At 65.2% G+C, this 56,759-nt stretch carries 55 protein-coding genes (1 of these 55 running past the window's edge); 28 read left to right on the top strand and 27 right to left on the bottom strand.

Annotation, left to right across the window (positions count from 1 at the left end; genetic code table 11):
• Window positions 1-679, bottom strand: the 5' portion of a protein-coding gene (gene alr / locus ACFUTU_RS12570; RefSeq protein WP_377964682.1) for an alanine racemase. It extends 605 nt beyond the left edge of the window; 679 of the gene's 1,284 nt are visible here — the first part of the coding sequence; its start codon is at window positions 677-679; its stop codon lies beyond the left edge, outside the window.
• A gap of 80 nt (window positions 680-759) precedes the next feature.
• Window positions 760-1,851, bottom strand: a complete 1,092-nt coding sequence (locus ACFUTU_RS12565) for a PfkB family carbohydrate kinase (RefSeq protein WP_377964680.1) — start codon at window positions 1,849-1,851, stop codon at window positions 760-762.
• Between the two features lie 116 nt (window positions 1,852-1,967).
• On the opposite strand from ACFUTU_RS12565, the gene ACFUTU_RS12560 reads away from it, so the two are divergent.
• The 3 genes from ACFUTU_RS12560 (at window position 1,968) to ACFUTU_RS12550 (ending at window position 6,594) form a co-directional block, all read left to right on the top strand.
• Window positions 1,968-3,404: a 6-phospho-beta-glucosidase gene (locus ACFUTU_RS12560; protein WP_377964678.1), complete on the top strand. Its 1,437-nt coding sequence runs from the start codon at window positions 1,968-1,970 to the stop codon at window positions 3,402-3,404.
• A 185-nt stretch (window positions 3,405-3,589) separates the two neighbouring features.
• Complete coding sequence (mshA, locus tag ACFUTU_RS12555) at window positions 3,590-4,867, top strand: D-inositol-3-phosphate glycosyltransferase (RefSeq protein WP_377964676.1); 1,278 nt, start codon at window positions 3,590-3,592, stop codon at window positions 4,865-4,867.
• A gap of 20 nt (window positions 4,868-4,887) precedes the next feature.
• Window positions 4,888-6,594, top strand: coding sequence for a formate--tetrahydrofolate ligase (locus ACFUTU_RS12550; RefSeq protein ID WP_377964674.1), 1,707 nt, complete (start codon window positions 4,888-4,890; stop codon window positions 6,592-6,594).
• 264 nt (window positions 6,595-6,858) lie between these two features.
• On the opposite strand, the gene ACFUTU_RS12545 is transcribed toward ACFUTU_RS12550, so the two are convergent.
• Together ACFUTU_RS12545 and ACFUTU_RS12540 are read right to left on the bottom strand one after the other, a co-directional pair.
• The gene (locus ACFUTU_RS12545; protein WP_377964672.1) at window positions 6,859-7,818 is read right to left on the bottom strand and encodes an endonuclease domain-containing protein; all 960 of its coding nucleotides are present in this window, start codon (window positions 7,816-7,818) and stop codon (window positions 6,859-6,861) included.
• 213 nt (window positions 7,819-8,031) lie between these two features.
• Complete coding sequence (locus ACFUTU_RS12540) at window positions 8,032-8,568, bottom strand: DUF2306 domain-containing protein (protein ID WP_377964670.1); 537 nt, start codon at window positions 8,566-8,568, stop codon at window positions 8,032-8,034.
• A gap of 50 nt (window positions 8,569-8,618) precedes the next feature.
• Here ACFUTU_RS12540 and ACFUTU_RS12535 point away from each other — a divergent pair, with 50 nt between their 5' ends.
• Complete coding sequence (locus tag ACFUTU_RS12535; RefSeq protein ID WP_377964668.1) at window positions 8,619-9,290, top strand: MerR family transcriptional regulator; 672 nt, start codon at window positions 8,619-8,621, stop codon at window positions 9,288-9,290.
• Window positions 9,291-9,425: 135 nt separating this feature from the next.
• Here the strand turns inward: ACFUTU_RS12535 and ACFUTU_RS12530 are convergent, their stop codons facing one another.
• From ACFUTU_RS12530 to ACFUTU_RS12490, 9 genes are all read right to left on the bottom strand, one after another.
• Window positions 9,426-10,511, bottom strand: coding sequence for an inositol-3-phosphate synthase (locus ACFUTU_RS12530; RefSeq protein WP_377964666.1), 1,086 nt, complete (start codon window positions 10,509-10,511; stop codon window positions 9,426-9,428).
• Window positions 10,512-10,684: 173 nt separating this feature from the next.
• Window positions 10,685-11,725 carry an L-glyceraldehyde 3-phosphate reductase gene (gene mgrA / locus ACFUTU_RS12525; protein ID WP_377964664.1) on the bottom strand — a complete coding sequence of 347 codons (1,041 nt, stop codon included), beginning with the start codon at window positions 11,723-11,725 and terminating at the stop codon, window positions 10,685-10,687.
• 89 nt (window positions 11,726-11,814) lie between these two features.
• Window positions 11,815-13,623 carry a malto-oligosyltrehalose trehalohydrolase gene (treZ, locus tag ACFUTU_RS12520; RefSeq protein ID WP_377964662.1) on the bottom strand — a complete coding sequence of 603 codons (1,809 nt, stop codon included), beginning with the start codon at window positions 13,621-13,623 and terminating at the stop codon, window positions 11,815-11,817.
• Window positions 13,620-15,962, bottom strand: a complete 2,343-nt coding sequence (gene treY / locus ACFUTU_RS12515; RefSeq protein WP_377964660.1) for a malto-oligosyltrehalose synthase — start codon at window positions 15,960-15,962, stop codon at window positions 13,620-13,622. The genes treZ and treY overlap by 4 nt, the downstream gene beginning before the upstream one ends.
• Window positions 15,959-18,379 (bottom strand): glycogen debranching protein GlgX, encoded by a 2,421-nt coding sequence (gene glgX, locus ACFUTU_RS12510; RefSeq protein WP_377964658.1) that lies wholly within the window; start codon window positions 18,377-18,379, stop codon window positions 15,959-15,961. Before glgX ends, treY begins: the two co-directional genes overlap by 4 nt.
• A gap of 111 nt (window positions 18,380-18,490) precedes the next feature.
• Window positions 18,491-20,020 carry an NAD(P)H-hydrate epimerase gene (locus ACFUTU_RS12505; protein ID WP_377964656.1) on the bottom strand — a complete coding sequence of 510 codons (1,530 nt, stop codon included), beginning with the start codon at window positions 20,018-20,020 and terminating at the stop codon, window positions 18,491-18,493.
• Window positions 20,021-20,039: 19 nt separating this feature from the next.
• Window positions 20,040-20,387, bottom strand: coding sequence for a holo-ACP synthase (locus tag ACFUTU_RS12500; protein WP_018776647.1), 348 nt, complete (start codon window positions 20,385-20,387; stop codon window positions 20,040-20,042).
• A 4-nt stretch (window positions 20,388-20,391) separates the two neighbouring features.
• The gene (gene glmS, locus ACFUTU_RS12495) at window positions 20,392-22,284 is read right to left on the bottom strand and encodes a glutamine--fructose-6-phosphate transaminase (isomerizing) (RefSeq protein ID WP_377964653.1); all 1,893 of its coding nucleotides are present in this window, start codon (window positions 22,282-22,284) and stop codon (window positions 20,392-20,394) included.
• A gap of 79 nt (window positions 22,285-22,363) precedes the next feature.
• On the bottom strand, window positions 22,364-22,987 hold the full coding sequence (locus tag ACFUTU_RS12490; RefSeq protein ID WP_377964651.1) for a signal peptidase I: 624 nt from the start codon (window positions 22,985-22,987) through the stop codon (window positions 22,364-22,366).
• A 148-nt stretch (window positions 22,988-23,135) separates the two neighbouring features.
• Here ACFUTU_RS12490 and coaA point away from each other — a divergent pair, with 148 nt between their 5' ends.
• The 3 genes from coaA (at window position 23,136) to mscL (ending at window position 25,496) form a co-directional block, all read left to right on the top strand.
• Window positions 23,136-24,101, top strand: coding sequence for a type I pantothenate kinase (gene coaA / locus ACFUTU_RS12485; protein ID WP_377964649.1), 966 nt, complete (start codon window positions 23,136-23,138; stop codon window positions 24,099-24,101).
• Window positions 24,102-24,106: 5 nt separating this feature from the next.
• Window positions 24,107-25,024, top strand: a complete 918-nt coding sequence (locus ACFUTU_RS12480; RefSeq protein WP_377964647.1) for a D-alanyl-D-alanine carboxypeptidase family protein — start codon at window positions 24,107-24,109, stop codon at window positions 25,022-25,024.
• A 70-nt stretch (window positions 25,025-25,094) separates the two neighbouring features.
• Window positions 25,095-25,496, top strand: a complete 402-nt coding sequence (gene mscL / locus ACFUTU_RS12475) for a large conductance mechanosensitive channel protein MscL (protein WP_377964645.1) — start codon at window positions 25,095-25,097, stop codon at window positions 25,494-25,496.
• A 131-nt stretch (window positions 25,497-25,627) separates the two neighbouring features.
• Here the strand turns inward: mscL and glmM are convergent, their stop codons facing one another.
• From glmM to rplM, 3 genes are all read right to left on the bottom strand, one after another.
• Window positions 25,628-26,986 carry a phosphoglucosamine mutase gene (gene glmM, locus ACFUTU_RS12470; RefSeq protein WP_377964643.1) on the bottom strand — a complete coding sequence of 453 codons (1,359 nt, stop codon included), beginning with the start codon at window positions 26,984-26,986 and terminating at the stop codon, window positions 25,628-25,630.
• A 273-nt stretch (window positions 26,987-27,259) separates the two neighbouring features.
• The gene (rpsI, locus tag ACFUTU_RS12465; protein ID WP_377964641.1) at window positions 27,260-27,766 is read right to left on the bottom strand and encodes a 30S ribosomal protein S9; all 507 of its coding nucleotides are present in this window, start codon (window positions 27,764-27,766) and stop codon (window positions 27,260-27,262) included.
• A gap of 36 nt (window positions 27,767-27,802) precedes the next feature.
• A complete protein-coding gene (gene rplM / locus ACFUTU_RS12460) occupies window positions 27,803-28,246 on the bottom strand; it encodes a 50S ribosomal protein L13 (protein ID WP_377964706.1) in 444 nt (147 codons plus the stop codon).
• Between the two features lie 323 nt (window positions 28,247-28,569).
• Here rplM and ACFUTU_RS12455 point away from each other — a divergent pair, with 323 nt between their 5' ends.
• The 19 genes from ACFUTU_RS12455 to ACFUTU_RS12365 all read left to right on the top strand — a co-directional run bounded on the left by ACFUTU_RS12455 (window position 28,570) and on the right by ACFUTU_RS12365 (window position 45,005).
• Entirely contained in the window at window positions 28,570-29,250 is a 681-nt protein-coding gene (locus tag ACFUTU_RS12455; RefSeq protein WP_377964704.1) for a prepilin peptidase, read from the top strand.
• Window positions 29,251-29,520: 270 nt separating this feature from the next.
• Entirely contained in the window at window positions 29,521-29,733 is a 213-nt protein-coding gene (locus ACFUTU_RS12450; protein WP_377964639.1) for a Flp family type IVb pilin, read from the top strand.
• 109 nt (window positions 29,734-29,842) lie between these two features.
• Complete coding sequence (locus tag ACFUTU_RS12445; RefSeq protein ID WP_377964637.1) at window positions 29,843-30,232, top strand: TadE family protein; 390 nt, start codon at window positions 29,843-29,845, stop codon at window positions 30,230-30,232.
• Complete coding sequence (locus ACFUTU_RS12440) at window positions 30,220-31,233, top strand: TadE/TadG family type IV pilus assembly protein (protein WP_377964635.1); 1,014 nt, start codon at window positions 30,220-30,222, stop codon at window positions 31,231-31,233. The genes ACFUTU_RS12445 and ACFUTU_RS12440 overlap by 13 nt, the downstream gene beginning before the upstream one ends.
• 120 nt (window positions 31,234-31,353) lie before the next feature.
• A complete protein-coding gene (locus tag ACFUTU_RS12435) occupies window positions 31,354-32,022 on the top strand; it encodes a Flp pilus assembly protein CpaB (RefSeq protein WP_377964633.1) in 669 nt (222 codons plus the stop codon).
• Window positions 32,019-33,224 carry a CpaE family protein gene (locus tag ACFUTU_RS12430; protein WP_377964631.1) on the top strand — a complete coding sequence of 402 codons (1,206 nt, stop codon included), beginning with the start codon at window positions 32,019-32,021 and terminating at the stop codon, window positions 33,222-33,224. Before ACFUTU_RS12435 ends, ACFUTU_RS12430 begins: the two co-directional genes overlap by 4 nt.
• Window positions 33,221-34,711, top strand: coding sequence for a CpaF family protein (locus ACFUTU_RS12425; protein ID WP_377964629.1), 1,491 nt, complete (start codon window positions 33,221-33,223; stop codon window positions 34,709-34,711). The genes ACFUTU_RS12430 and ACFUTU_RS12425 overlap by 4 nt, the downstream gene beginning before the upstream one ends.
• 1 nt (window position 34,712) lies before the next feature.
• Entirely contained in the window at window positions 34,713-35,657 is a 945-nt protein-coding gene (locus tag ACFUTU_RS12420; protein ID WP_377964626.1) for a type II secretion system F family protein, read from the top strand.
• A 16-nt stretch (window positions 35,658-35,673) separates the two neighbouring features.
• On the top strand, window positions 35,674-36,552 hold the full coding sequence (locus tag ACFUTU_RS12415; RefSeq protein WP_377964624.1) for a type II secretion system F family protein: 879 nt from the start codon (window positions 35,674-35,676) through the stop codon (window positions 36,550-36,552).
• Window positions 36,553-36,794: 242 nt separating this feature from the next.
• Window positions 36,795-37,031: a Flp family type IVb pilin gene (locus tag ACFUTU_RS12410; protein ID WP_377964622.1), complete on the top strand. Its 237-nt coding sequence runs from the start codon at window positions 36,795-36,797 to the stop codon at window positions 37,029-37,031.
• Between the two features lie 56 nt (window positions 37,032-37,087).
• A complete protein-coding gene (locus ACFUTU_RS12405; protein ID WP_377964620.1) occupies window positions 37,088-37,330 on the top strand; it encodes a Flp family type IVb pilin in 243 nt (80 codons plus the stop codon).
• 99 nt (window positions 37,331-37,429) lie between these two features.
• A complete protein-coding gene (locus tag ACFUTU_RS12400) occupies window positions 37,430-37,804 on the top strand; it encodes a TadE/TadG family type IV pilus assembly protein (protein ID WP_377964618.1) in 375 nt (124 codons plus the stop codon).
• A complete protein-coding gene (locus ACFUTU_RS12395) occupies window positions 37,792-38,811 on the top strand; it encodes a pilus assembly protein TadG-related protein (RefSeq protein WP_377964616.1) in 1,020 nt (339 codons plus the stop codon). The genes ACFUTU_RS12400 and ACFUTU_RS12395 overlap by 13 nt, the downstream gene beginning before the upstream one ends.
• 50 nt (window positions 38,812-38,861) lie before the next feature.
• Complete coding sequence (gene cpaB / locus ACFUTU_RS12390) at window positions 38,862-39,638, top strand: Flp pilus assembly protein CpaB (RefSeq protein ID WP_377964614.1); 777 nt, start codon at window positions 38,862-38,864, stop codon at window positions 39,636-39,638.
• On the top strand, window positions 39,635-40,828 hold the full coding sequence (locus ACFUTU_RS12385) for a CpaE family protein (protein ID WP_377964612.1): 1,194 nt from the start codon (window positions 39,635-39,637) through the stop codon (window positions 40,826-40,828). Before cpaB ends, ACFUTU_RS12385 begins: the two co-directional genes overlap by 4 nt.
• Before the next feature lie 510 nt (window positions 40,829-41,338).
• Entirely contained in the window at window positions 41,339-42,610 is a 1,272-nt protein-coding gene (locus ACFUTU_RS12380; protein ID WP_377964702.1) for a CpaF family protein, read from the top strand.
• Between the two features lie 2 nt (window positions 42,611-42,612).
• Entirely contained in the window at window positions 42,613-43,545 is a 933-nt protein-coding gene (locus ACFUTU_RS12375) for a type II secretion system F family protein (protein ID WP_377964610.1), read from the top strand.
• Window positions 43,546-43,552: 7 nt separating this feature from the next.
• The gene (locus ACFUTU_RS12370) at window positions 43,553-44,437 is read left to right on the top strand and encodes a type II secretion system F family protein (protein WP_377964608.1); all 885 of its coding nucleotides are present in this window, start codon (window positions 43,553-43,555) and stop codon (window positions 44,435-44,437) included.
• A 106-nt stretch (window positions 44,438-44,543) separates the two neighbouring features.
• A complete protein-coding gene (locus tag ACFUTU_RS12365) occupies window positions 44,544-45,005 on the top strand; it encodes an Hpt domain-containing protein (protein WP_377964606.1) in 462 nt (153 codons plus the stop codon).
• Between the two features lie 68 nt (window positions 45,006-45,073).
• Here the strand turns inward: ACFUTU_RS12365 and ACFUTU_RS12360 are convergent, their stop codons facing one another.
• Window positions 45,074-45,889: a response regulator transcription factor gene (locus ACFUTU_RS12360; protein ID WP_377964604.1), complete on the bottom strand. Its 816-nt coding sequence runs from the start codon at window positions 45,887-45,889 to the stop codon at window positions 45,074-45,076.
• A gap of 225 nt (window positions 45,890-46,114) precedes the next feature.
• On the opposite strand from ACFUTU_RS12360, the gene ACFUTU_RS12355 reads away from it, so the two are divergent.
• Together ACFUTU_RS12355 and ACFUTU_RS12350 are read left to right on the top strand one after the other, a co-directional pair.
• Window positions 46,115-47,782 carry a sensor histidine kinase gene (locus ACFUTU_RS12355; protein WP_377964602.1) on the top strand — a complete coding sequence of 556 codons (1,668 nt, stop codon included), beginning with the start codon at window positions 46,115-46,117 and terminating at the stop codon, window positions 47,780-47,782.
• Between the two features lie 533 nt (window positions 47,783-48,315).
• Entirely contained in the window at window positions 48,316-49,782 is a 1,467-nt protein-coding gene (locus tag ACFUTU_RS12350) for a DUF222 domain-containing protein (RefSeq protein WP_377964600.1), read from the top strand.
• Window positions 49,783-49,858: 76 nt separating this feature from the next.
• Here the strand turns inward: ACFUTU_RS12350 and ACFUTU_RS12345 are convergent, their stop codons facing one another.
• From ACFUTU_RS12345 to ACFUTU_RS12300, 10 genes are all read right to left on the bottom strand, one after another.
• A complete protein-coding gene (locus ACFUTU_RS12345) occupies window positions 49,859-50,344 on the bottom strand; it encodes a sensor histidine kinase (protein WP_377964598.1) in 486 nt (161 codons plus the stop codon).
• A gap of 97 nt (window positions 50,345-50,441) precedes the next feature.
• Window positions 50,442-51,230 carry a response regulator transcription factor gene (locus ACFUTU_RS12340; protein ID WP_377964596.1) on the bottom strand — a complete coding sequence of 263 codons (789 nt, stop codon included), beginning with the start codon at window positions 51,228-51,230 and terminating at the stop codon, window positions 50,442-50,444.
• A 121-nt stretch (window positions 51,231-51,351) separates the two neighbouring features.
• Window positions 51,352-52,242 carry a tRNA pseudouridine(38-40) synthase TruA gene (truA, locus tag ACFUTU_RS12335; protein WP_377964594.1) on the bottom strand — a complete coding sequence of 297 codons (891 nt, stop codon included), beginning with the start codon at window positions 52,240-52,242 and terminating at the stop codon, window positions 51,352-51,354.
• A gap of 31 nt (window positions 52,243-52,273) precedes the next feature.
• On the bottom strand, window positions 52,274-52,858 hold the full coding sequence (rplQ, locus tag ACFUTU_RS12330; protein WP_377964592.1) for a 50S ribosomal protein L17: 585 nt from the start codon (window positions 52,856-52,858) through the stop codon (window positions 52,274-52,276).
• 78 nt (window positions 52,859-52,936) lie between these two features.
• On the bottom strand, window positions 52,937-53,947 hold the full coding sequence (locus ACFUTU_RS12325; RefSeq protein ID WP_003803733.1) for a DNA-directed RNA polymerase subunit alpha: 1,011 nt from the start codon (window positions 53,945-53,947) through the stop codon (window positions 52,937-52,939).
• A gap of 132 nt (window positions 53,948-54,079) precedes the next feature.
• Window positions 54,080-54,481, bottom strand: a complete 402-nt coding sequence (rpsK, locus tag ACFUTU_RS12320; protein WP_003803734.1) for a 30S ribosomal protein S11 — start codon at window positions 54,479-54,481, stop codon at window positions 54,080-54,082.
• A 71-nt stretch (window positions 54,482-54,552) separates the two neighbouring features.
• Window positions 54,553-54,927, bottom strand: coding sequence for a 30S ribosomal protein S13 (gene rpsM / locus ACFUTU_RS12315; protein WP_003803743.1), 375 nt, complete (start codon window positions 54,925-54,927; stop codon window positions 54,553-54,555).
• A 172-nt stretch (window positions 54,928-55,099) separates the two neighbouring features.
• Window positions 55,100-55,213, bottom strand: a complete 114-nt coding sequence (gene rpmJ, locus ACFUTU_RS12310; protein WP_009358722.1) for a 50S ribosomal protein L36 — start codon at window positions 55,211-55,213, stop codon at window positions 55,100-55,102.
• 70 nt (window positions 55,214-55,283) lie between these two features.
• Window positions 55,284-55,505, bottom strand: a complete 222-nt coding sequence (gene infA / locus ACFUTU_RS12305; RefSeq protein ID WP_011775571.1) for a translation initiation factor IF-1 — start codon at window positions 55,503-55,505, stop codon at window positions 55,284-55,286.
• 170 nt (window positions 55,506-55,675) lie between these two features.
• Window positions 55,676-56,695: a P1 family peptidase gene (locus ACFUTU_RS12300; protein WP_377964590.1), complete on the bottom strand. Its 1,020-nt coding sequence runs from the start codon at window positions 56,693-56,695 to the stop codon at window positions 55,676-55,678.
• Between the last annotated feature and the right edge of the window lie 64 nt (window positions 56,696-56,759).

Genomic DNA, 56,759 nt, shown 5'->3' with positions numbered 1-56,759 from the left:
GGTGGCGGACCTCCGGGTCCACGCCGGCGTCCTCGGCGATGGCCAGCACCTCGCGGAACGCTGCCAGCTGGTCGTCGGTTTCGGGGCGTTCAGGCTCGTCGGCGACGGCAAGGTGGGAGAAGATGCCCACCACGCGCAGGAGCCCCTGGTCCTGGTATTCCACGGCTTCGCCCACCAGCCGGTCCCACACCTCGACGGTGGCGCCGTTCCGCCCCAGTCCCGTATCCACCTTCAAGTGGACGCGTGCGGGGCGTTCCTGTTCGCGGGCGGCGGCGACGATCTGGTCCAGCTCCCAGCCGGAGCAGCCGATGTCGATGCCGGCGGCCACGGCCGCGCCGAAGTTGCTTTCGGGGGTGTGCAGCCAGGCAAGCAACGGCGCGTCGATGCCTGCCGCACGCAGTGCCAGCGCCTCGGAGATATGTGCGACGCCCAGCCAGCTGGCCCCCGCCTCAAGGGCTGCGCGGGCAACCTGCACGGCACCGTGCCCGTAGGCGTCCGCCTTGACCACCGCCATCACTTTGGCAGGCTCGGCGGCCGCGGCGAGGCGGCGGACGTTGTGCCGGATGGCCTCGAGGTCGATCACGGCGGAGCGTTCATGGGCCGGACGGGCGGAGCCATCTGCCGTCCCCCTCGGGCCCGTTACTGCCGGGCGGTCTCCTGTTGCTGCTGGATAAATCACTCTACTGATTCTAGTGCTGGCGCTTCGGGCCGAATAATTGCCGGGAAAACGGCGTGCCGGTCCTGCGGACGGCCGGTCCCTCAGGCGTCCGAGAGGTGCGCGATGGTGGCGGCCGCGCGCCGCTGGGCCTCCTGCGGAACGTCCCGGACAATCTCGGCGAGGAAGGCGTAGCGTCGCAACCACTGGCTGCCGCGGCGCTCCGGCCGGGCGTTGGCTCGCTTCCACCAGTCGGCGATGTCACCCCAGCCCGGCGCGGCCAGGGACCCGCCGACTTCCTGCACGGCCAGCGCCGCGCAGAGGTTGGCGAACCGCAACCGGTCGCTGAGGGGCCACCCCGCCAGGCTTCCGACGACGAACGCGGCCCCGAAGCAGTCCCCGGCCCCGGTCGGGTCGAAGGCCGCCACCGGCAGTGAGGGCACCCACTCCTCCTCGCCGGTTTCCGAGTCCACGGCCACGGCGCCCTGCGCCCCGAGGGTCACCACCGCCACGGGCACCCGGTCCGCCAGGGCGTAGAGCGCCGCCCAGGGGTCGGTCTTGCCGGTGAACGCCATGGCCTCGCGCTGGTTGGGCATGAACGCGTGGAAGTACTGCAGGTTCTCCAGCCTCGCGTGGGCCCACTCGCCCGTGGGGTCCCAGCCGACGTCGCCGAACAGTTTCACGCCGGCCTCGTGCGCCGCGAGCGCCCACGGCTCGAGTTCATGGCCCAGGTCCGCCACGGCGGCCAGCGCACGGGGCGGATTCCCGATCAGCTCGGAGGAGGTTACCGGCGCCGGGTGCCCGTGCGTGACCATGGAGCGGTCGTGGTCCACGCTGAGCGAGACCGTCACGGGCGAGTGCCAGCCCGGGACGCGGCGGGACAGGGACAGGTCCACGTGCTCCTGGCCGGCCAGGATCTTCCAGTTGAAGTCCCCGTAGCCGTCATCGCCGAAGGCCGCCGCCAGCCCTGTCCGCAGGCCCAGCCGGGCCGCGGCGATCGCCTGATTCGCCACACCGCCGGGGCAGCTGCCCATGCCTTCGCTCCAGATTTCGGTACCCGCTTCGGGCGCGTGCGGCAGTCCGGTGAAGATGATGTCCTGGAAGACGGTCCCGGCCAGCAGCAGGTCGAACTCTCCGGCCGCCGGGGTGCGGACGGCCGAGAGGGGATCGAAACGGCGTGCGGGATTCGCCTCCATGCACGGCACATTACGCCACCTACCTTGGCGTTGGCACCCCGCGATCTGGGGGTCGGCGGTGCCTTCCGGGCAGCCACTCCGGCCGCGTTGCCGGCTGCTGCGCATAGACTCCTGCCATGCGGCTCATGATCGCCGGCGGCGGCGGGTTCCGGGTTCCCCTCGTTTACCGTGCCCTCTCTTCCGGGCCCTACGCCGGCCTGGTGAACGAGGTCGTGCTGTTCGATGTCGACGCCGGCCGGCTCGCCGCCATCGAGGCCGTTCTAAAGTCCATGTCTACGAAAGTGGCCGCGCCTCCGGACGGAAGTCCCGCCGTCGGCCGTTCCCGCTGGAGTCCGCCGGCGGTGACCTCCACAACGTCCCTCCCCCGCGCCCTGAGCGGGACGGACATCGTGTTCGCCGCCATCCGCCCGGGCGGAACGGCAGGCCGAGTTGCCGACGAGCGGGTGCCCCGGGATCTCGGGCTGTTGGGGCAGGAGACCACCGGCGCCGGCGGCATCTCCTACGCGCTGCGGTCCATTCCGGCAATGCTGGAGCTGGCCACGGGCATGCGGACACACTGCCCCGACGCCTGGCTGATCAACTTCACCAATCCCGCCGGAATGGTCACCGAGGCGCTGGTTCCGGTGCTGGGCCGGAAAGTGATCGGCATCTGTGACTCGGCGAGCGCCCTGGTGCACCGGGCCGCCCGCGCTGCTGGTGTGCCGCTGCCCCCGGGAAAGCTCGACGGCGTGGGCTACTTTGGGCTGAACCATCTCGGCTGGCTCTACCGGCTGGAGCGCGACGGCCGGGATCTCCTACCCGGCCTGCTGGCGGATCCGGATGCCCTGGCCGGCTTCGAGGAGGGCAGGCTGTTTCCGCAGCCATTCCTGCGCGATCTGGGGCTGCTGCCGAATGAGTACCTGTTCTACTACTACGGGGCGGCGCGCGCGGCGGCGGGGATGCGGGCCATGGCGCAGACCCGCGGGGAATCGATCCACGGCCAGCAGGCGGAGCTGTATCCGCGGCTTGCCGCCGCGGGGCAGAACGCGTACAGCCTGTGGGAGGCGGCGCGGCTGTCGCGCGAAGAGGGGTACCTGGCCGAAGCCAGGACCGGCGGCGAGGCACGGCACGCCGAGGACCTCGCCGGCGGCGGCTACGAGCAGGTGGCACTCGCGGTGATGCGGGCGGTGGCCGGCTTTGCTGAAGGGACGGGCGTCGAACTGATCCTCAATACGCCCAACTCCGCCGGGCGCTCTTCGCCCGACCCTGGCGGCACCCGGGCCGCGATTCCCGGACTGCCGGCGGACGCCGTCGTCGAAGTTCCCTGCACGGTCACGCCGGAGGGGGCGGCACCAAAGCCGCAGGACAGGCCGGCTGCAGCGCAGCTGGATCTGTTGCGGCGGGTCAAGAATGTGGAACTGCTCACGGTCCGCGCAGCAACTGCAGGTGACCGTGATGCGGCGCTGCAGGCCTTCGCAGGGCATCCCCTGGTGGACTCGGATGAGCTGGCGGGCGCGCTGCTCACGGGCTACGAAGCCGCATTTCCCGGATTGGCAGGGCTGTGGCGCCGCTGAGCGGGTTTCGCGGCTGCCCTGGCGCACCGGGGATTTAACCTGCACGTGCTACATCCGCTGCCGCCCTTCTGGTTGGCTCCCGGTCCGCCATGCGATCAGCAGCCCTCTTGCCGCGGCCGCGCAGACGGTTCAGGAGTAGTGTTTTAGTCGATGCAGTCCCGGCAGCACGGAGAGGAGGGAGGGCCATGTCTGTGATCAAGCGAGTGGCTTTCCTGTCCCTGCACACCTCCCCCATGGAGCAGCCCGGTTCCGGGGATGCCGGCGGCATGAACGTCTACATCCGCGGCCTCGCCTCCGCCCTGGCCGAGACCGGCATCGAGGTGGAAATCTTCACCCGCTCCACCTCCGCCGGACAGCCCGCGGTGGAACACCCGGACCCAGGCGTTTGCGTCCACAACGTCATGGCCGGCCCGCCCCGCAAACTCCCCAAAGAGGAACTGCCGGAACTGCTGCACAGCATGGTGGCCGAGATCGAACGCATCCGGGCCCAGCAGCCCCACGGCCGCTACGACGTCATCCACTCCCACTACTGGGTCTCCGGCGTCGCCGGCCTCGAGCTCTCCGGCCTCTGGAACGTTCCGCTCGTGCACACCATGCACACCATGGCCAAGGTCAAAAACCTCCTCCTGCACTCCGGTGAACCGCCCGAACCCCGGCGCCGCGAGGACGGTGAACACCGCATCGTCGACGGCGCCACCCGCCTGATCGCCAACACCACCGCAGAAGCCGCCGAACTGGTTTCCCACTACGGCGCCGATTACGACCACATCGACGTCGCTCCGCCCGGCGTCGACCTCTCGGTCTTCACGCCGGCGTTCCGCGCCGCCTCCCGCGCCGCCCACGGCATCAGCCCGAACGCCTTCCATCTCCTGTTCGCCGGCCGGATCCAGCGGCTCAAGGGGCCGCAGATCCTGGTCAATGCCGCCGCCCTGCTCCGCCGGCGCCGCCCGGACATCAACCTGAAACTGACCATCCTCGGCGCCCTCAGCGGCGCCAAGGACTTCAACCTTTCGTCCCTTGTCAGCGCGGCGGGGCTGGACGACGTCGTGACCCACCGCCCGCCCGTCAGCGCACCCGAGCTGGCCGGCTGGTTCCGCGCTGCCGACGTCGTCGCCATGCCCTCCTTCAGCGAATCGTTCGGCCTCGTCGCCCTCGAAGCCCAGGCCTGCGGCACCCCCGTGATTGCCACCCGCGTGGGCGGCCTCACCCGTGCCGTCAGCCACGGGCGCACCGGCCTGCTCGTCAACGGACACCATGCCTCCGACTGGGCCGACGCCATCGAAGCGCTCCACGACGACCCCGACACCCGCCGCAACATGGGCACCGCCGCAGCCATCCACGCCGCAAACTCCGGCTGGCAACGGACCGCCGGCATCACCCTCGACAGCTACCATGCCGCCGTCGACGAACACGCCTCCAGCCACCCCATGGCCGCCGTCTACGGGTCACGGCTCACCGGATAAGCACCACTGAAAGGACAACGATGTCTGACAGCACTCCCCCGAGCGGTACCGGCACCACGCCCCTGAGCGACCTGGACATTGCCCGCCGGGCAGTGCTGCAGCCCATCGAGGACATCGCCGCGGCCGCGGGCATCGACCCCGAGGCAGTGGAGCACTACGGCCGGCACAAGGCCAAGATCGATCCCGCCAAGCTGTCCGCCCCGGCGCCCGCGGGAAAGGTGGTCCTGGTTTCGGCGATGTCGCCCACGCCCGCCGGGGAAGGGAAATCGACCACCACCGTGGGTCTGGCGGACTCCCTCGCCCGGGCGGGCCACAAGGTCATGGTGGCGCTGCGGGAGCCTTCGCTCGGACCCATCCTCGGCATGAAGGGCGGGGCCACCGGCGGCGGACTGTCCCAGGTGCTGCCCATGGACGAGATCAACCTGCACTTCACCGGCGACTTCCATGCCATCACGTCGGCCAACAATGCCCTCATGGCCCTCGTGGACAACCACATCTACCAGGGCAACGAACTGAACATCGATCCGCGCCGGATGACCTTCAAGCGCGTTCTGGACATGAATGACCGCGCGCTTCGCGAGGTGGTCATCGGGCTGGGCGGCCCCAGCCAGGGGGTGCCGCGGCAGGACGGCTTCGACATCACCGTCGCCTCTGAGATCATGGCCGTCTTTTGCCTGGCCACGGACGTCGCCGACCTGCGTGACCGGCTGGGCCGGATCACCTTCGGCTACACGTACGACCGGACGCCTGTCACCGTGGCGGACCTGGGCGTACAGGGCGCGCTGACGCTGCTGCTCAAGGACGCGATCAAGCCGAACCTCGTCCAGACGATCGCCGGCACCCCCGCGCTGGTCCATGGCGGACCGTTCGCGAACATCGCCCACGGCTGCAACTCCCTGATCGCCACGCAGACCGCCCGCCGGCTGGCAGACATCGTGGTCACGGAGGCGGGGTTCGGGGCGGACCTCGGCGCCGAAAAGTTCATGGACATCAAGGCGCGGATCGCGGATGTGGCGCCTGCCGCCGTCGTGGTGGTGGCCACCGTGCGCGCGCTCAAAATGCACGGCGGGGTGGCCAAGAACCGGTTGAACGAACCCAACGTGGAGGCCATCGCGGCCGGGGTGGCCAACCTGCGCCGCCATGTCCGGAACGTGGAGCGGTTCGGGGTGACGCCGGTGGTGGCGATCAACAAGTTCCCCTCCGACACCCGCGAGGAGCTCGGCTGGCTGCTCGGCTGGTGTGCCGGCGAGGGTATCCAGGCCGCGGTGGCCGACATCTGGGGCCGGGGCGGGGGCGGCGACGGCGGCGATGAGCTGGCCGCCAAAGTCGCCGGCGCGGTGAACGGGCCGTCCTCGTTCCGGCATCTCTACCCGCTGGACATGCCCGTGGAGGACAAGATCCGCACCATCGTCCAGGAAATCTACGGCGCCGACGGCGTGGACTTTTCAGTGCCCGCACTGCGTCGGCTGGCGGACATCGAGCGGAACGGCTGGTCCGGGCTGCCGGTCTGCATGGCGAAAACCCAGTACTCGTTCACCGACGACGCCTCGAAGCTGGGGGCACCCAAGGGATTCACCATCCACGTCCGCGACCTCATTCCCAAGACCGGCGCCGGCTTCATTGTGGCCCTGACCGGAGCTGTGATGACCATGCCCGGCCTCCCAGCCGTTCCCGCAGCCATGCGGATGGACGTGGACGAAGCCGGCAACCCCGTCGGCCTCTTCTAACCCCTTCCTCACCTCTCGTCGCCTCCCTTCACACCCTTCCTCACCTTTGGTCGGGTACGGACCAACCCTTCCTCACCTTTGGTCGCCTCCGGACCAACCCTTCCTCACCTCCCGCTGCCTCCCTTCGCACCCTTCCTCACCTTTGGTCGGGTACCGGCCAACCCTTCCTCACCTTTGGTCGGGTACCGGCCAACCCTTCCTCACCTTTGGTCGGGTACCGGCCAACCCTTCCTCACCTTTGGTCGGGTACCGGCCAACCCTTCCTCAGAGCGCATCGGCGAATCCGGACGCCTGAGGATGGTCCAGCCGGCTCGTTCGCAGGGCTCGCTTGATCTGGCGAATGGCCCCATCGAAGCAATCGGCGAAATCCTTCTTGCCGAACACCAAAACGGTCCACCCTGCAGCCTCAAACGCTTTATTGCGCCGCTTGTCGCTGAAGATCTGGGCCTCATGAAGGTGATGTTCGCCGTCGTACTGGATTGCCAAGCGCCGATGCCGATAGCCAAGATCGGCGGTGGGCCCGGCGGCGTCGTTCTTCCTCAGGGCCACTTGCAGTTCAGGCTCCGGGAGGCCGGCGTCCTCCATCGCCAAGCGAAGCAGCGACTCAGGGGCGGAATCCGCTCCAACGCGCATTCGATCGATCGCGGCGCGCGCCCGGACCACACCCTGGAGATTCGGGTGTCGGGCGACGAGCAAGCACAATCCCTCCACTGTGTCGAACGGCCGGGTACGGCCTTCGAATTCCACTCTGGGGACGCGGATGAGCTCGTCGCCCATGCAGACCAGTTCGCTCTCTGACAGCCGCCTCGCCATATCCAACCACGTGCGCGACCTGCTGCTGATTCGGATGCCGTCGACAATTTCAATCTCGTCCTCGAATACCAACACCGAGTGCCCGATCACCCCTCTTCGCCTCACTTCCGGCAGGCCATCGGGTTTGCTCAGATGCAACTCGTTCGAATCTGCCAGCCACGCCTGCAGAATTTGGCTTCGAATCCGTGCCGCGGTGACGTGCGAAATCCAAGCGCCGGGGGAAGCTTCCGAAAGGGCGCGCGCTGCCGCCTCAAGCTCGAAGCTCCAGCCAGCCGGGCGGTACAGTTCGCGGCTTACATGCCCGACGTCGGCCCGTCGCAGTCTGTTTGGTGGAATTCCGGAGGCCTTGGCAGTGCCCAATGTGAAAGGAGCCGAGACCAGGCTGGGAGGGAGATCGGTACGTGGTTGCATATGGCATTGTTGCTCGAAACAAGCCTGCCCCGCAGAAGTTATCCACAGGCACGGAGATACGCCGACGGAAGGTGAGGAAGGGTTCCGCTTTGAAGCAACCAAAGGTGAGGACGCGTCCGGACTGAAGCGACGAAAGGTGAGGAAGCGTCCCGACCGAAGCGACCAAACGTGAGGACGCGTCCGGGCTGAAGCGACGAAAGGTGAGGAAGCGTCTTACTTGGGGCTCGCGCTGGTGTGTGCCGGGGATGCCGCCGTGACGGACGGGCCGGACTTTCGCCGCGTTTCTCGGATGCCCCTTCCCTCACCACGTCGCAGCGAAACGAAAACGACGGCGACGCTGGCCGCCACCAACACGGCAACGAACAGGGCCGTCGGGAGGTCCTCGGCCAGGAGCCGCGGAATCGCGCGGCCCGGCACCGAGACGGCGAAGCCGAAGGCCACGGCGATGCCAACGTAGCTGCCGATCATGTTTCCCCGGTGCGCCGGGATGTTCCGCCGCACCGCGCTGACCAGCCCGAGTGTGACGGTGACGATCGTGAATGCAGACAGACCGTGTAGCCAACTGAAATGCCCGTCACTGACGATCCAGAAGCTGCTGAAGCAGACGTAGTACATCGCTGAAACCCACAGATGTCCCATGGTGCGGTGGATGCGGTCACGGCGCCGCCGAAAGATTTGGACGGGGCCAATGGCGAGGACGAAGAGCGCGGCAATGACGTGGCTGGCGAGTAGTACGTTCCAAGGCTCCATAGGCCTAGGATAGGAGCACTATCCAATGTTGTAAATCAAGATAGCGACCGGTGCAACAGCTATCCAACGGGCTTGTTGCCGCAGGGAACGGGGCAGGCATGCAGCTGAAGGAACTGAGCGAGCGGGCGGGGGTCTCCCCTGCCAGCATCAAGTTCTACCTCCGGGAAGGACTGCTGCCGGCGGGCCGATCCGTTCACGCGACCCGCGCAGAGTATTCAGAACATCATGTGAGCCGGCTGGAACTTATCCAAGCGCTGCGGCACGTCGTCGGGCTTCCCCTCGCCAAGATCAGTTCGCTGCTCAAAATGGCCGACGGCGGCGCACCGCGCCTTGAGCTTCTGGCCGCCGTCCAGCGCACTGTACTGAGCCTTGATGAGGTGAGCTCAGAGCACGATGACCTGCGGACGCCGGGCGGTGACGCCGTCGTCCGCTTTCGGAACTGGCCGGACGTGCCGAGTGACGCCCGGAATGCCCTCAACGCGCATCTGACCCTCATGGAAAGTCTCGGCGTACCTGCCGACAACGAGCTGCTCGACGCCTACAGCCGGGCGGTGGATTCCATCGCAGCCGTGAACATTTCCGCCACAACGGCGCCGGACGATATCAACCAGCTGATCATGACGGCGGCGGTCGGCATGCACCTGCACGGCCAGCTGGTCCTGAAGCTGCTGGCACTTGCGCATGCAAGCCACGCGATCCGGCGCTACGAAAACGAGGCTTAACGCACGATGCTCCCCCACCCGAAGGTGAGGAAGCATCGCGTCAAACCCGACAGGATCTGAGGAAGGGTCCTATCGAACCCGGCAGGATCTGAGGACGCGTCCGGTTAGAACCTGCGGGAGGTGAGGAAGGGTGTTTTAGCGGTCGAGGTCGCCGCGGATGAAGGCTTCGACCTTTTCGCGGGCGAGGTCGTCGTTGAACTGCTCCGGCGGGGACTTCATGAAGTAGCTCGACGCCGAGAGCAGCGGACCGCCGATGCCCCGGTCCAGGCCGATCTTCGCCGCACGGATCGCATCGATGATCACACCGGCCGAGTTCGGCGAGTCCCACACCTCCAGCTTGTACTCCAGCGACACCGGCGCGTCACCGAAGTTCCGGCCCTCCAGGCGCACGAAGGCCCACTTGCGGTCATCCAGCCACTGCACGTAGTCGGACGGGCCGATGTGCACGTCCTTCGCGGACAGCTCCGCCTCCACGTTGGAGGTCACGGCCTGGGTCTTGGAGATCTTCTTGGATTCGAGGCGGTCGCGCTCGAGCATGTTCTTGAAGTCCATGTTGCCGCCGACGTTCAGCTGGTACGTCCGGTCCAGGGTCACGCCGCGGTCTTCGAACAGCTTCGCCATGACGCGGTGCGTGATCGTGGCACCGATCTGGCTCTTAATGTCATCGCCCACGATCGGCACGCCGGCGGCGGTGAACTTGTCCGCCCATTCCTTGGTGCCGGCAATGAACACCGGGAGCGCGTTCACGAACGCCACGCCGGCGTCGATCGCGGCCTGGGCGTAGAACTCGGCCGCTTCCTGGGAACCGACCGGCAGGTAGCAGACCATCACGTCAACCTGCGCGTCCTTCAGGGCCTGGACCACGTCAACCGGCTCCTCGGTGGACTGCTCGATGGTCTCCAGGTAGTACCGGCCCAACCCGTCCAGGGTGTGTCCGCGCTGCACCGTCACGCCGGTCGGCGGGACCTCGGCCAGCTTGATCGTGTTGTTCTCGCTGGCCAGGATCGCGTCGGCCAGGTCGTGACCGACCTTCTTGCCGTCCACATCGAACGCGGCAACGAACTGCACATCATTGACGTGGTACTTGCCGAACTCCACGTGCATCAGACCCGGAATCGTGGCCTGGGGGTCGGCATCCCGGTAGTAATGGACACCCTGAACCAGCGAAGCGGCACAGTTGCCCACGCCGACGATAGCTACACGAATCGGATTTGCAGACACGGAACTCCTTTGAGAACAAACTTCATGTGCCCTGCGCGTAAGTCTGTACGACGGCGTCTGACGGGCACCGCGCCACGTGGCGCGCTTATCAGTGTAACCAAACGCAGCCGGGGCCGGCTTTGTTCCCGCCGTCCCCGGCCGCTTGATTACGTGCCGCTGCTGTTGCCCTGGGTTCAGACCCGCTGCGCCCAGAGATTGATGTCGGATTCGACGGCGAACTCGTCGATCGCCGTCAGCTCCTCGCCGCTGAACTCAAGGTTGTTGATGGCCGCCAGGGTGTCTTCGAGCTGCCGGACGCTGGAGGCCCCGACAAGCGCGGAGGTCACCGGCGAGCCCTTCGGCTGGTCCCGCAGGATCCAGGCGATCGCCATTTGCGCCAGTGACTGGCCGCGGCCGGCGGCGATGGCGTTCAGCCCGCGCACCCGCTCCAGCTTGTCCTCCGTCAAAGCCGATTCGGACAGGAACCGTGCCTTCGCGGCGCGGGAGTCGGCCGGCACGCCGTTGAGGTAACGGTCGGTCAGCATGCCCTGGGCCAGCGGCGAGAACGCGATGGAGCCGGCACCCACCTGGTCCAGCACCTCATACAGGTTGGGCGAACCGTCTTCGGTCCAGCGGTTCAGCATGGAGTAGCTGGGCTGGTGGATGAGCAGCGGAGTGCCGAGTTCCTTCAGGATGCGGGCGGCCTCGAGCGTCTGCTCCGGGGTGTAGGAGGAGATGCCCGCATACAGGGCCTTGCCCGACCGGACCGCATAGTCCAGCGCGCCCATGGTCTCCTCAAGGGGCGTCTCCGGATCAGGGCGGTGGCTGTAGAAGATGTCCACGTAGTCCAGGCCCATCCGCTGTAGGGACTGGTCCAGGCTGGAGATCAGGTACTTCCGGGAACCCCATTCGCCGTACGGGCCGGGCCACATGTAGTAGCCGGCCTTGGTCGAGATCACCAGCTCGTCGCGGTAAGGCTTGAAATCGTCCTGCAGGTGGCGGCCGAAGTTCGTTTCAGCGGACCCATCCGGCGGCCCGTAGTTGTTGGCAAGATCGAAGTGGTTGACGCCGAGGTCGAAGGCGCGGCGCAGGATGGCGCGCTGTTCGTCGAAGCGCTTGTCGTCACCGAAGTTGTGCCACAAGCCCAGCGAGATGGCCGGCAGTTTCAGGCCGCTGCGTCCGACGCGGCGGTAGGGCATGGTGTCGTAGCGGGTGTCCGGGGCCACATAAGTCATGCGCTCCATCCTGCCAGTCCCGCCCTGCCCGCGGGGCGGGCGTCCACCATCCGGTCACCGGCGGTGGACGCCTCCCCTACCCAGTCAGATCAGTCGCTGACGACGGCGGCACTCAGCGGGCCGAGCTCCGCACGCTCGCCTTCCAACCGGACGGTGTCGTCGGTGGCCAGCAGCAGGGCCCTGCCCGCGCCGTCCAGGCCCACCGGCCGCTCCGAGAAGTTGAGCAGCACCTGCACGCCGCCGCGCCGGAACCGCAGCCAGCGGGCGCCCTCGTCGAACTCCACCTGGGTGTCCTCGAAGCCCAGCTTGGTGAGATCCGGCGTGGAGCGGCGCAGGGCCGTCAGCGACCGGTACAGCTCCAGCAGCCGCGCGTGGTCGCCGTCGGCGGCCTCGGCCCAGTTCAGCTTGGAGCGGCGGAAGGTCTCCGGATCCTGCGGATCGGGCACGACGGCGGGATCCCACCCCATGCGCTCGAACTCCTTGATGCGGCCTTCCGCGGTTGCCTTGCCGAGCTCCGGTTCCGGGTGCGAGGTGAAGAACTGCCACGGCGTGCTGGCCCCGTACTCCTCGCCCATGAACAGCATGGGCGTGAACGGGCCGGTCAGGGTCAGCACGGCGGCCAGCGCCAGGCTGCCGTACGGCAGGGTCTGGGAGAGCCGGTCCCCCGTGGCGCGGTTGCCGATCTGGTCGTGGTTCTGTGAGCAGACCACCAGGGCGGCGGGGTGGACGGCACCAAAATTAATCGGCCTGCCGTGGTGCCGGCCGCGGAAGCTGGAGTAGCTGCCGTCGTGGAAGAAGCCATCCCGGAGTACCTTGGCGAGGGCGGCGAGCGAATCGAAGTCGCTGTAATAGCCGGTGGTTTCTCCCGTGACGTTGACGTGGACGGCGTGGTGGAAGTCGTCGCTCCACTGCCCTTCCAGCCCGTAGCCGTTGACGTCCCGCGGGTACAGCAGCCGCGGGTTGTTGAGGTCCGACTCGGCAATGAGCGTCAGCGGCCGCCCCACCTCCGCGGAGATCTGGTCCGCCAGCGCCCCGAAGTCCTCCAGGATATGGACGGCGCGCTCGTCCTTGAGGGCGTGCACGGCGTCCAGGCGCAGGCCGTCCACCCGGTAGTCGCGCAGCCACATGGCCAGGTTGTCCAGGATGTACCGGCGCACATGGTCGGACCCGTCCCCGTCCAGGTTCACGGAGTCGCCCCACGTGTTTCCCTCGCCGTGCTTGAGGTAGGGCCCGAACCGGGGCAGGTAGTTTCCGCTGGGACCGAGGTGGTTGTAGACCACGTCCTGGATCACGCCAAGGCCGGCGGCGTGGGCCGAGTCCACGAACCGCTGGTACGCTTCCGGTCCGCCGTATGCCTCGTGCACGGCGAACCACTGCACGCCGTCGTAGCCCCAGTTGTGCGTGCCATTGAACGCGTTCACCGGCAGCAGCTCAATGAAGTCCACGCCCAGCCCTGCCAGGTAGTCCAGCTTGCCGGCGGCGGCGTCGAGCGTGCCTTCGGGCGTGAACGTCCCGAGGTGCAGCTCGTAGATGACGGCACCCTGCAGTTCCCGGCCCTGCCACCCGTCCTCCTGCCACTGGTGTGCGCCGGGGTCGAAGGTGCGGGACAGGGCGTGGACGCCGTCGGGCTGGCGCCGGGTCCGCGGGTCCGGAAGCGGTGTTTCGTCGCCATCCAGCAGGTACCCGTAATCCGCGTCGCCGCTGGCGGGCGCCTCGGGAGCTGTCCACCAGCCGCCGTCCTCCGGCCCGGTGCCGGTCCGTGGCTGCATGGCGTACCGCTCTCCGTTGGCCAGCAGGGTCACGGTTTTGGCCTCGGGCGCCCAGACGTCGAAGCGCTCCGGGCCCTGGACGGGCTTCGCCGCTTCACGCGGATAGGTTGCCTGGCCTGTGTGCGTCATGATTCTCCTCCTGTCGGCATCACTGCTGTCTGCGGCACCAGCAGCGCCACGGGGTACCTGCGGAAAATGTCGGCCACCCTCACGCTCCCCGGCCCGAAGCCGGCACCGGTCAGCGCGTCCTTCATGGCTGTGTTAAGTTCGACGGCGGTCTCCCGCCACCCGCCCGACTGCTCCAGTCCGTGGGGAAGCCGGGTGGCCAGGGTCACCGCCCCCGGCGCCGCTGCGGTGCCGCGGGCGAAGCCGAGCAGGTGCCCGGCGGCGGGGCCGCTGGCCTGAACCGGGCTGTAGCCCGTGAAGAGCTCGGGCCGGTCGCGGCGCAGGCGCAGCGCCCGTGAGGTCACCAGCAGCTTGGCGGCCTGGTCAGTGAACGACGGCGGCAGCTCGCCGGCGTCCAGCTGCTCCAGGGCGGCGCGGCGGTCATCAAAGCTGAACGGCCGCCGGTTGTCCGGGTCGGTCAGCGACCGGTCCCAGAACTCGGTGCCCTGGTAGACGTCCGGAACGCCGGGCATGGTCAGCTGCACGAGCTTGGCCGACAGTGAATTCGAGGCGCCGTGCGGCTCCAGGATTTCCACGAGGGCTTCCACCTCGGCCTGCACAGCGGGGTTGTCGAACACAGCGTCGACGGCCGCGGTCAGCTTCTCCTCGAACGCGGGATCCGGATCGGTCCAGTTGGTCGAGTTCCCGGCTTCGCGCGCGGCCTTCATTGCGTAGTACTGGAGGCGTTCCCGGCTGGCGGGCCAGGCACCGGCGATCGCCTGCCAAAGCAGCGCCGACAGCGGGCCGTCGGGCAGCGGGGCCAGCTCCTGCAGCCGGCCCAATGCCTTTTCCCATTCGCCGGCAACCTCGGAGATGACCGAGATCCGGGCCCGGGTGTCCTCGCTGCGCTTGGTGTCGTGCGTGCTGAGCGTTGTCATGGACAACGGGAGCTCGGCCTGCCGGCGGGCCATCCGGGCATGGAACTCGTCCGGCTCCACTGAGAACTCGGTGGGGTCGGCGCCCACTTCCGTGAGCGTGCCCAGGCGGTTGAAGCGGAAGAACGCGGTGTCCTCCACGCCCTTGGCCATGACCATCCCCGAGGTCTGCTGGAAGCGCCTGGCCAGCTCCAGGTCGGTGTCGAGCAGGAGCGGCTGCAGCACCTGGATGGTCTGGTCCAGCTCCGGCCGCCGCCGGGCCGCCAGCTCGCAGGCCTCCTTCAAGACGTCCGCTCCCTCCGGCAGGTAGGTGCGGTAGACCGGGAACGCGGCGATGATCTCGGCAATGGCGTCTGCCGCGGCGTCCAGGGACAATCCGGCATCGGCCGGAACCAGCCGGCCCAGCCGCAGGATCTCCGAGTGGAGGATGCCGTCGGTGATCCGGCGCTTGGTTCCGCGGATCATGTCCTCATAGTCGGCAGGCTCGCCGCCGCGGAGCGACGCGTCCAGCCGGTCCAGCGGCTCCTGGCCGCGCGGGTCGACGAACACGCGGTCGACGTCGGCGAGGGCGTCGTAGCCGGTGGTGCCTTCGCATTCGAAGCTGGCCGGCAGCTCTTCCCCCGGCTCGAGGATCTTTTCGATCAGGAGGTAGGCGCCGCCGGTGGCTTCGCGGAGCCGCTTCAGGTACCCCTCGGGGTCGGCCAGTCCGTCCGGGTGGTCGATCCGGAGGCCGTCCGCGAGGCCGTCCCGGAACCAGCGCACCACTTCCTGGTGTGCCTCGTCGAAAACGGCCGGGAGTTCAACGCGGACGCCGGCGAGCGTGTTCACGGCGAAGAAGCGGCGGTAATTCAGCTCGTTGTCCGCACGCCGCCAGCCCATTAGTTCGTAGTGCTGCCGGTCATGGACATCCCGCGGCGAATCGCCCTCGGTGTAGGTGCCGTCGGCCAGCGGGAAGCGGTGGTCGTAGTACCGCAGCTCGCCGTCCCTGATCTCGAGCTGGTCGAGGTCGTCGTCGCTGGCCAGGATCGGGAGCCTGATGCGCCCGCCGCCGAGGTCCCAGTCGACGTCGAACGCTTCAGCGTGGCGGGACTGCCGCCCCTCCTTGAGCAGGGACCACCACCAGGGATTCTGGACCGGCGTCGCGACGCCGACATGGTTGGGCACGATGTCGATCAGGACGCCCATGCCCGCGGCGCGGGCCGCCTTGGAAAGGGCCGCCAGGCCCTCCGGGCCGCCGCGCTCGGGGTCGACGGCGGAGGGATCGGTGACGTCATACCCGTGGTCGGACCCCTGCTCGGCGGTCAGGACCGGCGAGAGGTAGACCCAGTCGACGCCGAGCGAGCGCAAGTACGGCACGGTTTCGGCGGCGTCGAAGAGCGTGAAGCCCTTCCGGATCTGCAGCCGGTAGGTGGAGACTGGCGTTCTCATGCGTCCTCCCCTGCGGGCTTGGCCGCCTTCGAGGTGCCGGTGCGTTTCCCTGCCGGCTTGCCCGTTGGAGTCTCGGCCGGCTGCTCCGCCGCCTGCTCTGCGGCGGACGCCGGCCGGTCGCCCGGCTCCTCCTCGGCCTGTTCGGTTTCAGCCTTCGCAGGCTCGGGTGCCTTCCCCAGCTGAGGGTCCTGCTTCTTCGTCTTGGCCGGTTCGGGAACGGCGGGTGCAGTAAGCGCCGCGGTCTCGGCGGTGGCCGTCTGGGTCAGCGCCGCGAGCGAGGCCGCCACCGAGTGGTCCGGCTCCTCTTCCGGGGCGCTGTGCGCGCGCAGGACAACCAGGGACTTGGCTGCGACGGAGAGCATGCTGCCCGCAAGTGCCGGCTCGGAATCGGCGCCTTCGCCCGCGGTGTCGATGATGACGTCCCAGGCCGGGGCGTACTCGTCCGGCGGCAGCGTGAACTCGACGTCGCCGTCGTGCGCGTTGAAGTACAGCAGGAAGTTCACGTCCGTGATCCGCCGGCCGCGGTCGTCATGGCCCTGGATGCCGTCGCCGTTGAGGAACATGCCCACGGAACGGCCAAAGCCGCTGTCCCAGTCCTCCGGCTGCATGAGGTTGCCGTCGGGATCGAGCCAGACGATGTCCGGCAGCCGCTCGCCCTCGCCGCGCCGGACGGGCCTGCCGTCGAAGAAGCGGCTGCGCCGGAAGGTCGGATGCTTGGCCCGGAGCGAGTTGACGGCAGCGGTGAATTCGATGAGGGGCTGGTCCACGCTGTCCCAGTTCATCCAGGTCAGCTCCGAGTCCTGGCAGTACCCGTTGTTGTTGCCCTGCTGGGTCCGGCCCATTTCGTCGCCGTGCGCGATCATCGGCACGCCCTGGGAAAGCAACATGGTGGCGATGAAGTTGCGCTGCTGCCGTGCCCGGAGCGCAAGGACCTTGGCGTCGTCCGTGGGACCCTCCACGCCGCAGTTCCAGGACCGGTTGTGGGATTCGCCGTCCTTGTTGTCCTCACCGTTGGCGTCGTTGTGCTTCTCGTTGTAGGACACCAGGTCCCGCAGCGTGAAGCCGTCGTGCGCGGTGACGAAGTTGATGGACGCGACGGGACGGCGGCCGGAGTGCTCGTAGAGGTCGGCCGAGCCGGTGATCCGCGAGGCGAACTCACCGAGCGTGGCGGGCTCCCCGCGCCAGAAGTCGCGCACGGTGTCGCGGTACTTGCCGTTCCACTCCGTCCACTGCGGCGGGAAGTTGCCCACCTGGTAGCCGCCGGGACCGACGTCCCACGGCTCGGCGATGAGCTTGACCTGGGAGACCACCGGGTCCTGCTGGATGAGTTCGAAGAAGGTGGAGAGCCGGTCGACGTCGTAGAACTCGCGGGCCAAAGCGGCGGCAAGGTCGAAGCGGAAACCGTCCACGTGCATCTCGGTGACCCAGTAGCGCAGCGAGTCCATGAGCAGCTGCAGGGAGTGCGGCTGGCGGACGTTCAGGGTGTTGCCCGTGCCGGTGTAGTCCATGTAGTACTGCTTGTCGTCCTCGACCAGCCGGTAGTAGGCCTCGTTGTCGATGCCCTTGAAGCTCAGCGTGGGCCCGAGGTGGTTGCCTTCGGCGGTGTGGTTGTAGACGACGTCGAGGATGACCTCAATGCCGGCGCGGTGGAGCGAGCGGACCATGGCCTTGAAGTCCTGGACCTGCTGGCCGGCGTCCCCGGTGGAGCTGTAGGTGTTCTGCGGCGCGAAGAAGCCAATGGTGTTGTAGCCCCAGTAGTTGCTCAGACCCTTTTCCTGCAGCGTGCCGTCGTTGACGAACTGGTGCACGGGCATGAGCTCGATCGCGGTGACACCCAGCTTCTGCAGGTGGGAGATCACCGCCGGGTGCGCCACGCCGGCGTACGTGCCGCGCTGCTCCTCGGGGATCTCGGGGTGCAGCTCGGTGAGCCCTTTGACGTGGGCTTCGTAGATGACCGACTTGTGGTACGGGATGCGCAGGTTCTGGTCGTTGTCCCAGTCGAAGAACGGGTTGATGACCACGCCCATCATCATGTGCGGTGCGGAGTCGGCGTCGTTCTTGGATTCAGGATCGCCAAGGTTGTAGGAGAACAGTGCGGGATCCCAGTCGATCTGGCCGGCAATGGCCTTGGCATAGGGGTCCAGCAGCAGTTTGTTCGGGTTGAACCGCTGGCCGTTGGCGGGATCGTACGGCCCGTGGACGCGGTAGCCGTACTTCTGCCCTGGCTGGACCTGGGGGAGGTAGCAGTGCCACACGTAACCGTCGACTTCGCGGAGCGTTACCCGGGTTTCAGTGCCGTCCTCGTCGAAAAGGCAGAGTTCCACTTTTTCTGCGTGCTCGCTGAACAATGCGAAGTTGGTTCCCGTGCCGTCAAACGTGGCTCCCAGCGGGTACGCCGATCCGGGCCAGATTTCCATTCGTGCTCCTATACATCGTCCAACACTGCGTCCGGCAGGTCTTCACGTACTACCTGCACGGAACTTGGTCTTACCGTAGCGGGTGGGTATGACTATTACATGGCTCACACGCTAATTACTAAGCGTGCTGACTTTACCCCAGATTTCGGGTAAGGCGTCGGATATCCGCCCCGCCGTCAGCGGCCCGCCGGCCGCCGCGGCCGCTCCGGCAAGCCCGTGCAGGCTCGCCCCCATGGCGGCAATCGCCGCCCAGCGCTCGTCCGGATCGATGCCCAGCGGGCGGAAGCGTCCGACGTCGGACCCCACCTGGGCGAGCAGCGCACCAATGATTCCGGCCAGCACATCACCGCTTCCGGCGGTGGCCAGCCAGGGGGTTCCCTCTGACTGGCTGTAGAAGTCCTGGTAGGGCGATGCCACCAGCGTGCTGGCCCCCTTGAGCAGCACCGTGGCCTCGGTGAGGCCGGCCGCGCGGCGGACGGCGGCCAGGGTGGACGCCTCGACGGCTTCGCGGTCCAGCTCGGCACCGAGGCGCTGCAGCAGGGTGGCCAGCTCCCCCGCGTGCGGGGTCAGTACCACGTGCGGGGCCAGCACGTCCGGCAGCACAGGCAGGGCCCCGGCGTCGGCCACCGTGGGCAGGCCGGAGTCGACGGCGTCGCGGACACGCTGCATCTCTTCCTCGTCGGAGCCGTCCATCCCGGAGCCGACGAGCCAGGCCTGGACGTGGGTCTCCGCCACCTTGCCGGTGCTGCAGACAACCTCGGGGCAGCTGTGGCGGATCAGGTCGCCCACCTCCGGCGGACCAACGTAGCGGACCATGCCGACGCCGGCGGCCAGCGCCCCGCGGCAGGCGAGCACGGCGGCGCCCGGATAGGCCGGGGATCCGGCCACCACTCCGAGGACGCCCCGCGAATACTTGTGGGCGCGACGCGCGGGCCGCGGAAGCAGGGCTGCAAGGTCCGCGGCCTCGAGGCGGCGCAGGGCGGGCCACGGCAGCGAGTCCTCTATCCCGATCGGGACCACCACCACCCGGCCGGTGAAATCCGCCCCCGGATCTGCCAGCAGCCCCGCCTTGGCACCGCCGAACGTGACGGTGATATCGGCGGGCAGCACAGGCCCTGCCGCCTCGCCGGTGTCCGCATCAACGCCGCTGGGCACGTCGCACGCCACCACCAGGCCATGCGGCCCTGCAGATAGCTGCCCGATGAGGTCCGCCGAGGCACCCCGGAGGCCGCCCTGGGCGCCGGTTCCGAGCAGCGCGTCAATAACGACGTCGGCCCTGCCGGCCAGCGCTGCCAGCTCGCCGGCGTTCGCGTCCGTCAGCTCCACAACCCGGCCGCCGGCCCGCCGGAAGGCCGCCAGGCCGTCGGTGTGCGCTGTCGCGGAGGCGAGGACCGCCGTCGTCCGCATCCCCCGTCCGGCAAGGTAAGCGGCGGCGAAAAGGCCGTCGCCGCCGTTGTTTCCCTTCCCGGTCAGCACAACAACGCCGGAGCCGTAGAGGCGGCGTCCGCGGCTGCGGAGCTCCGCAATGGCGGCGCTGGCCATGCCGCGGGCTGCCCGCTGCATAAGAACAGCGCCCATACCTGAATCCAGCAGGGGCTTTTCAGCTTCCCTGATCTGGGTTCCGGTATAGGCGCTGATCATGTGGTCAGTCCGTCCGGGGTCAGCCCTCGGCCAGCACAGTGGCCGTGGCGATGCCGCCGTCGTGGCTCATGGACAGGTGCCAGCGTTTGACGCCCTTGGCTTCGGCCACAGCGAGCACCGTTCCCTTGACCTGGATGGTGGGGCCGTTCTGGTCCAGCCCGATCCAGCAGTCCTGCCAGTTCATGCCGGCAGGAGCGCCCAGGACCTTGGCCACGGCCTCCTTGGCGGCAAACCTCGCCGCCAGGGAGCGGGTGTTCAGTTCCCGTTCGGCCGGCACAAACAGCCGGTCCCGCAGCCCGGGGGTGCGCTCCAGCTGCCGTCCGAAGCGCTCGATGTCCACTACGTCTACGCCGATGCCAACAATCATGGGCTTACTCTACTGTGACGCTCTTGGCCAGGTTGCGCGGCTGGTCCACGTCGTAGCCCTTGCCGGCGGCAAGTTCGCACGCGAAGATCTGCAGCGGAACGGTGGTCAGCAGCGGCATCAGCAGCGTCGGGGTTTCCGGGACGTAGAAGACGTGCTCGGCGTAGTCACGGACCGCCTCGTCGCCTTCCTCGGCGATCACCAGGGTCCGGGCACCGCGGGCGCGGATCTCCTGGATGTTGGAGACCACCTTGGAGTGCAGTGAATCCCGGCCGCGCGGGGACGGGACCACCACGAACACCGGCTGGCCCTCCTCGATCAACGCGATCGGGCCGTGCTTGAGCTCACCGGCGGCGAAGCCCTCGGCGTGGATGTACGCGATTTCCTTCAGCTTCAGCGCACCCTCCAGCGCCACCGGGTACCCCACGTGGCGGCCCAGGAACAGCACGGACTTCTCGTCCTTCATGCTCCGCGCCAGCTCCCGCAGGTCCTCGGCCGAGTCCAGGATCTTCTGGATCTTCGCCGGGATCTTGCCCAGGTCAGCCAGCACGTCCTTGATCTGCCCGGAGAAGATGTTCCCGCGCAGCTGCGCCAGGTACAGGCCCAGCAGGTACGCCGCCGTGATCTGGGCCAGGAACGCCTTGGTGGACGCCACCGCGATCTCCGGACCGGCGTGCGTGTACAGCACCGCGTCGGACTCCCGCGGGATCGTCGACCCGTTCGTGTTGCAGATCGACACCGTCTTCGCGCCCTGTTCCCGGGCGTACCGGACCGCCATCAGCGTGTCCATGGTCTCGCCGGACTGGCTGATCGACACCACCAGGGTGTTCTCATCCACGATCGGGTCCCGGTACCGGAACTCGTGCGCGAGCTCCACCTCGGTCGGGATCCGGCACCAGTTCTCGATCGCGTACTTGGCCACCAGGCCCGCGTACGCGGCCGTGCCGCACGCCAGCACAATGATCTTGTCGACCTTCTTCAAATCCTGCGGGTCAATGCGCAGCTCATCCAGGGTCAGCTTCCCGTTCGCGTCCGAACGCCCCAGCAGGGTCTGCGCCACCGCGTCGGGCTGGTCATGGATTTCCTTCTCCATGAACGAGCCGAACCCGCCCTTCTCAGCGGAGGCCGGGTCCCAGTCCACGTGGTACTCCTTGCCCTCCGCCGGGGCACCGTAAAAGTCGGTGATGTCCACCGTGTCGGCGGTGATCGTCACGATCTGGTCCTGGCCCAGCTCCACCGCACGGCGGGTGTAGTCAATGAACCCGGACACATCCGAACCCAGGAAGTTCTCGCCTTCACCCAGCCCGACGACGAGCGGGGAGTTCCGGCGCGCAGCGACCACCACGTCCGGCTGGTCGGCGTGCACCGCCAGGAGCGTGAACGCGCCCTCGAGCCGCTGGCATGCCAGCTCCATGGCCCGGGTCAGGCCGCCGTCGGAGACGTCCCCGCCCAGCTTGTTCCGGAAAATATCACCCAGCAGCGCCGCGGCCACCTCGGTGTCGGTCTCCGACGCGAAGACCACACCCTTGGCCAGCAGCTCCTGCTTCAGCTCAGCAAAGTTTTCGATAATGCCGTTGTGGATCACCGCAAGCTTCCCGCCATCAGACAGATGCGGGTGCGCGTTCTGATCCGTCGGACCACCATGCGTGGCCCACCGCGTGTGCCCGATACCGGTCAACGACTCCGGCAACGGCCGCTCCTCCAGCTCAGCCAGCAGGTTGCTCAGCTTCCCGGACTTCTTCCGCGAGGAAATCTCCCCGTCCGCCACCACAGCAACACCGGCCGAGTCGTAACCCCGGTACTCCAAACGGCGCAGACCCTCAAGAACAACATCCAACGCGCCGTGCCCGGCATCAGCCCGGCCCGACGTACGGCCAACATAACCCACGATTCCACACATGGGTATAAGCCTATCGGTCTTTGCGGAGAACCGACGTCGGATGACTTCCCAGGTGCGGACCGTCACGGCACCGGGAAAGTCACCCCTCCCGCCGGCGCCTGCGTGCGCGCAGGACGGCCAGCAGCGCGGACTGGACCGCGAGGCCGGCAGCGGCCAGCACCAGCAAGGTGTCGCGGTCCGCCTCGCCGAGTGCGCCGGCGAGGTAGCCGGCGAGCGGGATCGAGTACAGCGGCTTTCCCATGATCTGGCGGGCGTTGACGGGCTTAGGGTCGTTGACGGGGCTGCCGTCCCGCCTTGTGATCACCGTTCTCTCGCCATCCAGCACCGGACCGGAGCTCACTACCCGGTGCGTCAGGACCTCGCGGCTGTCCGGAGCGGGCCGGTAGGCCACGAGGTCGCCGTACTTCAGCTGACTGATCGCCACGGGTTCAAGCACGAGGAACGTGCCGGCGGAATACGTGGGCTCCATGGAATCGGTGAGCACGGGGTAGGTCCGCGAGCCGGTGGCCTGCGGAACGACCACGAGGGCCAGAGCCGTCAGGAGGAGGACCAGGAGTACGGCGAAGTTGGCCCAGCGTCCCGCCGCGGCGAACCGTTTCCGGCGGCGTATCTCGAGGATTCGGGTGGCTGCTCCCCCGCCGCGCCGGCCGCCGAAGTCGCGGCCCGTCCGCTGCGGCACCTCCGGTTTCACTGCCTTTCCCATGTTGAGACCCTTCAAATTCTGGGGCTGTTCTCCCTTATTCACTGAAGAGTCGCGTGGCCTGCTCAGGAATCGGTCATGGGTAGGGTCAAGATTCACTCAAGAACGGCCGCATTTCGCTCTCGGCGCTGGTCGGGGCAGAATCTCTAGGGTGACTTTGCAACGCAACGAAGCGAACGGGGAGGGTGTTTCGCCGTTCGTGGAGCTGGACCGGCAGACCTGGTCCCGCCTCTCGGCCCAGATGGAGCAGCCCCTTAACGAAGAGGACGTGCTGCGCCTTCGCGGCCTCGGCGACCCCCTGGACATCAGCGAGGTGCGCGATGTCTATCTGCCCCTTTCCCGGCTGTTGCACCTGTATGTGGAAGCCGCCGGTCAGTTGCATGCGGCCACCACAACATTCCTTGGCGAACAGACCCAGCGCACTCCCTTCGTGATCGGCGTCGCCGGTTCAGTGGCGGTGGGCAAGTCCACCATCGCCCGTGTTCTCCGCGAGATGCTGCGCCGCTGGCCCGGCACTCCGAACGTCGAACTCATCACCACCGACGGTTTCCTGTATCCCCTGGCCGAACTCAAGCGCCGGCAGCTGCTCGACCGCAAAGGCTTTCCGGAGTCCTATGACCGCCGCGCGCTGCTGCGCTTCGTGAGCGAGATCAAGGGCGGCGCTGAGGAGGTGCGGGCGCCCTGGTACTCGCACGTCACCTATGACATCGTTCCCGGCAAGGAAGTGGTGGTCCGGCGCCCCGACGTCCTGATTGTCGAGGGCCTGAACGTGCTCGCTCCCGCCCGGCCGCGGCACGACGGCCGCCAGGGCCTGGCGCTCAGCGACTTCTTCGACTTTTCCATCTACGTGGATGCCAAGACGTCATACATCGAGGAATGGTACGTGGACCGGTTCCGCAAGCTCCGTTCCACCGCCTTCGCGCAGCCCGAATCGTACTTCCACCGCTACGCCACGTTGTCGGACACCGAGGCCGAAGCGACCGCCCGCGACATCTGGAAGCGCATCAACGAACCGAACCTGGAAGAGAACGTTCTGCCCACCCGCGGGCGGGCGCAGCTGGTGCTCACCAAGGAAGCCGACCATTCCGTCCGCAGGATGCTGCTGAGGAAGGTTTAGCGCGCGTGTGCAGCGATTGCTCTTCCGGCCGGCGCGCGATGGCGCGGCTTTTGCTGACGGGCGCCGGTCTGACGGCCTTGGCTGCCTGCACTCCTAATCCTGCTCAGCAGGAAGCCCCTGCAGCAGGTTCTTCCGTAGCGGGTACGTCCGCCTCCAGCGGCAGTTCCGCGCCGGCATCCACAACCAGCTCCGCCCCGGGGTCGCCAACAGCTTCCGCTGCGCCCTCGTCCGGCACGTCCGCGAAGTCGCCCAGCGCACCCGCGCCGTCCACAACGACGGCGGCGGCAGCACCGCCGTCGGCCGCGTTACGCCTGCCCAAGCAGTATTCGCTGAACGCGCCCACCAGCCCCTGGGTGATCGTCAACAAGCACCGCCCGCTAAAGCCGGCCAACTTTGTCCCGCCCAATCTGGTCCAGCCCAAGGTGGCTCTCGCCGTTACCGGCGAAGCGGCACAGCTGAACAGCACGACGGCGGCTGCCGCAGAACGGATGTTCGCCGCCGCGGCGGCGGACGGCGTGACTATGACGCTGGCCAGCGGCTACCGCTCGTATGCGACGCAGACGGTCACGTACAACGGCTATGTGAGCTCCCAAGGGCGGGCGGCAGCGGACACCGCTTCGGCGCGTCCCGGCCACTCCGAACACCAGACGGGCTGGGCGTTCGACATCGGCGACGGCGGCGGGGCATGCAGCTTCCAGCCATGCTTCGCCGAGCAGCCGGCCGCCGTCTGGGCCAAGGCCAACGCGCACCGCTTCGGCTTCGTGGTGCGGTATCCGTGGATGCAGCACACCATCACCGGGTACTTTTACGAGTCGTGGCACCTGCGGTACATCGGCGTCGAGGCGGCCACGGACATGCGGAAACGCGGCATCGCCACCCTGGAGGAGTACTTCGGCGTGGAGGCCGCCCCCGGCTACCGCTGAGGTGGCCTGATGCCGGTTCTCTGCAGGCCGGACACCGGCCCGGCCGAGTCATTGCGGTAATTTGGATGGCATGCTTAGCGGATTCAAGAAGTTCATTCTCAAGGGAAACGTCATCGACCTGGCCGTAGCGGTGGTTATAGGATCGGCCTTCAGCGCCGTGGTTGATGCGCTGGTTAAGAGCGTCCTGATGCCGCTGATCTCGTGGCTGGTCGGAGAGCCGAACTTTGACGACTTCCTGGCGTTCGGGGACGTGCGGTTCGGCGTGCTGCTCACCGCAGTGGTCAACTTCCTGCTGGTCGCCTCCGCGCTCTACTTCGTCATCGTGGCGCCGATGAACAAGCTGATCGAGCACCGCAACCGGAAGCTGGGCATCGGGCAGGACACCAAGCAGGAAGCGGCCGAGGATCCGCAGATCGCCCTGCTGAAGGAGATCCGCGACGCCCTGCATGCACAGAACCAGGGTGCCAAGTAGGCAGGTGCCACGTAGCCCGGCATCCAACCAGGCCCCAAACGCCACCCGGCCCCAGCGCAACAAAAAAGCAGCCCGCCTCTTCCGGACTTTTCAGTCAGGGAGGCGGGCTGCTTTTGTCTTGGAAGGCGAGCTTAGCCGACGGGTTCCAGTGCCAGCTGCGTCTTCACAACCTGGGCGAGGCGTTCGGCGATGACCTGGGCGGTCTGCTGGTCGCCGGCCTCCACCATGACGCGCACAACCGGCTCGGTGCCGGAGGGGCGCAGGAGCACGCGGCCGGCGTCACCCAGCTCAGCCTCGGCTTCCTTCACGGCGGCGGCCAGGGTCTCGTCCCCGCCCACGCGACTGCGGTCCACGTCCTTTACGTTGATGAGGACCTGGGGCAGCTTGGTCATGATGGTGGCGAGGTCCTTCAGCGGACGGCCGGTGAGGGCCACCTGGGCTGCCAGCTGCAGGCCGGTCAGCACGCCGTCGCCGGTGGTGGCGTAGTCGGCGAGGATCACGTGGCCGGACTGTTCGCCGCCAAGGTTGTAGCCGCCGTCGCGCATTTGCTCCAGCACGTACCGGTCCCCCACGCCCGTCTCGCGGATGGCGATGCCGGCGTCGCGGAGGGCGATCTTGAGGCCGAGGTTGCTCATGACAGTGGCAACGAGGACGTCGTCCTTGAGCTTGCCGGCATTCTTGAGGGCAACGGCGAGGATGGCCATGATCTGGTCGCCGTCCACCTCGTTGCCTTCATGGTCCACGGCGAGGCAGCGGTCGGCGTCGCCGTCGTGGGCAATGCCGAGGTCGGCACCATGCTCCACCACTGCTGCCTTGAGCGGGCCGAGGTGCGTGGAGCCTACGCCTTCGTTGATGTTCAGGCCGTCCGGCTCGGCGCCGATGACCACGACGCCCGCGCCGGCGTCCTTGAAGACCTGCGGGGAACAGCCGCTGGCGGCACCGTGGGCGCAGTCCAGGACCACCTTGAGGCCGTTGAGGTTGTGCGGGAGGGTGCCCAGGAGGTGGACGATGTACCGGTCCTCGGCGTCGGAGAAGCGCTGGATGCGGCCAACCTCGCCGCCCACGGGGCGGAAGGGCTCCTTGCCCAGCTGGGCCTCGATGGCGTCCTCCACCTCGTCGGGGAGCTTCTGGCCGCCGCGGGCGAAGAACTTGATCCCGTTATCGGGGGCCGGGTTGTGCGAGGCGGAGATCATGACGCCAAAGTCGGCGTCCAGGTCTGCCACGAGGTAAGCGGCGGCGGGGGTGGGCAGGACACCGGCGTCGTAGACGTCGATGCCGGAGCTGGAGAGCCCGGCCTCGACGGCCGCGGCGATGAACTCGCCGCTCGCGCGGGGATCCCTTGCCACCACGGCGCGCGGCCGTGCGCCTTCGCTGGTGCGTTCATGGCCAAGCACGACGGCGGCGGCCTGGGCCAGCTGCAATGCGAGCTCGGCAGTCAGCAGGCCGTTCGCCAGGCCCCGGACACCGTCTGTTCCAAATAATGTAGACATCGGGTCCAAGTTTAGACGATTGAGGTACCCGTACCTGCCCAAAACGACGGGGCGGAGGGGCGTTGCGGGCATTTCCCCTGCTCACGGCACTGCCCCGGCGCTTTAACTGGCGTTAACGGCAGAAGCCCGCCCCGCCAATGGCGGAACGGGCTTCTGATCGAGGCGAGAACGCCTCGGCAAACGCGATTAGCGCTTGTGGAGCCGAGCGCTAAAAAGCGCCGAGGGCCCCAACACGAGGTCGCGCCAGCGGCCACGTGTTGGGAAGGCGCCGTTTTAGCGCTTGGAGTACTGCTGAGCCTTGCGTGCCTTCTTGAGACCGGCCTTCTTACGCTCGATGACGCGGGCGTCACGGGTGAGGTAGCCGGCCTTCTTCAGGGTGGCGCGGTTGTTCTCGACGTCGATCTCGTTCAGCGAACGGGCGATGCCGAGGCGCAGTGCACCGGCCTGGCCGGAGGGGCCACCGCCGTGGATGCGGGCGATGACGTCGTAGGCGCCTTCGAGATCCAGGATCTTGAAGGGCTCGTTGACGTCCTGCTGGTGCAGCTTGTTCGGGAAGTAGTTCGCCAGCTCGCGGCCGTTGATGATCCACTTGCCGGAGCCCGGCACAACGCGAACGCGTGCAACGGCTTCCTTGCGGCGGCCAACAGCTGCGCCGGCAACGGTCAGTGCCGGGCGCTCCTTCTTCGGGGCAGCTTCTGCAGCAGAGCTTTCCGAGGTGTAGCTGGTCAGGTTTTCCTCAGCCTCAACGGCTTCGGTGGTCAGTTCATCGTTCTGAGCCACGGTTCTCCTTGTAGATAAAAGTGTTGGTGGCCAGGACTACTGGGCGACCTGGGTGATTTCGAAAGTCTTGGGCTGCTGGGCTGCGTGGGGGTGCTCGGCGCCACGGTAGACCTTCAGCTTGCTCAGCTGCTGGGCAGCGAGGGAGTTCTTCGGGAGCATGCCCTTGATGGCCTTCTCAACGGCGCGGACCGGGTTGGTCTCCAGCAGTTCCGCGTAGTTGACGGAGGTCAGGCCGCCCGGGTAACCGGAGTGGCGGTATGCGCGCTTCTGCTCCAGCTTGGCGCCGGTGAGGGCAACCTTTTCAGCGTTGATGATGATGACGAAGTCGCCCATGTCCATGTGGGACGCAAAGGTCGGCTTGTGCTTTCCGCGCAGCAGTGTTGCGGTCTGGCTGGCAAGACGACCCAGGACAACGTCGGTGGCGTCAATGACGTGCCACTGGCGGTTGATATCGCCGGGCTTCGGGGTGTACGTACGCACGGTGTTTGCCTCGTTCTTGTTCTGGCGTTCTGGGTTTAGGCGTCGCACGGGGCGCGCCTATTATCTATGCGCGACCGGAACAGAGGTGAGGGCTCTATGGACCAGTTATCCCTAAGTCCCGAAAATGCCCGTTGGGTTAGCGACCCTGCAACTGGATCCCCAAGCGGGCACGCATCATCGAGAAAGGACACGCACAACGACTACCAAGAATAGCGTGAACCGAACACCCGGGTCAAAATGGGTTATCCGGCGGCGGGGGCTTGGAGTCCTGCGCCAGCGCCGGGCCCTTCCACCCAGGAGTCCATGTGTCTTCAGCAGGCATCGTGTCGCCAGCAGGTATCGCCGCCAACGCCGGTCCGCTCTTTGCCCTCGCTCCTTTTGCGGTGGCCATCGGGCTCCTTGGTATTTTACTCAGCCCCCTCGCTGAACTCCTTATCGCCCGTGCGCTCCCCCGCCTCGGCGGGCTGCCGCGCGTACGGACCAGAATCACGACGGCGGCACTCACCGGGTTGCTGTGCGGCACCCTTGCGCTGCGGTTGGGCGTGGAGTGGTCACTGCCAGCCTTTCTGCTGCTCGCCGTACTCGGCGTGCAACTGGCCCGCATTGACGTCGCCCATCATTTGCTGCCGAATCCCCTGGTGCTGACTCTGCTGCTGGCCGGCCTGGCGCTCCTCCTCGTGGGCAGTTTCGCGGCGTCAGAGTGGGGCGAGCTGCTTCGCGCTGTGGCCGGCGCGGCCATCCTGTTCCTCATTTTCCTGATTCTGGCCCTGATTTCGCCAAACGGCATCGGCATGGGGGACGTTAAGCTCGCCGCCCCGGTCGGTCTTTACCTGGGTTACTTGGGTTGGAGCCAACTGTTCTACGGGGGCGCGCTCGGCTTCGTGCTGGGTGGTATTTTGTCCGTCGTTTTGATTAGGCTAAATCGCGCCAATTTGCGCTCCGAAGTTGCTTTTGGACCCTCGATGCTCGCCGCGGCTTTAGGCACCGTGTTATTGGCATCCTAAAGTCGAGTTTCCAAGGTTAAACGTAAAATCCAGCGTCTGTACCTTGATGATTTCTTGACCATCCAAGTAGTCGAGTGCTTATGAATTCCCTAACCTGAGTACCTGTTTGTGGGGAATACTCATATTGTCGCAAAGAAAGTCGGGTAGAGCTACGCATTGTTGCCGGCGTGCTTCCGGGTGGATTCTTTTGCTATCGAAGCGCCAGCCCTTCGCGGAAATGGGGGGAGCTGGAATTCGGTAAATTAATCCACCGAATTTAAGGAAAATACAATGACTACTCTCATGGTCTCGGTTCTTGCATTCGTCTCTGGAATCAAGGATCGTCTGGAATCCGAAAAAGGCGCCACGGCAACCGAGTACTCGCTGCTGATTGCATTCGTGGCATTTGCCATCATGGGCGGCGCAATTGTTTTCGGCGACGCCCTCAGCGATTGGTTCAGCGCCCTCGGAGACGAAATCGCCGGCTGGGCAGTAGCACCGTAGCAATCTGCTCCATTCCGGTGGGTGCCGCGTCCGCAAAGCGTGAACGCGGCACCCACCCTTTTCTCCCACACCCGCCCGTTCATGTTGCATCCGTCCAAGGGGGGATCCATTGAAACGCCGCAATTCCACAACCAGTCAGCGTGACCGTGGGGCCGTAGCCGTCGAATTCGCTCTTGTTGCCCCCATCCTTCTTGCCCTAGTGGCGGGAATTGTCGAGTTCTCGCACGCGTACAACCTCCAGATATCCGTTACCCAGGCGGCACGGGAAGCGGCCCGAGAGATGGCAATCGAGGACGACCAGGATGCGGCAGCGTTAGCCGCCGTCGCCGGTGCACCCGGGTTAAACGGCGCCGCCTTTGAGTACGCCTTTTCGCCAGAAACCTGCACTGCGGGAGAGAACATGACCGTCACCATCAGCTATCCAGCGGCCACGCTAACGGGCATTTTTGGCAACAGCGTCACGGTTACTGGAGCAGGAGCCATGCGATGCGAAGGCTAAAGCAGCGGCCTGATTCCGAGCGGGGTGCCGCGGGCGTCCTGGTAGCGGTGATGATGCTGGCAATCATCGGTGCCGGCGCACTCGCCGTTGACGTGGGCCAAATTTACGCCGAGCGGGCGCAGCTCCAGAATGGCGCAGACGCCAGCGCGCTGGCTGTGGCCCAGGCTTGCCATAAGACGGGCTGCACCCAAGCGGAAGCTGAAGAATTTGCCGCGGAATTGGCCAACAGCAATTCCAACGACGGCGACTCGAACGTGTCGGAAGTGAACCTTTCCGTAGCGGATCAGGTGACCGTCCGGACCACCACTAAGAACGGCAGCAGCAGCGTGCTGGCCAAGCTGTTCGCCAACGTCCTAAACGCACCGGCGGTCAGCGTGGGCGCGCATGCCACGGCGTCCATCGAAGTCCCAGGATCGGGCGGCGGTTTCCCGCTGGCCCTTTCCGAATGCCAGTACGACCTCACAGACGCGGTGGAAACCGGTGTCCTGCAGCAGATCCGCTACAAACCCGGAATGGGAACCTGCACATCGACGTCCGGACATGCCATTCCCGGCGGATTCGGCTGGCTCAACCAGAACGGTGGCCAGTGCAGGGCAACCACCGACACCGAGGATAACGCAGCCTACGATCCCGGCGCGGACTACCCCAACAAACCCGGCGAAAACTGTGACGCAGTCCTCCAGGGCTGGATCGATTCGATCCAGGCAGGCAACGAAGTACTTGGCGTTTTCCCCGTATACGACAACGCCGGCAAGGACAAAGGAAATGGCTGGTTCCACATTCGTGGGTACGCCACGTTCCAGATGGTCGGATGGAAGTTTGGCGGCGGCTCGAGCGGCCCCCGGACGTACAACAGCTCCCCCACTCCGGCTACCGCCTGCGTGGATCCCTGCCGCGGCATCATCGGCAAATTCAAGAAGTTCGAATCTATTGATGCATTCGAAGGAAATACCGGCACCGGAGACGACCTTGGAACCGTCTACATTCGCCTCACCAACTAATTACTTAGCTAGGGGGATAAAATGAAAGCTCGCCTTTTCGGAGGAATTGCCGCATTGTTAGTGGCAATTATTGGAACCGTCCTGTTGGTCAACTATGTGCAGAATGCTGATAAACGCGCGTTGGCGGACACTGAAACCGAATCCGTATATGTGGTGGAGAAAACAATCACAGCCGGCACTGGAATCGACAAGACTGCCGGCGCCGTCGTCCGGAAAGACGTACCAAAACTCGCCGTCGCTGCCGGTGCCGTGACCGATCTGAAACAGGTTGGCCAGAAGGTCGCCGCCGTGGACCTGATGCCGGGCGAGCAGCTCCTCAGCACCCGCATGGTGGACGCGGCGTCCATCCTCGGTCCGGCCAGGGTGCAGGTTCCAACGGGCATGCAGGAGCTCACGCTCAAGCTCCCCATCGAACGCGTGGTGGGCGGCACGCTTACCGCCGGGGATACGGTGGGCGTCTTCCTCTCCATGGAGGACTCCGCTGCAAAGACGGGCAAAACGCAGCTGACCTTCCACAAGGTCCTGGTCACCGCGGCACAGTTCAGCAACGGCAGCGCAGCCACCTCTCAGGAGACCACGGCCCAGGAAGATTCATCGAAGGGTGCCCTCAACTCAAAGAAGTCCGATACGTCGAATGGGACCTACCTCATCACTCTGGCCCGCAACTCCGCCGATGCTGAGCGGATCATCTTCGCCACCGAGTTCGGGAGTGTGTACCTCTCGAAGGAGCCGGCGAACGCGGTGGAGGGTACGTCCGGCGTCGTGAACACCGGAAGGCTGTTCCGATGAGCCGCTTCGTCCTCATCACCCCCAACGCCGACTTCGAACGCCGCGTCCAGCTGGCCGTTTCCGGGATGCACGGCTCGTTGCGGGTTTTCCAGGCGGACTACCTCCCCGAAAGCCCGCAGGACTTCGTCCGGCAGCTCGTCGGCGAGCCTCCGGAAGTACTGATCCTTGGACCGGGTCTGCCGGTTGACGGCTCTTTGAAACTGGCCTCGGTTATGGATCTGCAGTACCCCGAAATCAGCGTTGTCCTGGTGGTGCCTGAATCCAAGGAAGTAGTCCTCCAAGCTATGCGTTCCGGTGTGCGGGACCTACTGGACCCGGCCGCGGACCCAGACGGCATTCGTGTCTTGCTGGAGCGGGCCAGCCTCGCGGCTGCGGGCCGCCGTCGTGGTTTGGCCCTTGGGGCGTCCGAGCACGCCGACCATGGCGAGGGCGGCCGGGTCATCGCGGTCATGTCCCCCAAGGGCGGCGTAGGCAAGACCACCGTGGCAACCAATCTCGCCGTCGGCCTCGGAAAGACGGCCCCGATGAGCGTGGTGATCGTGGATCTGGACCTGCAGTTCGGCGATGTTGCCAGCGGGCTGATGCTGGATCCGGAACACACCATTACGGACGCGGTGGTGGGTGCCTCAAGCCAGGACTCGATGGTGCTCAAGACGTATCTCACCGTCCATCCCGCCGGTATCTACGCTCTGTGTGCGCCAAAAAATCCAATCGAAATGGACAGGATAACCGGCGAGCAGGTCACCCACCTCCTTAACCAACTGCGCGAGGAGTTCCACTACATCGTGGTGGACACGGCACCGGGTCTGGGTGAGCACGTCCTGGCCACGCTGGAGCAAGCAACCGATGCTGTCTGGATCTGCGGCATGGACATTCCCAGCATCCGCGGCCTTCGAACGGGCTTCCAAATCCTGGCTGAGCTTGGGCTGCTCCCGGAGAAGCGGCACGTGGTGCTGAACATGACGGACCGGCGGGGAGGCCTCACCTTGCAAGACATTGAGGCCACGATCGGGGCTCCTGTGGACGTTGCCCTCCCCCGCTCCAAGACGCTGCCCTACTCCACAAACAAGGGAGTGCCCATCCTGCAGGACGGGAGCCGGGATACGGCAGGCAAAGGGCTCCGCCAGCTGGTGGAGCGCTTCAAGCCCAATTGGGAAGAAAGACCCCACAAGAAGCTGCACAGAAGGGCGGTAGTCCAGTGAACCTCACAGACCGGCTACAGAATCTGCGGGGCGAGCCGAAGCCCAGCCTCGAGAAGCCCCAGCCCGATGACGTCTTCAAGCCCAAGCCTGCAGCCGCCACGCTCGGCCAGAAGCACGAGGAGCAAGCCGCAGGCTCGGCGGCGAGCGCTACCGCGTTCTTAGACATGCCAGCCGCAACCTCCGTTGCCAGCGAGACCCTGAATGCCCTGAAAGAACGGGCGACCCAGACGTTATTTGAACGGCTGGGTTCACGGCTTACCGATTCCACGCTCGACGACGAGGAACTGCACCAGTTTGTCCGGGATGAACTGAAGATCGTTGTCGATGAAGAGCAGGTCCCGTTGTCCGGCCCCGAGCGTCAGCGGCTCATTCGGGACATCATCGACGACGTCCTGGGCCATGGCCCCATCCAGCGTTTCCTCGACGACCCGACCATCACCGAAGTCATGGTGAACCGCTATGACCAGGTATATGTGGAACGGCAGGGCCGCATCCTCCCGACGGACACGAAGTTCACATCGGACGACGCGCTGCGCCGGGTGATCGAGCGAATCGTATCCAAGGTGGGCCGCCGTATCGACGAGTCCTCACCGCTGGTGGACGCCCGGCTTGCGGACGGCTCGCGCGTCAACGCCATCATCCCCCCTCTGGCCGTCAACGGGCCTGCCCTGACCATCCGGAAATTCGGCCGTGAAGCGCTGACGGTCCATGACCTAGTGTCCCTGGGCAGCCTCTCCCCCGAGATGGCCGAGCTCCTGCATGCCTGCGTCGTAGCCCGGATGAACATCATCGTTTCCGGCGGCACCGGCACCGGCAAGACCACCCTCCTGAATGTCCTGTCGGGCTTCATCCCGCCGGACGACAGGATCGTGACCATCGAGGACGCCGTCGAACTCCAACTCCAGCAGGAACACGTCATCCGCCTCGAAAGCCGACCGCAGAACATCGAGGGCAAAGGCGAAGTTTCCATCCGTGACCTGGTCCGGAACTCACTCCGCATGCGCCCGGACAGAATCGTGGTTGGCGAAGTCCGTGGCGGCGAATGCCTCGACATGCTGCAGGCCATGAACACCGGCCACGACGGCTCCATCTCCACCGTTCACGCCAACTCGCCACGGGACGCCATTGCGCGCCTCGAGACACTGGTGCTGATGGCGGGGATGGATCTTCCGCTCCGTGCCGTACGCGAGCAGCTAGCGTCCGCCGTCAACCTGGTGGTTCACATCACCAGGATGCGCGACGGCTCGCGTCGGGTCACCCACATCACCGAGGTGCAGGGCATGGAAGGCGACATCGTCACCCTCCAGGATGCTTTCGTGTTTGACTACTCCGCCGGCATGGACGCCAACGGCCGCTTCCTCGGGAAACCGGTGCCCACGGGCGTCCGGCCACGGTTTACCGAGCGGTTTGCGGAACTCGGCATCGAGGTTTCGCCGGCCGTGTTCGGGGCATCGCTCATCGGCTTTACTCCTCCAAGGGGGCGGTGACATGCTAGGCGACTCCGGCATTTTCGTTGTGGCACTGGTGCTGCTGTACCTCGCCATCTTCCTAGTCTTCGGCGTGACGCTCAGGCCGAAATCGGGCCTTCCGATGTCGCGCCGCCGGCCTGACGTCCCCGTTGCCCCCTCGTCCCTGACCAAGCTCACCGGCCAGGCCGTGGGTGTACTCAACAAGGGCCTCAAGAAGCGTGGGTCGGGACTTCTTACCCAGGACCGACTGGACGAGTGCGGGCTCAAAAAGGAGCCGGGCGACTACCTGATCATGGCCGGTGTGATCACGCTGACGGCCGCCGTCGTCGGCTTCTTCCTTGGCGGTGTTCTTGCCGCCGTCCTCCTGACGCTTGCGACCCCGCTGGGACTGCACCTGCTGCTCAAAGTTCTGGCGGCGCGCCGCCGTCGGCAGTTCGACCAGCAGGTGCCTGACACGCTGCAGATGTTCTCCGGCGGCCTGCGGGCCGGACACAGCCTGCTCAGAGCTGTGGACGCGGCCGGGCAGGAAAGCCAGCCGCCCATGTCTGAGGAGCTTGGACGCATTGTCAATGAGACCAGGATTGGCCGGGATCTGGGCGAGTCCTTGGCGGAGGTTGCCCGACGGACGCGGAGCGAGGATTTTCTCTCCATCGCGCAGGCCATCGAAATCCACCGTGAGGTGGGTGGTGACCTGGCGGAGGTCCTGGACCACCTTGGCGACACCGTTCGGGACCGCAACCAGGTACGGGGACAGATCCGGGCCCTCAGCGCCGAAGGCCGGATGTCGGCGAACGTCCTCATGGCTCTGCCGGTGGTGATGTTCATCGGACTGACGCTGTTCAACGAGATGTACTCCCGGACCTTCACAAGCACGCTGCCCGGCTACCTCATGATCGCCGCGGCAGCAGTGCTGCTCACCGTAGGCGGCTTCTGGCTCAGCCGGATCGTCAAACCCAAGTTCTAGGAAGAAGGTGGTCAACATGCAGCCTGTGGCATATGCGGCGATCCTCGCAGTGATCGCGCCCGTGACAGTCATGACATGGTTCGTCTTCACCAGCGACCGGGCGGGGCTCCGCAACATCCAGGCGAACCTCGGCCGGGTCTCCAAAACCAAGGGCCCGGCGCTCAGCGCTCACGAGAAGCTGATACTCGCCAGCCGTCGGATCATGCCGAAGGGCTACGCCGCCTGGCTGGATCGGCAGCTCGCCGGCGCGGGCCGGCCCAAGGACTGGCCGCTGGCCCGCCTCATCATGGTCAAGCCGCTGCTCGCGTTCTTTGGCGGGGTTGTGGGGTACCTGTTCTTCGCCGGTGGCCCGTCGGCGCAGCGTTTCCTCATCATGGTAGGGGTGACCGCTCTTTGCTACTTCACCCCGGACCTGCTGGTGCGCAACCGTGCACAGAAGCGGCGGGAGGCCATCCGGCTGGAGCTCCCGGTTGCACTGGACCACATGCTCATCTCAGTCCAGGCCGGCCTCGGGTTCGAGGCGGCCATGGGACGTGCCGGCACCAATGGACACGGACCGATGGCAGAGGAACTGATCCGCACGCTCCAGGACATCCAGGTGGGACGGTCGAGGAAGGACGCCTACCTCGCCATGGCGGAACGGGTGGATGTACCGGACGTCCGCAGCTTCGTCCGGGCTGTGGTTCAGGCGGATGCCTACGGCGTTGCCATCGCCGGCGTTCTGAAGACCCAGGCGGAGGACATGCGGATCAAGCGGAAGCAGCGCGCCGAAGAGCACGCCATGAAGATGCCGGTGAAGATGCTGTTCCCGCTGATCTTCTTCATCCTGCCCACGCTGTTCATCGTGGTCCTCGGGCCCACGGTGATGAGTATCATTTCGCTGTTCACGGGGTAGGTGCTTCTTGATACTTCGCGGCCCGTCGGTTCATTGAACCGATGGGCCGCTTCTGCCGTGGTTTGGGTGTTGAAAACGCTTCAAGGTTCAAGGTTTGCGCAGGGCAAGCGCAGGAAATGCGCAGGGCGGTAAAGGTTGGCTCAGGAGTCTGCAAAGAACGACCTTGAGGCGGATTTCCGTTGCTAACTTTTTTTCAGAGCTGGTGATGGACCAGCTTTCCAACACTCGCTCAGGAGTAAAAAATGCTTGCTTTCTTCTCTAACGCTGCTGCCCGTGTCCGTCGCGACGAAAAGGGCGCAACCGCCGTTGAATACGGCATCATGGTTGCCCTCATCGCTGTGGTTATCATCGTTGCTGTCACCCTGCTCGGCGGCAACCTCAAGACCACCTTTGAAGGCGTCGCTTGCAGCGTCAAGGGCGGAACCATGGCAGTCGCCTCCGGTGCCCCGGCCGGGACCGCAGCTACCTGCTCCAAGTAGCCTCTGCCGAATTTCATTGACCACTCGCAATTTCGGCAATTCTTAGGAGTTTCAAAATGCTTACATATTTGACGACGGCTGCAACCCGCATCCGTCACAACGAAAAGGGCGCGACAGCAGTCGAATACGGCATTATGGTTGCCCTTATCGCCGTGGTCATCATCGTTGCCGTCACTTTGCTCGGCGGCAACCTCAAGACCACCTTTGAGGGTGTAGCCTGCAGCGTCAAGGGCGGAACCATGGGCGCCGCGACGACAGCGGCCGATGGAACTGTAACCCCTGGCACGTGCTCTAAGTAGCGGCATGACGACCGGGTGGCGGGGACCCCTCCTCGCTGCCCGGAGCCCAGTTGATCCTCGTCGGTTTCAGTTGATTGCTGAATGCAAGAAAGGCATGAAATGGCCACGGAAAGCGAGCGGGGGGCTGCCGCCGTTGAATTTGCACTCCTTGCACCAATTCTTGTCATGCTTGTACTCGGCATCATGGAATTCGGACGAGCCTATAATGTGCAGACCACGCTGACGAACGCCGCTCGTGAAGGCGTGCGGTCAATGGCCATAAATAACAGCCAATCCACTGCACGTACAGCGACAAAAAGCGCAGCAACTCAACTAAGCCCCGCCCTCGCCGATGGCAACATCGCGTTCAGCGCCGCCGACTGCACGGTTGGCACCCAGATGACGGTTACAGTGACCTACAACCTTAGTACTTTGACCGGAATCGCCGGCCCATTCCCGATGGCAGGGAAGGGAACCATGCTGTGCGGCGGCTAGAGATTTCTTCTGACGGCGAGCGCGGCGGCATTGCCGTCATCGTCGCTCTCCTCATGGTGGTGATGCTCGCGTTTGCCGCGCTGGCCATCGACGTTGCCAGGCTGTACTCAGAGCGGGCGCAGCTTCAAAACGGATCCGATGCCGCCGCCTTAATGATGGGGCAGAAATGTGCCAGAAACGATACCGACGCTGAATGCTCGGCTACGTCTCCGCTGGCTGCTGACCTCGCCAACAAGAACGCTATTGACGGATTGAGCAATGTAAAGTCGATAGCACTGGATAAAACCAATCGAACCGCGACCGTTACTGCCGGGGCTAAGGAAGCCGGTGCGCCCGCGAATGCCGTATCCCTGTTTTTCGCCGGCGTCCTAGGGATTCCGAGCGCCGAGGTCAACGCCAGTTCAAGCGTGAGATGGGGAAGTCCGGTAGAAGGAAACATCGTCTTTCCATTGGCCTTCTCAATCTGCCAGGTATCGGGCATGGTCGACGGCTCGTCTCAGCTTCTTCAGAACCACTCGGCCGACGCTAACGACGACTGTCCGCTCGGCCCTGCAGGCAAGACCGTGCCTGGCGGTTTCGGATGGACCGCGCAGAAAACCGGGCAATGCGGCGGTTTCGTCAACCTCGTCGTCAACCAAAGCGGCAGCGCGACCGGCAACGATGGCCCTATCAACTGCGATGCGATCTTGAACGGGTGGGCCGCCGAGCTTGCCGCTGCGCGGCCAGTCATAGTCTTGCTCCCCGTCTACGACGATCTGTCCGGCACGGGCTCCGGGGCCAGCTATCACCTGAACAGTTTTGCCGCCTTCAGCGTGCAGGGCTGGGCCTTCAGCGGGTCGGACAGACTGCCCATGGTCTACAACAATGCAGCAATTGCAGGCCTGAAATGCCAAGGCAATTGCCGCGGCATCATCGGCAAGTTCGTCAAGTACGTTTCCCTGGCCGACGGATACAAGCTGGGCCCGGTCAGCCCCAACGGCGCCTTGGTCGTCGAAATGACCAGCTAGTTCTCTGCAGCACTGCAGTTCGTGAATCTAAGAATCCTCAGGAGCAGTTCGTGAAGTCTCGGTTGGTGGCAGGCGCAGCAGCAGTTGTCCTCGCCCTGGTGGGCGCCATACTAGTAATTACCTATGCCCAGGGTGCCGACCAGCGCGCCGTTGCAAGCCTTGAACCCATTGACGTCTTAGTGGTCAAGACTGCGATTCCAGCCGGCACCCCGGTTGAGTCCATGGCTGCTTCCCTTGTTACCGAAAAGGTACCAGCCTCAGCAGTTACTGGCTCATCCCTGAAATCCCTGGCGTCCTCAAAGGGCAAGGTTGCCTCCGTGGATCTGGTTCCTGGTGAGCAATTGGTCGCTGAGCGATTGGTGACAAAGGAAGATATCAAAGCCTCGGGAGGCGTGAAAGTACCAACCGGTCTACAGGAAGTTTCGTTTCAGCTTCAACCAGATCGCGTCGTTGGTGGTCGATTGGCACCGGGTGATCACGTGGGGGTTTTCATTTCGCTGGACAAGGGAGGACTAGAAGAAAAGCCGGCCGATGAAACGACGAAGCTGACCGTTCGCAAAGTGCTAGTGACAGCCATTCAGCGCGCTCCGCAGGCCGCCGCTACAGCGGAGCCCACACCGAGCGCGAGCAGCGACCCGAATTCCCCTGATCCCCAGGACACTTCCCTCCCGACAGGCAACCTCATGCTCACCGTTGCCGTAAGCGACACCGACGCAACAAAGATTGTCTTCGCTGCTGAGTTCGGGACAATTTGGCTCAGCAAGGAGCCACTGAATGCAACGGACAACGGTCCACGAATTATTCGACGGAGTGAGGTGTACAAGTGAGCCGCTTTGTTCTCATTACTCCCAACGCAGACTTTGACGGGCGCCTGCGTCAGGCCGTCGCCGGCGGACTCCAAGGTGGCGTCCAGACCTTCTTCACCAACGTCGTGCCTGCAGGTCCCTATGACCTATTCGGCCAGTTGAACCAAGAACAGCCCGAGGTCCTCATCCTCGGCCCGGAACTGCCCCTCGAAGATTCACTTCGACTGGCAACGATCCTCGACGCTCAGGTTCCACATCTGATGGTGCTGTTGGTCAGCGAGCCGGATCCTGCCCTGATCCTGCAGGCAATGAGGGCTGGCGTGCGTGACGTCCTCAGCCCGTCAGCTGATCCTCAGCAGCTGCGCGTGCTGCTGGAGCGGGCTTGCCAGTCCTTCGCCAACCGGAACCGGATGGAGCAGCAGGGTCCCGCTGAAAACCAGAAGGGGGCTGTCATTGGGGTTTTCTCGCCTAAGGGCGGGGTCGGTAAAACAACCATCGCCACCAATCTGGCCGTCGGGCTAGGACAGCTTGCCCCGATGAGCGTTGTCATCGTGGACCTGGACCTGCAGTTCGGTGATGTTGCTTCTGGACTCTACCTGAATCCTGAGCACACTGTGACGCATGCGGTTTCTCCTGCGGCCAGCCAGGACACGCTGGTGCTAAAGACCTTTCTCACCGTTCACCCGGCCGGCTTCTATGCGTTGTGCGCGCCCGCCAGTCCGGTGGAGGCTGACTACATCACGCCGGACCAGATAACACGTCTGCTCGAGCAGCTGGCAGATGAATTCCAGTACGTCATTGTGGATGCGGCTCCGGGCCTGCCCGAAATCGGGCTGGCCGCGATGGAAGTCTGCACAGACATCGTTTGGGTCAGCGGTATGGACATTCCCAGCGTCCGCGGCCTGCGCTCGGGCATTGAGGCGTTGAAACAGCTGGATATTCTACCAGAAGGCCGACACGTGGTTCTGAACATGGCGGATCCCAAGTGCGGCCTTACTGTGCAGGACATAGAGTCCACCATCGGCGTTCCCGTGGACGTCAGCGTCCCCCGTTCGCGGACCGTTGCCTTGTCCACCAACCGCGGCACCCCTGTGCTGGTGGATGCCAGGAAGGATCCGGCCGCCAAGGGCCTCAGCCAACTTGTGGAACGCGTAAGCACCACGAATCGAACCAACGAACAACGGAGCAGCCACCGCCGGGTGGTGGTCTAAATGAAACTTTCCGAACGCATCCACGTCGCACAGTTGAAGTGTGAACTTACCGACGTCCCGCAGCACCTGTCGGAGGCCCAGGTGTACGTTCCGGCTCCCCCTGCACATGCTCCGGCCGCCTCGCTCCATGTGGCACCCGTACCGGCCCACCTGCTTTCTGATTCTGCCCCTGTGCCTGACGCTGTGGCACCGGCACCGCCATCAGGGGCAACGTCAAGGGCTCACCAGATTGACGCTGCCCAGCCTGTTTTCCAGTCTCGGGCAGCTCGGCGCGCAGCAGAAGCAGCTGCCCAGGCTTCCCAGCGTGAGGTTCAGGCTGAAGTCCTGATACCCACTACACCTCTCCGCCAACCCACAGCGGAGCCCGTCGAAGCGGCCAGCCCCGGCCCGTCAGCGCACACTCTTAGCCGCCGTCAGTCGGCGCGAGACCAGACGGCGCAGCAGACTGGCAATGCCCACACTGAACCACTCACGGCGAAGGCCCAGCAGCCGGTGGATGTTTTTGCCGCCATGAAGCAGCGCGCGGCGACGGCCCTGTTTGAACGCATGGGAGCGCGCTTCAACGATTCATCGCTTACGGAACAGGAGCTTCGCAGGACAGCCCGCGAGGAGCTCATCCGGATCATCGATACCGAGCAAGTCCCATTGACGGCTGACGAGCGGACTCGCCTGGTGGCAGATGTGGCCGATGACGTGCTCGGCTACGGCCCGCTCCAGCGGCTTCTTGACGATCCGGCTGTCACCGAAATCATGGTGAACCGGATGGACCAGATTTACGTGGAGCGCAAGGGAACCCTCACACTGACCGATTCCCGTTTCAGCTCCGAAGAACATCTGCGGAAAGTCATCGAGCGCATTGTCTCCAAGGTGGGCCGGCGGATTGATGAGTCGTCACCGCTGGTTGACGCGCGCCTGGAAGATGGATCCCGCGTCAATGCAGTGATCCCTCCGCTCGCCGTCGGCGGTTCATCCCTGACTATCCGGAAGTTCAGCAAGGTGCCGCTGACCGTCCAGAACCTGATCGATTTCGGGACGCTGACCCCGGAAATGGCCGAACTGCTTAATGCCTGCGTCAAGGCCAAGCTCAACATCATCGTTTCCGGCGGCACGGGCACTGGTAAGACGACTCTGCTGAATGTCTTGTCCTCCTTTCTTCCGGCCGATGAGCGCATCGTGACTATCGAGGATGCGGTGGAGCTTCAGATCCAGCAGGAACACGTGGTCCGGCTGGAAAGCCGACCACCAAACACCGAAGGCAAAGGCGAGGTCACCATCCGCGATTTGCTCCGCAACTCCCTGCGTATGCGTCCGGATCGGATTGTGGTGGGCGAGGTCCGTGGTGGGGAGTCCCTGGACATGCTCCAGGCCATGAACACCGGACACGACGGATCGCTCTCTACCGTGCACTCCAACTCACCGCGTGATGCCATCGCCCGTCTGGAGACCCTGGTCCTCATGGCAGGAATGGACCTGCCGCTACGCGCTATTCGCGAGCAGATCGCCTCAGCCGTAAACCTCATCGTTCAGATCTCCCGGCTCCGGGACGGCTCCCGGCGCATCACGCATGTGACGGAGGTCCAGGGCATGGAGGGAGACATCGTCACCCTCCAGGATGCCTTCGTCTTCGACTACTCCGCCGGAGTCGACCAGTCCGGGAAGTTCCTCGGTAAGCCCATCCCCACCGGCATCCGCCCACGTTTCATCGACCGCTTCGAAGACATGGGCATCCATGTGTCAGCCAATGTCTTCGGCGTTCCGCCGCTCACCCCCGAAAGGCGCTAACCATGATCATCACACTTGGCGTCGTCCTGGTGGTGGCTTCGGTAGTGCTCGGCGGCGTGGCCGTGCTGATTCCACGCACGCCCACCGTGCCGCTAGACCGGCGTCGTCCTTTCCGTGCCTCGGCGGACTCGCAACTCACCCGCTTCGCCGGAAGTGCGGTCCAGTCCATCGACCGCATCCTTGCCAAGCGGAATGTTCGCCACTTCAACCGGGACAGTCTGGAGAACGCCGGCCTCCGGCTTAGCCAGGCCGAATTCATCCTGTTGATCTTGGTCGGTGCTTTTGTTGGGGCGCTGATCGGGCTGGTGGTTGCTGGCCCCCTGCTGGCAATCCTCATGGTCATCGCGGCACCATTCGTGGGACACCTTGTGTTGGGGTTCCTTGCCGGCAAGCGACGTGGCAAATTCGATGATCAATTGGGTGACACCCTGCAACTGCTATCCGGCAGCCTCCGGGCGGGCCACAGTATCCTGCGGGCAATAGACGCAGCCGCCAACGAATCCCAGGCCCCGACGGCGGAAGAAATGCGCCGCATCGTCTCAGAGACCAGCCTCGGACGCGACCTCTTGGTGTCGCTCAACGACACTGCAGACCGCATGAAAAACGAAGACTTCGTCTGGATCTCCCAGGCCATCCAGATCAACCGCGAAGTGGGCGGAAACCTTGCGGAGGTGCTGGATCAGGTCAACGAAACAATCCGCGAGCGCAGCGAGATCAAAGGCCACATCAAGTCGCTGGCGGCCGAGGGTAAGTTTTCCGCGTACATTCTCATGGCCCTTCCCATCGGCATCGTCGTCTTGCTGTCAGTGGTCAATCCCGGGTACATGGACAAGATGTACACGAATCCGCTCGGCTGGATCATGATCGTCACCTCCGTCATCCTCATGACCGTCGGCGGCCTGTGGATGCGCAAGATCATCAACCTGAAGTTCTGAGGCCAGCATGAATCCTTTGATCATCCTTGCGTTGCTCCTGATCTGCCTTCCACTCGGCTATCTGGCCTGGTCCTTTCTCTCGGTTGACCGGAAGGGCTTAGCAGCCACACGCGAACTCTTGGCCCGCGGCCTGCACAGGGCCGAGGTGGAAAAGAAGTCGAGCTCCGGTCTCATCGAAAAAATCGGCTACCGTCTCACCCCGGCCGGTTACGTGCACAAGCTCGACAGGCTGCTCGCACTGGCCGGCCGGCCGGCGTCTATGCCACTGGGGCGCCTGCTGGCAGCGAAACCTGCACTGGGCCTGATCGGGGGCCTCCTCGGTCTGTACATCGCCTCCATAGGTACGACGCCGGTCATGAAGCTCGTGGGCATCTTCGTCCTCTTCCTGGGGTATTTCATCCCCGACCTGATGCTGTACAGCAAGGGCCAGGAACGGCAGAAAGCTATGCAGCTGGAGCTCGCTAACACGCTAGACCAGATGCTGATTTCCGTTGAGGCGGGTCTCGGCTTCGAGGGCGCCATGGCCCGTGCCGGTGAGAACGGAAAGGGACCCCTCGCCGAGGAACTGGTCCGCACCCTGCAGGACATGCAGGTCGGGCGCAGCCGCCGGGAGTCATACCTCGCCCTTGCCGAACGCACCAATATCCCGGAACTGCGCAGCTTTGTGCAGGCAGTGGTGCAGGCAGACACCTACGGCATAGCCATCAGCCGGGTCCTTCGCGTGCAGGCCAAGGTGATGCGGGTCAAACGCCGCCAGCGTGCCGAAGAGAAAGCCATGAAGCTACCGGTAATGATCCTGTTTCCGCTGCTGTTCTTCATCTTCCCGGTCCTCTTCATCGCCATCTTGGGGCCAGCCGTCATCAACACCATCGAGACGTTCGCCAACCAGTAAGGTGGGGACTTCCGCAGGATTGACCCCAACACAAGGTACCCGCAGGGTTTCCACAGGATCCAAGCTCAATCAGGGTTTTCCCAACCTCAGAAAGTAGCCTTAAGTCATGTCCCTTTCAGGTCCCGAAGCAGCCGACAGCAGCGCCAACGGCGTCTGCTCGCCGGCGCCTGCGGGCCCTGACGGCATGCATCACAACGAATCGGAGAGTGCCACCTTGCCCGTCCTCGACCTGGATGTACTTCACGATCTTGAAGAAGACATGGGTAGCAGCGGCGTCGCGCACAACTTCGCCCGGGACTACATCAAGATCTGGGACAAGCGCCGGACTTACCTTGAGTCGTCGGTCGAGGACAACGACGCCGATGCTGCCATGGACGCCGTCCTCAGCCTGAAGAACTCCGCCATGATGGTGGGCGCCTCACGGTTGGCCCAGCTGGCAGTGAATCTCGAACGCCTCGTCAAGAACGGAGACATGCCCGGCGTTCGCCGTCTGCTGCCGTTCGTGGCGCTGACCGGCGAACAGACCGTCTGCGGCCTGAAACAGGGCTACCTTCCGCCGGACGCCTAGGTAGCCGACGCCCGGGACCTGGGTCCCGCACGGGCCGCGAGCGCGGCGCGCCGCCGCAAACCCCGACCCTACTCCGGCCGCTTCGGCGCCAGCCGATAGCCGACGCCGCGCACGGTGACCAGCCACCGCGGATCCTGCGGGTCCTCGCGGAGCTTGCGGCGAAGGTTGCCGATGTGGACTTCCACGGCCCGCTCGTCGGCCTCGCTGATATACGTATCCTCGCCGTAGTACTCCCCCCGCACCACGCGAACCAGGTCGGCCCGGGTCCGCACCGCGCCCGTCCCCCGCAGCAGCTCGTGCAGCAGGTCGAATTCGCTCCGGGTCAGGCCCAGCGGCGTTCCGCGCAGGGCCACTGTCCGGGTTTCGGTGTCGAGCGCCAGCCCGTTGTGCTGCAGCACGGTGCTGCGGCGTGACCGCAAAGTTCCGGATGCACCAACCGGCCCCGAATCCGCAGCGGACCCGGCAGCTTCGTCGGCTGAACCGGCTACCCTGGGCCGGCGCAGCATGGCCGAGATGCGGGCGCGCAGCTCGCGCGGACGGAACGGCTTGACGATGTAGTCGTCGGCGCCGCCCTGCAGAGCCGTGATGGTGTCCAGCTCGTCATTCCTGCCGGTGAGCATCACGACGTAAGCGTCGCTGAACTGCCGGATGCGGCGGAGGACTTCGAACCCATCAATGTCCGGCAGGCCGACGTCGAGCGTTATTACGTTAGCCTGGCGCTGCCTGGCCACATCAACCCCGTCGCGGCCGGTCCCGGCCGAGTGCACTTCAAAACCAGCCTGCTGCAAAACCGCGTCGAGGAGATTCCTGACATCCACGTCATCCTCGATAACAACGGCAACACCAAGATCGCCCACCGCTACCTCAATCCAGGTAAAAACCATCGCACAGCCCAGCGCAATGCGGTAACCGTTACCAGATTACCTACGCTACAACGTCCACCGGCAGAATGAACCTAATTTCTCAAATGTTTTGGACGGTCCGGCCGGTGACGCCCCGCTCCCCTCCAAATACCGAAGAATAGCTGTGCATAATGGGCTTCATGTGTTCGTTTAACTACGAGTGGCCCCGGAATTCGGAAGTGCAGCCGAGTACCGGGCGAAGCCGCATTGGGTGAGCAGGTGCTGGTCCGCGACACGGACCGGTTCTTCCGCCGCCTGCGGCCCCGCGTCCAGGTGGCCCTCTGCCAGCTCCCAGTAACGGTGATTCTCGCCGCGCTGGCAGTCGCAGCCCCTGCGGTGTGGCCCGCCCTGATCCAAAGTGGCGTGTTTATCGCCGCCATCGTCATGATGGTCGCCACGTTTCTCGGCTGCTTTCTGGTTCCCTGGGAAAGGCTGCCGCCCAACGCCTACCTGATTATTCCGATACTCGATCTCGTGGTCATCGGGCTGGCCCGCAACGGCGCGGTTCCAGCCGTTGCCGGACTTGGAGTTCTGGCGATATTCCCGGTGATCTGGCTTTCCAGTTCCGACAGATTCCCGCGCACCACTGTATTCCTGAGCTTTTTCGGCCCGCTCCTCATCGGCATTCCCACGCTCGTGCAAAAGTTTCCCAAGATTTCACCTTCGGACATGGCCACGGCAATTCTGCTGCCCCTAATGATGGTGGCCGTCTCTGTGGCCATTCGCTTCGCCAGCGCCAATGTGCGGTTGCAGCGGCAGCGGCTGGAGCAGAAGGACGCCGAGCTGCGCGAACTGCTCGTGGAAACCAGGAACCGCGAACGGCTGCTGAAGACCATCCTGGACACCACGGATGTAGGCATTGTGGCCGTGGATGCCGACGGCCAGAAGGTGCTGGTCAACGACCAGCAGAAAACCTTCAGGCAGGCGGCAGCCCCCGCAGGCGTAGTGCAGCCGTTGGAAGCCGAGCAGCTGATGTTCGGCCAGGACCGGGTGACCCCGCTTCCGCTGGACAAGAGGCCCATCCGCCGCGCAGTCGCCGGCGAGACTTTTGCCGACTACCTCGTGTGGCTGGGCGAGGGCACCGCCCAAAGGGCCGTCTCCACTGCTGCCCGGATCATCAAGAACGACGACGGCGGGTTCAGTGGGGCGGTGATCGTCTACACCGACGTCACGGGGTTGGTAGAGGCGCTCTCCGCGAAGGAGGAACTGATCTCTAACGTTTCCCACGAGTTCCGCAGCCCCCTGATGTCGGTCGTGGGCAATGTTGATCTGGTCCTGGAGGAAGCTGACGGCCTGTCCCCCGACTCCGTGCACCGGCTGGAAATAGTGCAGCGCAACGCCGAACGGCTGCTCTCGCTGGTCTCCGAGCTTCTCGTGTCGGCCTCCGCCGTCCTGGCCGTGCACCCCCGCCGGACCGACCTCGCCGGCCTCGTCGAGAACAGCATCGGATCGGTCCAGGCACAGGCCGACGCCAGCCACGTCTCCTTGGCCACCGATGTTCCGGCTCCCCTGTGGGCGCACGCCGATCCGCTCCGCATCGGGCAGGCCCTGGACAACCTGGTGTCCAATGCCATCAAATACTCTCCCGACGGCGGCAAGGTCACCGTGAGTGCCCGGCGCAGCGACTCGTGGGTACAGCTGAAGGTCCAGGACACGGGCATGGGCATTAGCGAAGAGGAAACCTCCCGGGTCTTCACCCGCTTCTTCCGCAGCCAGGCGGCACGCCAGGCTGCCATTCCCGGTGTGGGCCTGGGGCTGTCCATCACCAAGACCATCGTGGAACGGCACGGCGGCGACATCTCGTGTGAAAGCAAGCCCGGCGCCGGCACCACCTTCACCCTCACCCTGCCGGCCGAGGGGGTTACTGAGTCCTGAAGCCGGTTTTCGGGCAGGTTCGGTCTGCACCGGGGACTCTGATGTGCGCATACACCGTGCTTCCCGTGGTCCGGGTTTTCCAGAATCGTGGTTTTCCACATGGGCCCGGTTTTCCACATAGACCAAGTGCACCGTCCTTTTTCTTACAAGCCGGTGGCAAGCTCGATGCATGAACAGTGGTGTGGCTGCTGCAGAGGTGTTGGAGGCTATTGCTGCCTCTGCCTTGGCGATGGCTGCAGAGCTCCGGAGGGCCGCTGACCCGGGTTCGGGGGACTCTGGTTTCGAGCCGGATCCCGTTGACCCTCTTGGGGAGCAGGCGACTGCATGCCTGGACGGGCTGACCGGGGTGGCGGGGATGGAGGCCCGGCTTGCGGCTGTGAAGGTGGATCTCGTTGCCGGGTACGTCACGGCGGACGCGGCCATGGCAGTCCCGGGCAATAGCCCGCAGGATACGGCCATCCGGCAGATGGCCGTGAGGGCGGAGGTGGCCGGCGCGCTGACCATCAGCGAAGGCGCTGCCGAACGGTTTGCTGGTGGAAGCGGTCCTGCTGACCACGGAACTGCCGGTGACTCTTGCCGCGCTGCAGGCGGGAGGCATTTCGTGGCAGCATGCCCGGATCATGTGTGATGAGACCGAAGGGCTGTCACCTGAAGCGGCCGCGGCGTTCGAGGCCCACTTCCTGGACCCGGACGCTCCCGGCGCGGCGCGGGGCTGCCCGGCCGGGGAGCTGGCGCCGGCGAGGTTCCGGGCCAAGGCACGCTATTGGCGGGAACGGCATCACCAGGACAGTATCGAAAAACGGCACTCCAAGAGCGTGCAGGACCGGCGGCTGGAGTACCGGCCGGACCGGGACGGCATGGCCTGGCTCTCGGCCTATCTGCCCGCTGACCAGGCCGCCGGGATCTGGAACCGCACCACCGCCATCGCACGTGGTCTTCAAGGGCCCACCGAAACCCGCACCCTCACCCAGCTCCGGGCCGATGTCTTTTCCACCAGGCTGCTCACACCAAACCACGGCAGTGAGGTGCCGTCCCCGGCAGCGCAGGTCCTGGTCACAGTTCCGGTGTTCTCGCTGCTCGGCATGACGGACGAACCGGCCACCCTGGACGGGTACGGGCCGATCCCGGCGTCCATGGCCCGCCGGCTCGTCGCCGACGGCGCCACGTCGTTCTTCCGGGTCCTTACCGACCCGCGGGACGGGGCACCGCTGGAAATCGGCCGCACCAGCTACCGGCTCACCAAACCCATGCGCCACTGGCTGCGCCTCCGCGACGCGCGCTGCACGTTCCCCGGCTGCACCAACCATTCCCTGGACAACGACGCCGACCACATCCTCGCCTGGGCCGCCGGCGGCGGCACCGGCGTCGCCAACCTCGGCCAGCCCTGCCCCAAACACCACCGACTCAAACACGCCACCGCGTGGAGACCGGTCGGCGCCACCAAGGACAACCCGCCCGGCTGGACCTCACCCGCCGGACGCCACTATTCGGCCGAACACCAGGACTGGGAACCACCCACCTGGCCAGATGGTTTTGAGCCCGGGAACTTTGACCCGGGCAACGTTGAATCGATGGAGCCCCTGCCGGGGCCAGGCTGCCTAGATCCAGCCGCAGCCAGCGATGACTGGACGGGGCTGCGACGTGGCCAGGGATGGCCCGAACTGGCTTCGGGTCAGAATTGGCCTGAGCCACCGCCTGACGAAGACCGTCCGGACCTGGAATCGAGTCAGGGCTGGTCGGAGCCACCGCCTGACCAAGACTGTCTGCAACCCGCGGCACCCAGCTGTGATTGGCCCGAGCCATCACCAGCCCAAAGCTGGCACGAGCCACCTGACCTAGAATGGCCGGCGCCGGAGGGCTGGCCCGAACCTCCGGAGCATCCTGACTACCCGGATAGCCTCTACCGAGTCAGCGGCTACTCACACATGCCCGATCACCCGGACCTGGAGCCCTCGACGGTGATGATCAACCGGGGACTAACAACCACTCCGAGCGACTAATGCCGCTGACCGCGCGGCCGCAGCAACCATCGTTCACGGCAGCGTGACCACGGAGGATACGCGAAAGAAGCAGCGCCTAGTCCAGCGGCAGGGTCACAGTAACGGATGTCCCCGCGGCCAGAGCTGACTCGATCGCCATCTGCCCGCCCGCGGACGTCACCGCCAGGCGCATGAGCCGCAGTCCCATGCCTGAGTGCCTGCCATGGGTGGCCGCCTCAACGTTGAAGCCGGCGCCGTCGTCAGTCACGCGGAGCTGGATGGAGTGGTTGTCCCCGGAACGGCAGACACAGCACAGCCGAACGGTAACGGCAGCTGCGTCTGCGTATTTATGGATGTTGCTCAGGAGCTCCTGCGCTGCCCGGTAGAGCAGCGTGGCCGACTTCCTGTCCACTTCCATTCCATGGTGGGGCGCCTCGAGGTGCACGGTGATCCCGCGTTCGCGCAGCGGGATGGCCAAACGGTCAATCGCCCCCGCGACGCCAAGCGCATAGAAATCAACCGGATGCGTATCGGTGAGAACGCCACGGACTGCGACAACGTCGTCGCTTGTTAGTGATTTCATGCTTCTACGGTGCGCCCGCAGCCTTGTTATTTTCTTGTAACCTCTGCGGCGTGTCCCCCGTTTGCAGGGGCGCATCGGAGGCGTTCGACTCCGGCCGCTATGCGAGCGTGTATCCCGCCCCGCGGACCGTCCTCAGCCAGCGCGGCTGCCGGGCGTCGTCCCCCAGCTTTCGGCGCAGGTTGCCAATGTGGGTTTCAACAATCCGACCAGGGTCGCGTGTTCCGGCGGCGCCGCCGCCCGAGGCCCCTCCGTCCCCGGCGCTTGCCTCCCGCTTCACGAGTCCCAGAAGCGCGACGAGTTCCGCCTTCGTGACCACGCCGCTGCCGCGCTGGAGCAGGATGTACAGGAGGTCAAACTCGGTGCGGGTCAGCTGCAGGGCCTCGCCGCCGAGCGTAGCGGCGCGCGTAGCAGCGTTTATCGCCAGCCCCTTGTGCTCATACGCCTTGGCTGAAGCCCGGAGACGCGGCGAAACCAGCGGCGGCTCCCGGGGCGTCAAAATTGGCGGAATGGTCAGCTCCCGGGGCCGGCGCAGCATGCCGTCAACCCGTACCCTCAGTTCCCGCGGGCGGATGGGCTTGACCATATAGTCATCGGCCCCGGCGTTGAAGGCCTTCAGCGTGGCCCTGAGATCGCGGCGCGCAGTGACAACCAGGATATAGGTGTGGCTGAACTCGCGGATGCGCCGAAGCACTTCGTACCCGCCCATGTCCGGCAGCACCAGGTCCAGCGTGACGGTGTCAGGCTGCTTGGCACGCACCAGCGCAAGCCCGGATTCGCCGGTGGCTGCGCAATGCACCTCGAAGCCGGCTTCCCCGAGCGTGGCCCGCAGGAGCAACCGGACTTCCTCGTCCCGCTCGATGACGACAACAACGCGACGATCATTCATCCCTTACCCCCTGTAAGGACCGCATGATTTAAGACTGCGTCTCAGCCTACTAGCCGGGTGCGCGTAATTGAGGGAGCGCCCTCATGTCCGGCAACACGGCTGCCCCGCAAAACACCGGTAGCTACTCGCGCAGCGCCCGGGTGAGCTCCGCCCGCGCCAGCAGTTCGCCGTCGGACGGATAGGCAACTTCCTCGAACACCAGGGGGTGCGGCGCGGCCAGGACAGAGCGGGCGTCGCGTTTCCTCGCCAACAGCCGCTCGTGCAGCCACTCCGGACGCTCCTGCCCCTCCCCGACGTACAGGGCGGACCCCACCAGGGCGCGCACCATGTTGTGGCAGAACGCGTCGGCCTGGACGGTGGCAACGATAACGCCGTCCTGTCCGCGGGCGAACTCGAACCGCTGCAGCTCCCGGACCGTCGTGGAACCTTCGCGCGGCTTGCAGAACGACAGGAAGTTGTGAAGCCCCAACAGCTGCCCGGCGCCCTCGTTCAGCAGGTCCACGTCCAGAGGCGCTTTATGCCACAGCGTGTCATACCGGCTGAGCGGGTCCCACTTCTCCAGGCCGTCCGCGATGCGGTAGCTGTAGCGGCGCCACAGTGCCGAGAACCGGGCATCGAAACCCCCCGGGGCAACGGCAGCATGGTGCACCACGATGGCCCCGGCCTGGTCCCCCAGCCCCCGGCTCAGCGTTCCCCGCAGGCGGCGCAAAAGGGCGACGGCGGGATCAATTGCCGCCCCGCGGCTCAGTCCCAGCCACTCGGCTTCCGTGAGGTCGAGGTGGACCACCTGGCCGCGGGCATGGACGCCGGCGTCGGTCCGCCCGGCGACCGTGACGCGCACCGGCCGGCGGAGCAAAAGCTCCAGGGCGCCCTCCAGAACTCCCTGCACCGTACGCAGGCCCGGCTGCACCGCCCACCCGCTGAATGGACCGCCGTCGTACGCCAGATCAAGCCGGATACGCAAAAACCCGCCGCCCCCCGAAACGGGGGCAGCGGGTTTTTGTTGGGTCATAGACTCAAGTCTATGCGAAGGATTTAGCGAATTACTTCGCGTCCTTGGCCTCGTCGGCCGGAGCCTCTTCAGCAGCACCTTCTTCGGCCGGAGCCTCTTCGGCCGGAGCTTCCTCAGCGGCCGGAGCCTCTTCGGTTGCAGCTTCGGTCTCAGCAGCTTCGGTCTCGACGACCTCAGCCTCAGGAGCTTCCTCAGCAGCCGGAGCAGCAGCAGCGGCGGCCTGGGTGGCCTCGGCTACAACAGCCTGCTTGGCGGAAACCGGCTCGAGAACCAGTTCGATGACAGCCATGGGAGCGTTGTCACCCTTGCGGTTGCCGATCTTGGTGATGCGGGTGTAGCCGCCGTTGCGGTTCTCCACAGCCTGCGCTATGTCGGTGAACAGCTCGTGGACGACGCCCTTGTTGCTGATCAGACCGAGCACGCGGCGGCGGGAAGCGAGGTCGCCACGCTTGGCGAAGGTGACCAGGCGCTCTGCGTACGGCTTCAGGCGCTTGGCCTTGGTGACCGTGGTGGTGATCCGCTTGTGCTCGAACAGTGCGGAAGCCAGGTTCGCGAGCATCAGACGCTCGTGAGCCGGGCCGCCTCCGAGGCGCGGACCCTTAGTGGGGGTAGGCATAATTGTTTCTCCTCATATGGAAGCCGGGAGGCTGCGCACAACGCGGTGCGGGCCAGCCCCTCGGCCAAGATCTGCTTGTTAGAGCTCGTCGTCGCTGAACGCGGCGTCGTCCTCTTCGATGGCTGCGGCGCGGGCGGCCAGGTCGAAACCGGGAGGCGAGTCCTTCAGGGACAGGCCCAGTTCAACCAGCTTTGCCTTGACCTCATCGATGGACTTCGCACCGAAGTTGCGGATGTCCATCAGGTCAGCCTCGGAGCGGGCAACGAGTTCACCCACGGTGTGGATGCCCTCACGCTTGAGGCAGTTGTAGGAACGGACGGTGAGGTCCAGATCCTCAATCGGCAGAGCCATGTCTGCTGCCAGGGCAGCATCCGTCGGCGACGGGCCGATTTCGATACCCTCAGCTGCGGTGTTCAGCTCGCGGGCCAGACCGAACAGTTCCACCAGGGTGGTGCCAGCGGAAGCAACGGCATCGCGCGGGGCGATGGCCTGCTTGGTCTCGACGTCGACAATGAGCTTGTCGAAGTCGGTGCGCTGCTCAACACGGGTGGCTTCCACGCGGAAAGTAACCTTCAGCACCGGCGAGTAGATGGAGTCAACCGGAATACGGCCGATCTCTGCGTCGCCGGACTTGTTCTGAGCTGCCGATACGTAGCCGCGGCCGCGCTCGATGGTCAGTTCGAGTTCGAACTTGCCCTTCGAGTTCAGCGTGGCAATGTGCAGATCCGGGTTGTGGAACTCGACGCCGGCCGGAGGAGCAATGTCCGCGGCGGTGACGACTCCGGGGCCCTGCTTGCGCAGGTAAGCAACAACCGGCTCGTCGTGCTCGGAGGACACGGACAGGTTCTTGATGTTGAGGATGATCTCGGTGACATCTTCCTTGACACCCGGAACCGTCGTGAACTCGTGCAGCACGCCATCGATCCGGATGCTGGTTACAGCGGCACCGGGGATGGAGGAGAGCAGGGTACGGCGGAGGGAGTTTCCGAGGGTGTATCCGAAGCCCGGCTCCAGCGGTTCAATGATGAAACGGGAGCGGTTTTCGGAGACGACCTCTTCGGAGAGGGTGGGGCGCTGTGCAATGAGCACTTAGGTTTCCTTTCGGCGAGCATCCGCTATATGACGCAACACAGGTGGTGGAAAATCGGTCTGAGGACTTAACGCGCTGGGCTTGCCCGGACCCGAAACGGGTCCGGGCAAGCTCCAAGCTGCGGAAAGTACTTAGACGCGGCGGCGCTTCGGCGGACGGCAGCCGTTGTGGGCGGCGGGGGTGACGTCCTGGATGGAGCCAACCTCGAGGCCGGCAGCCTGCAGCGAGCGGATAGCGGTTTCGCGTCCGGAACCCGGTCCCTTGACGAACACGTCAACCTTCTTCAGGCCGTGCTCCTGTGCACGCTTGGCGGCGGCTTCGGCAGCCATCTGAGCGGCGAACGGGGTGGACTTACGCGAGCCCTTGAATCCAACCTCACCGGCGGAAGCCCAGGAGATCACAGCACCGGTCGGGTCCGTGATGGACACGATGGTGTTGTTGAACGTGCTCTTGATGTGCGCCTGGCCAAGCGCGATATTCTTCTTGTCCTTCTTACGCGGCTTGCGAACCGCGCCACGAGTCTTCGGGGGCATTTCTTCTCCTACAGAAAGTTATTTGGGGGAAGGCCGTGCTGATCCCACAGTTGCCATCAGGCAAATGCGGTTTAGCGGGCCTTCTTCTTGCCGGCGACAGTGCGCTTCGGGCCCTTGCGGGTACGAGCGTTGGTCTTCGTACGCTGACCGCGTACGGGCAGGCCCTTGCGGTGACGCAGGCCTTCGTAGCTGCCGATCTCAACCTTGCGGCGGATATCTGCTGCCACTTCGCGGCGAAGGTCACCCTCAACCTTGTAGTTGCCTTCAATGTAGTCACGCAGCTCTACCAGCTGCGCGTCCGTCAGGTCCTTGACCCGAACGTCAGCGCTGATGCCGGTGGCAGCCAGGGTTTCGTGTGCACGGGTCTTGCCCACGCCGTAGATGTAAGTAAGCGCAATTTCCAGCCGCTTTTCGCGGGGAATGTCTACGCCAGCGAGACGAGCCATAGTGGCGGTACTCCTTGAATAAACCGGAGGTCGTAGGCAGTACACCCGCACCTTCAGTGCGGCCCCAGCCTCCGACCGGGGGTTAGCTGTCCAGGCCCATGCGTCCCAGTTCAGCTTGTGCTGCCTTTATTTACTTGCGTGGGTTAGCAACCCAGGGATTCCCCGGAGGGAATTAGCCCTGGCGCTGCTTGTGGCGCGGGTTCTCGCAGATCACCATGACCCGGCCGTTACGGCGGATCACTTTGCACTTTTCGCAGATCTGCTTGACGCTCGGCTTGACCTTCATGGCGTTCCTTTGCGTGATAGCAGTTGGTCCGATGAACCGGCCTTAGGCTGATGCCTTGGCCGCCCAACGTTTACTTGTAGCGGTAGACGATACGACCACGTGTCAGGTCGTAAGGGCTCAGCTCCACCACTACGCGGTCCTCAGGGAGAATCCTGATGTAGTGCTGGCGCATCTTTCCAGAGATGTGTGCCAGGACGACGTGCTTGTTGGTGAGCTCAACACGAAACATCGCGTTGGGCAGCGCCTCAGTCACTACGCCCTCGATCTCAATGACCCCGTCCTTCTTGGCCATATCCTCCGCTAACTGTTGTTTGCCGCAGACCTCCGGCGGGCGCCGGGCATGACTGCGGACGTTTTTGATTTGATTGACCGTCGCCCTCCGGCCCGCAATTGGGCGTGGCAGGGCAGACAACCAACATGCAACTTTACGGCATTGTCCCCGGAAAGTTAAATCCAGCCATGTTAGCGCACATTGCCCGGGTATGCACCAAATTCTCCCGCAGGAGTTGTCACCGCCTGCGCGCTGCCCACCCCGTCCAGGATGGCCAAACGTACGACGTCGGCTGCCGCACTCTGCAGGGTTATGAGACTTACCTGCCGGGCAGCTTCCGTACTCCTGTCCAGTTCCTGGCCTCCGGTGGCGAGGCAGAACACGGTGTCCCCGTCCGCTAGGGTGTGGCTCGGATTCAATGCCCGGGCCAGGCCGGCATGGGAGGCCGAGGCGGTCCGCTTGCACTCGGCAACATCGAGCGCTGCGTTGGTGGCGACGACGACCAAGGTGGTGTTCAGCGGCGGCTGACTGAGCTTGGGGCCACGACCGCCGGGTTCCCTAGCCGAGCTTGCGAGGTTAGGGGGCGGGTGGGGAGGCTCACCGGAAGCTTCAGGAACCAGCGGAAGGCCGAGCGCATTGACTACCGCTATCGCACCTACAACAACCGACCCGCCGCCGGAGATGTTCTCAAGCGTGACCGACGCCGTGCCTACTCCCCCTTTGTACTGCCCGCGCCCAATGACTGCTCCGGTGCCTGCACCCACGTTGCCGCGTTCGACGTCGTGCCCTTCTGCCCGTGCACCCGCCGCTTCCGCCGCGGCGTAGCCCATGCCGGCGTCGGGGCGGGCGCCGAAGTCGCCTCCCCGCCCCAGGTCGAAGATGGCGGCGGCCGGCACAATGGGCACCACGCCGCCGATCACGGCGAAGCCCCGGCCCTGCTCCTCACACCACCGCTGCACACCGTGGGCCGCAACCAGGCCGTAGGCGCTGCCGCCGGTAAGCACCACGGCATCCACGGTGGACACCAGCGTGGTGGGGTCCAGCGCATCGGTCTCATGGGTGCCGGGCCCTCCCCCGCGCACGTCCACGGATCCCACTGTCCCCGCCGGGGGCAGAACCACTGTCACCCCGCTCAGCCACCCGCCGTCGGACTTTTGCCGGTGGCCCACCCGGATCCCGGGCACATCGGTGATCTTGCCGCGCACTTCCATGCGCCCATTCTGATACGGAATTTCCCCACGACGCACAAAATCCCTGGCGACACCGGAATTCCGG

Source organism: Arthrobacter sp. NPDC057388, assembly GCF_042668165.1.
Lineage (GTDB): Bacteria > Actinomycetota > Actinomycetes > Actinomycetales > Micrococcaceae > Arthrobacter.
The sequence above is the reverse complement of the archived record's forward strand: the minus strand, read 5'-3'. Positions and strand labels throughout refer to the sequence as shown.

Coding starts and splice junctions, on each gene's coding strand:
- ACFUTU_RS12565 (WP_377964680.1), bottom strand. CDS start 1,851: ATGGAGGCGAATCCCGCACGCCGTTTCGATCCCCTCTCGGCCGTCCGC.
- ACFUTU_RS12560 (WP_377964678.1), top strand. CDS start 1,968: ATGCGGCTCATGATCGCCGGCGGCGGCGGGTTCCGGGTTCCCCTCGTT.
- mshA (WP_377964676.1), top strand. CDS start 3,590: ATGTCTGTGATCAAGCGAGTGGCTTTCCTGTCCCTGCACACCTCCCCC.
- ACFUTU_RS12550 (WP_377964674.1), top strand. CDS start 4,888: ATGTCTGACAGCACTCCCCCGAGCGGTACCGGCACCACGCCCCTGAGC.
- ACFUTU_RS12545 (WP_377964672.1), bottom strand. CDS start 7,818: ATGCAACCACGTACCGATCTCCCTCCCAGCCTGGTCTCGGCTCCTTTC.
- ACFUTU_RS12540 (WP_377964670.1), bottom strand. CDS start 8,568: ATGGAGCCTTGGAACGTACTACTCGCCAGCCACGTCATTGCCGCGCTC.
- mgrA (WP_377964664.1), bottom strand. CDS start 11,725: ATGACTTATGTGGCCCCGGACACCCGCTACGACACCATGCCCTACCGC.
- treZ (WP_377964662.1), bottom strand. CDS start 13,623: ATGACGCACACAGGCCAGGCAACCTATCCGCGTGAAGCGGCGAAGCCC.
- treY (WP_377964660.1), bottom strand. CDS start 15,962: ATGAGAACGCCAGTCTCCACCTACCGGCTGCAGATCCGGAAGGGCTTC.
- glgX (WP_377964658.1), bottom strand. CDS start 18,379: ATGGAAATCTGGCCCGGATCGGCGTACCCGCTGGGAGCCACGTTTGAC.
- ACFUTU_RS12505 (WP_377964656.1), bottom strand. CDS start 20,020: ATGATCAGCGCCTATACCGGAACCCAGATCAGGGAAGCTGAAAAGCCC.
- ACFUTU_RS12500 (WP_018776647.1), bottom strand. CDS start 20,387: ATGATTGTTGGCATCGGCGTAGACGTAGTGGACATCGAGCGCTTCGGA.
- glmS (WP_377964653.1), bottom strand. CDS start 22,284: ATGTGTGGAATCGTGGGTTATGTTGGCCGTACGTCGGGCCGGGCTGAT.
- ACFUTU_RS12490 (WP_377964651.1), bottom strand. CDS start 22,987: ATGGGAAAGGCAGTGAAACCGGAGGTGCCGCAGCGGACGGGCCGCGAC.
- mscL (WP_377964645.1), top strand. CDS start 25,095: ATGCTTAGCGGATTCAAGAAGTTCATTCTCAAGGGAAACGTCATCGAC.
- glmM (WP_377964643.1), bottom strand. CDS start 26,986: ATGTCTACATTATTTGGAACAGACGGTGTCCGGGGCCTGGCGAACGGC.
- ACFUTU_RS12450 (WP_377964639.1), top strand. CDS start 29,521: ATGACTACTCTCATGGTCTCGGTTCTTGCATTCGTCTCTGGAATCAAG.
- ACFUTU_RS12440 (WP_377964635.1), top strand. CDS start 30,220: ATGCGAAGGCTAAAGCAGCGGCCTGATTCCGAGCGGGGTGCCGCGGGC.
- ACFUTU_RS12430 (WP_377964631.1), top strand. CDS start 32,019: ATGAGCCGCTTCGTCCTCATCACCCCCAACGCCGACTTCGAACGCCGC.
- ACFUTU_RS12420 (WP_377964626.1), top strand. CDS start 34,713: ATGCTAGGCGACTCCGGCATTTTCGTTGTGGCACTGGTGCTGCTGTAC.
- ACFUTU_RS12415 (WP_377964624.1), top strand. CDS start 35,674: ATGCAGCCTGTGGCATATGCGGCGATCCTCGCAGTGATCGCGCCCGTG.
- ACFUTU_RS12410 (WP_377964622.1), top strand. CDS start 36,795: ATGCTTGCTTTCTTCTCTAACGCTGCTGCCCGTGTCCGTCGCGACGAA.
- ACFUTU_RS12405 (WP_377964620.1), top strand. CDS start 37,088: ATGCTTACATATTTGACGACGGCTGCAACCCGCATCCGTCACAACGAA.
- ACFUTU_RS12400 (WP_377964618.1), top strand. CDS start 37,430: ATGGCCACGGAAAGCGAGCGGGGGGCTGCCGCCGTTGAATTTGCACTC.
- ACFUTU_RS12380 (WP_377964702.1), top strand. CDS start 41,339: ATGAAGCAGCGCGCGGCGACGGCCCTGTTTGAACGCATGGGAGCGCGC.
- ACFUTU_RS12375 (WP_377964610.1), top strand. CDS start 42,613: ATGATCATCACACTTGGCGTCGTCCTGGTGGTGGCTTCGGTAGTGCTC.
- ACFUTU_RS12370 (WP_377964608.1), top strand. CDS start 43,553: ATGAATCCTTTGATCATCCTTGCGTTGCTCCTGATCTGCCTTCCACTC.
- ACFUTU_RS12365 (WP_377964606.1), top strand. CDS start 44,544: ATGTCCCTTTCAGGTCCCGAAGCAGCCGACAGCAGCGCCAACGGCGTC.
- ACFUTU_RS12360 (WP_377964604.1), bottom strand. CDS start 45,889: ATGGTTTTTACCTGGATTGAGGTAGCGGTGGGCGATCTTGGTGTTGCC.
- ACFUTU_RS12345 (WP_377964598.1), bottom strand. CDS start 50,344: ATGAAATCACTAACAAGCGACGACGTTGTCGCAGTCCGTGGCGTTCTC.
- ACFUTU_RS12340 (WP_377964596.1), bottom strand. CDS start 51,230: ATGAATGATCGTCGCGTTGTTGTCGTCATCGAGCGGGACGAGGAAGTC.
- truA (WP_377964594.1), bottom strand. CDS start 52,242: ATGACCCAACAAAAACCCGCTGCCCCCGTTTCGGGGGGCGGCGGGTTT.
- rplQ (WP_377964592.1), bottom strand. CDS start 52,858: ATGCCTACCCCCACTAAGGGTCCGCGCCTCGGAGGCGGCCCGGCTCAC.
- rpsK (WP_003803734.1), bottom strand. CDS start 54,481: ATGCCCCCGAAGACTCGTGGCGCGGTTCGCAAGCCGCGTAAGAAGGAC.
- rpsM (WP_003803743.1), bottom strand. CDS start 54,927: ATGGCTCGTCTCGCTGGCGTAGACATTCCCCGCGAAAAGCGGCTGGAA.
- rpmJ (WP_009358722.1), bottom strand. CDS start 55,213: ATGAAGGTCAAGCCGAGCGTCAAGCAGATCTGCGAAAAGTGCAAAGTG.
- infA (WP_011775571.1), bottom strand. CDS start 55,505: ATGGCCAAGAAGGACGGGGTCATTGAGATCGAGGGCGTAGTGACTGAG.
- ACFUTU_RS12300 (WP_377964590.1), bottom strand. CDS start 56,695: ATGGAAGTGCGCGGCAAGATCACCGATGTGCCCGGGATCCGGGTGGGC.